Here is a 56971-nt window from a genome sequence, read left to right as displayed (position 1 = left end):
ACATTTTGTCGACGGTCGAGATTCCTAGCAAAGCGAGACCCTGTTGTATCACTCGGGCCGTTAAATCGCAAAGGAGCAGCCGGCTTTGCTTTTGCTCAGCGGTCTCGGCCTTCAGCACCGGGCATTGCTCAAAGAAGGTCGAATAGGCTTTCGCCAGCTCTTCAAACAGGTAGATCGTCAACTGATTCGGGCGATAGTCGGCGACCATCTCTTGCAGCGCTTCGGGCAACCGCAACACCTTGGTCGCCAGCGCTCGCTCGGCCGGCGAGGTGATGCAAATCTTGGCGCCGCTGGATCGCAGCGCCGCGATGTCGATTTCCCCATTGCGGAAGATGCTCTGCGAGCGGGCGTACGCGTACTGCATGTAGGTCGCCGTATTGCCGCGCAGCGCGAGCATCGTGTCGTAGCTAAAGACGTAATCGGTCTCGCGGTTTTGCGACAGGTCGCCATATTTCAAACCGCCGATGCCGACGTCTTGCGCCACGTCTTTGTATTGCTCGTCGCTCAGCAGTCCGTCTTTGTCGTTCGAGCGGACGATCTTCTCTGCCCGCGACACGGCCTCGTCCAGCAAACCCTCTAGCCCTACCGTATCGCCAGAGCGGGTCTTGTACGGTTTGCCATCTTCGCCCATCACGGTGCCAAAGCTAACGTGCTTTAGCTCAACATCGGTATAGCCCCACTTCTTCGCCGCGGCGAACAGCTTTTCAAAGTGGTCCCCTTGGCGGAAGTCGACCACGTAGAGGATCGCGTCAGGCCGCCATTCGTTCATCCGATATTGGATCGTCGCCAGGTCGGTGGTCGCGTAGAGAAACGCGCCATCCTTTTTGCGAATGATCATCGGCGCTTTAAAGCCTTCCAGGAAAACGCAGAGCGCACCTTCCGACTCTTTGGCGAACCCTTGTTCGATAAAGCTGTCGACGACCGGAGCGAGCTGATCATGATAAAAGCTTTCGCCCAACTCATGATCGAACTTCACGTTTAGCCGCTCATAAATCCGCTGGATGTCTTCGCGACACTTCGGCAGAAATTCGTGCCAGAGAGCGAGATTCTCTTCGTCGCCGGCATGCAGCTTGGCGGTCTCGTTTAAGACGGCGCTGCTGATGTCGGCATGTTCGGCGGCGAGCTTGGCGAACTCTGGATCGGCGGCCAGCTCGGCCAGTTTCGCCTGGTCCTTGGTCAGCTCTTTGCTCGCTTCATTCGCTTGACGCTCCAGCTTCTGCAGCTCTTTGGCCGCTTTCTTGTCGGCCCCTTTGTCGCCGGTCGACGGCGCTGCTTTGCGTTCTTCCAGTTCGGCCGACATCTCCGAGAGCTTCGCTTTGCGCGCCGGCAACGCTTTTTGACCGTCGACAAAATCGATGATCTTCCGCACTTCGCGATAGAGCCGCGAGAGTTCGGCGACCGGACTCTCGGCGTAGGCGTCGTTGTCGCGGAAATGCTTGAAGCCGTAGATGATCATGCCGAACTGCGTTCCCCAGTCTCCCAGGTGATTGTCGGTGATCACTTCATGCCCCAAAAACCGCAGCGTGTTGGCCAGCGAGTCGCCGATCACCGTCGAGCGGATGTGTCCGACGTGCATCGGTTTGGCGACGTTGGGGGACGAGAAGTCGAGGATGTACTTCTTCGGCTCGGCGACCAACGGCACGCCGATTCGCTCGTCGGTGACTGCGGCGGCCAGCTGCGCTTCGATCCACGCATCCTTCAGCTTGATATTGATAAAGCCGGGCCCAGCGATCTCCAGCGGTTCGCACATGTCCGACAGATCGATCTTCTCGACGATCTCGGCGGCGATCTCACGCGACTCGCGGCCCAATTTTTTCTTCAGCGGCATGGCGCAGTTGGCCTGGTAGTCGCCAAATTTGGTGTCCGAGGCCGGCCGAATCATCTCGAGCAGCGGCGCCGTTTCGTCGACCATCGTGGACAAAACAGCGTCAAATCGGCCCCGCAGGGCTTGCAGAATGTTCATGCGGCGTAAGGAGTTAGGGCCAAAAAACGGGAGCGCAAACAGCCATTTTCAAAGGATTGCTTCCTTTTTACAAGGGAGGAATAGAACACGGAGGCCACGGAAGACGAGACCGCCCCTGGGCGCTGATCGGCTGAGCGGCAAAACTCAACAGGTTCGTACTCCTTGTATTTTGTGACACGCCGCCGATGTATTTGTTCGATTTGACGCTCCCCACGCCTGCCGAAAACCTGGCCCTCGACGAGGCGCTGCTCGAAGCGACCGAGGCCGGCGAGCTTTCGGGCGACGTCCTGCGCCTGTGGGAGCCGCAATCGCCGTTGGCCGTGATTGGCCGCGCTTCGAGGATCGCCGACGAGGTCAACTTGACGGTCTGTCAGCAGCGCGGCGTGCCGGTCTTCCGCCGCACCAGCGGAGGCGCGGCGATCGTCGCCGGGCCCGGCTGTTTGATGTACGCGATCACGCTGGACCTGGCCAATCGCGAAGACCTGCGGGCCATCGATCTTTGTCACCGCTATGTGATGGAAAAGATGTTGGCCGCGCTGGCGCCGCATGTTGCAGGAGTCACCTTTCAGGGAACCTGCGATCTGACCTGGAACAACCAAAAGTTCAGCGGCAACAGCCTGCGGGTCAAACGTGATCATGTGCTCTATCACGGCACGCTGCTGTATGATTTTCCGCTGGAAATGATCGCCGATTGCTTGAACCATCCGCCGCGTACGCCCGACTATCGGCAGCAGCGCGATCACACGCAATTTGTCACCAACCTGCCGATTACCCGCGACCAACTGCGCAACTCGCTGATCGAAACCTGGGCAGCGGACAAGCCGCTGCCCGAGTGGCCGGAAAAACGGACCGCCGATCTAGCCGCCGAAAAATACGGAACCGACGAGTGGAACGCGATGCGGTAGCTCTGGGGTGGTTGGACTGGACCGGACTCCTTTGTTTTTTTCGGAACGCTTGGCGGTTCGATCGCGCGAGGGTTGGACCGGACCGCGTTGAATTTTTTCTGTCAAATTGCCTAGATTGCCTGCGAGTTAAATTGGGTAGGCTAGTGGACGTCAAGCCGCGGCCTAACCTACGGCTTTATTAGTTGGACCGGACCGGACCGAAAAAAATTTGCAATCCGTTGTTCACGCGGTTGAGTCGACGCACTTTAGCGGTCTGCGCGTACCTCTTCCATCTGAAATCGACCATGATCCCGTGCGCTTTGTCAATCAACAACGATCGAGGCTGTGCGAACCAATAGGATGCTAAGCATTGCCCCGTCCCTGTTCCATTCCGCCTCCCCCGCTTTCCGCATTCCGCTTCCAAAAATCTTTCGCCGCCACCGAAAGATCTCCACCCCTCGCGTGTCTTACCATAGAAGGGCAATCGCCTGCCCCTGGTTTTCTAGTCACGCACGAAGCGACCTAAACCTTTGCCTCCTCATCCCGATACGCGCGAAACGCTGATCCGCCGGTTGCCCCAGGCGGACGATGTGGAAGCATGGGACGCATTTGTCGAGATTTATGAGCCGCTCCTGTTTCGGTTGGCTCGCAGCAAAGGCTTTCAACAGGCCGACGCCGAGGATTTTGTCCAGGAAGTACTGACGGCGGTCGCCAAAGCAGTTGGGCGCTGGGTCGAAACCGAAGATCGCGGAACCTTCCGGGCCTGGCTGTTTCGGATCGCGCAAAATCTGGCGATCAACTTTATGACGCGTCCCAAACATCAGCGCCTCGGATCAGGCGATAGCCAGATCGCCGGCCTCTTGGCTCAGCATCCCGATCCTCACGGCGAATCGACGCAACTATTTTCGCTTGAATATCGCCGCGAACTATTTCGCTGGGCCGCCGAACAGGTTCGACTGAAAGTCAGCGAGCGGCAGTGGCGACTCTTTTGGATGACCAGCATCGATAATCAGCCGATCGCCCAAGTCGCCGCCGAGTTCGGCCTGAGCGTCGGCAGCGTCTACATCGCGCGGAGCCGGATCACCAAGCGAATCCGCGAAACCATTCAAACCCTTGAGGAGCAAGCTCGATGACGATCGGCTCTTCCCACTTGCCGGAGGAACGGTGCGCTGACCAGCGTCTCTATCTACTGTTGGACGGGGACGAAGCGTCGCCCGAGTTTCAACAGGCCGCCGCTCATGTCGAAAGCTGCGCCGCGTGCCGAGATCGCCTGACCGAACTCTCCGGTGATCATGACCATTGGCAAACGCAGCGCGAACTGCTGACGCCGATCGCCGATGATCAGCCCGACACGGGACAGTTCTATCGCTATCGCTCGACCGAAACCATCTTCGCCCAGCGGCGCAGCATCGATGAGACGATGGTCAAGCAGATGCTCACCGCGCCGTCGCATCCCGAGATGCTGGGTCGACTCGGCCGCTACGAGGTCGAGCGAATCATCGGCGTCGGCGGCATGGGGATCGTGCTAAAAGGTTTTGATACCGAGCTGAACCGTCCTGTCGCGATCAAACTGCTCGCGCCTCATTTATCGCGGATCGGCGCCGCGCGGCAACGTTTTGCCCGCGAAGCCCGAGCCGCCGCCGCCGTGGTGCATGAGCATGTCGTCTCGATCCACAACGTCGAGTCGAATCACGCGAATCCCTTTTTGGTGATGCAATACATCCCCGGCGAGTCGCTACAGGCTCGCGTCGATCGCGGCGGACCATTAAGCGTCTCCGAAATCTTACGGATCGGCGTGCAGTCGGCATCGGGCCTGGCCGCCGCACATGCGCAAGGCTTGGTTCATCGCGACGTGAAACCAGCCAACATCTTGCTCGAGAACGACGTCGACCGCGCCTATCTAACCGACTTTGGCCTAGCCCGCGCATCGGACGACGCCAGCTTGACCTACACCGGCATCGTGTCAGGCACGCCGCACTACATGTCGCCAGAACAAGCCGACGGGCGAGCGCTCGATCAACGGTCCGATCTGTTCAGCCTCGGCTCGGTCCTCTACTTCATGGCGACCGGCCACCCGCCGTTTCGGGCCGAACGCCCGATGGCGGTGCTCAAACGAACGTGTCACGACCCGCATCGCCCCGCGTGGGAGTCGAACGCCGAGATCCCGGATGAGCTGTCGGACATCATCGACCGCCTGCTGGAGAAGCAGCCAGAGCGCCGCTTTGCGACGGCGCTGGAACTGCAAAAGAAACTAGAACGCGTACTGTCGGACTTGCAGCAAGGAAAGCTGCGACTATCACGCCGCGGCAAGTCGAACCGCACATGGTGGATCGCCGCGATCGGCTTGTGCGAAACGGCGCTGCTGGCCGGGGTGGGTTATGTCTGGATGACTTCCGCGCCAAAGCAGGAACCGCCAACGCCGATCGCAATGCCGCCGGCGAGTACCCAAAGCGTCGAATCAATCCAAGCCCGACTGCAATCGCTGGAAGGCCCGCAGCAAGCGGACCTAGACCGATTGCAGTACGAATTGATCACATTGGAAGTGACCCCTTTCCCAGAAGCTGACTTGAAGGAACCGACGAATGCTCAAGAGTAAGTTGACTGCTTGTGTGGGGATGGTGCTGTTAGTTTCATTCGCATCTGTTGGTGTGGTGCGCTATGTCTCTGGCGATGAGAATCCGAGTGATTCGCCGATCTCGAAAGAGGTAAGCGCAGAGCCTGCGACGCCGAATGCGGTGGACAGAAGGCCTATCGTGCAAGTGCCGCTGGACGCCAATGAATATCTCCTGGCTTGGCTGCGCGAAAACGTAGGAAACTCCCAAATCACGATTGAGGCTACGGGGACGAACGAAGACTACGCGTTCCATGTTCCTTTTACGCTGCGTGCCGCAAAAGCGGAATCGCCGCAGAATCGAATCCACCTTGTCGAGCTAGAACTCAACCCCGGCCCGGATAATCTCGTTGAAACAGCTAAATCGGATCAGGCGATCATCGACTCGTTGCGCGGCGAAGGATATCATTTCGCGCTCAACGGTCTGTTCCCGAAACGAAAAGCGACCGATTCGTCGATAGCTGCAGCAGAAGGCGCAACCATCCAAGTTCCGCTCGAAGCGAACTCGTATCCCGATGAATGGCTTTTGCATAACAAAGGGAATCGAGCGATCACGCTGTACGCCGAAGGATCCGGCATCACCAAAGAATCGGTCGGCGTCTATTCGCCGGGCCGCTACTTTGCGATTCGCAAGATGATCTCGGAATCGCCGGCCGGGGGGATCAATTTGGTGACGTTGGAAGTTCTGCCTGGTCCGGGACCCGGCTATTCCAATCAACCGGCGAAGTTCGATGCGACGAAGCTGCAGGAAAAAATCGACGAGCTGCGCGGCAAGAAGTTTCGCTTCCTCTTGCAGGGCTTGGTCCCGCTAGGCGAACCACTGCCGGCTGTCGCGACGATGGCTGATTCCGTTCAAGCTTATCCGCGCCCTACGCCGTATCCTCGTAACGTCGCCACACCGCCGCAAACAACTGGCGGTCTCGGCATGGCGTCGGATCCGCCGCTTGTGGATGTGCCTAGGGAGCCAAATCGTACTCAGAATATCTACTTCGCTCCAAGAACAATACCAGCGACGGCGAGTCCCAATTTTTCGATTCCTAATCCCGCAGGACAATCAGTGAGGTGGGCGCCCGAAACGCCAAGTGCCGGTACTCGACCGACCAGCGGCAGCTATTCGACTCCGGCCACTGGCGCAGCGCCTGCCCTAACCACAAACGCGATGCCGGCAGGGCCAACTTGGTCGGTGGGCGCGCGGCCTTACCCAGCGCCATATGCCAATGGGCTACCGCCGACCGCACACGTACCGTCGCCGTGGCAACCCGTACCCACGGCGCCCGGGCAGTCGCCGACGTACCAACCGATGCCGCCGATCTCTATCCAAGCCTTCTCTGCAACCTTCAATCCCCTCACCGAACAAAAGAAGTTGAAGGCGATCGCGAAGCTTAAGCAGGCCAAGACCGACGAGGAGAAAGCGACGGCGCGGGAAGAACTGAAGCGTGTGTTGACGGAGATCTTCAGCGCTGACATGAAGCAGCGCGACAAGCAAGCGAAAGAGATTGAATCGCGGATCAAGAAGTTGCGCGATCAGTATGAAGCGCGTGAGAACGCGCAGGACGAGATCATTGACTTGCAACTGCAACTGCTGGAGAAGCAGGCCGCGGGGTTGGAGTTTCCGGCGCGCTAGAACCTAGCCGCCTTTCGTTTCGGCTTCTTCCCCGAAATCAGCCGCACGGCGTTAGCCGCGGTTTTTTGACTCTAACTTTTCCGTCGGCAAAGTGTTCCTGTCAGAAACCGCGGCTAACGCCCAATGCCGCTTACTTTGACGAAATCCTAGCCGCGATTTGGTTTGGGTACGAGATTTGCGCCAAGTTGAGAGATTTGATTTCTCTGTCACAATGGCGGCAAGTCATGATTGCACCTCCCAGCCTGCCTGATTCGCCCGAAGAGCAGTTTGTCGCCGCCAGAACTTTGCTCAGTGAGATTCTGCGCGTTCCGCAAATCGAGGCGATCGTTGATTTTGATGATCGACCTAACACCAAGATGGTCTACACCCAGGCCGTCACCATTTGGCTGTTGATTTTGCAACGACTTCGCGGCGGCGCATCGCTGCAAACGGTCGTCTCGGAAGCGGTCGAGCATCAAGCCGATCTATTTCCTGACAATAAGCGGGTCCATGAAGGCACGTTGGGGGAGAACACCTCCTCGTTTAGCGCCGCACGCAAACGCCTGCCGCTGGATGCGATCGAAAGGTTCTCGCGATGCGTTTGCGATCATCTCGGACGGACCGTCGAGCCTGTTTTCGATGATCGACGCGTGTTCATCATCGACGGGACCACGATCACGCTACCGCCAACGCCTGTTCTGAAGAAGGCGTTTCCGCCGGCGACCAACCAGCTTGGCGAAACGGTTTGGCCAGTCGCGATGCTGATGGTGGCCGCCGAGATGCAAACCGGCTGCATCTTAGTTCCCAAGATCGATCCCATGTACGGCCCGAACAATTCCAGCGAGGCCAAGCAAGCACGCGAGATTGTCGGCGACCTGCCCAGTCGCAGTATCGTTTTAGCGGACAGCTGTTTCGGGATCTTCAGCGTGGCCCATCACACGCGAGCCGCCGGGCACGATTTTCTGTTTCGTCTGTCGATGCTACGGTTAAAAGCGCATCGCAAGAAAGCCGAGCTCATCGATCAAGGCGAAGGCTATAAGAGCTGCCGCTTGACCTGGCGTCCCTCGGCCAAGGAACGCAACACCAATCCCGACTTGCCAGCGGACGCTTCCTTGGATGTATTTCTGCACGAAGTCGAACTGGAAGACGGGGCGACGTTGGCGCTGGTGACGTCAATGAGCTTCGACGCGTTGTGCTTGGCGGAGCTTTACCGTCGGCGTTACGACATTGAATTCGATATTCGCGATTTAAAGGTGACAATGGATACGGAGAACCTGCGCGCCAAAAGCGTCGAGATGGTAATGAAAGAGTTGATGGGTTCCGTAATTGCGTACAACTTGGTGTCGCAACTTCGTCGCGGCGCCGCGAAGCTGGCCCGAGTCGAGCCGCGACGACTGAGCTTCACCGGAGTCTGGGTGAGCTTTCAAGTCCAACTGCTGGGCAGGTCATGCGAAACATTCGAACAGTGGAGCAAGGCATTTACGAAAGCCTTGGTCAGCGCGTCGAAGCGAAGACTCCCCAATCGCAAGTCGCCGCGCAGCTACCCTCGCGTCGCCCATCCTCGCCGCGCAAAGACGACGAAGTTTCAAAAGTCACTCCGCAAAAAAACAAAATCACCTGACCCGCCACCCCCTGAATAGCCACAAAGTAAGCGGCATTGGGCTAACGCCGTGCGGTTGATGTGGGCCGCGCCATGTCTCACCTCATTTCGCCCGAAAAAACGCGAGGCCTCAGTCCCCCTTCTTTCTGTCGTTGGAAAATCAAAATGGGTCAGCTAGCAGGAAAGCGCTCTCCGCGTCTTCAGCGACATTAACGGTGAGATTTTTCGCGCTGACCCCCATTGGGGCCAATATTCTGGATAAATTGCGCGTTTTAACTCATTGCGCTGTTGCGGGTTACGTCAATGGCCCAGCTTGGGTGCTGACTCTCACTAGGCCCGTTGATACAATTGCCCGAACTGGAAATATCCCGTAGTAACGTAGGCTTTTAATTCCCTCGGCCCGATTGGGCTGGCCCTCACTTCTTTACGAGCGTCCTCGCCTACGCACCGGTTTCGTCATTTACGGCGAATGAAGATTACAAACATCATCCTGACGCACTAGCTTCTAACTCTATGTCACGTCGTGATCACCTTGCTCAGCTTCGTGAAGCTGCGCCTGTTATTTTGCCATCGCTGCTGTTGTGCGACTTCGCCAACTTAGAGCGTGAGGTGGAGCGTTTGCTAGCTGCCGGCGTGAAAGCACTGCATCTGGATGTGATGGACGGCATATTTGTCCCAAACATCAGCTACGGGATGCCGATTGTCGCCGCGTTCCGAAAATTGACCGATCTGCCGCTCGACGTCCATTTGATGATCGAGAAGCCGCAGGACTACATCCGACAATTCCATGAAGCGGGCGCCGACGTGATGACGATTCACGCGGAAGCTGTCGATGACGTCGCTAGCATCTTGCGTGAGATCAAATCGCTAGGCGCTGGAGCCGGAGTGGCGATTAACCCCGACACTCCGCTTGAGACGATTGTGGACGCGCTTCCCGAGGCGGACCTCGCTTTGATGATGAGCGTCAACGCCGGTTTTGGCGGACAGAAGTTCAACCCAGTCGCCCTCGACAAAATTCGAGAAGTACGCCGGTTAGCGCCGGACCTACTGATTGAGATCGACGGCGGCGTGAATTTGGATACTATTGGGCGCTGCACGGAAGCGGGCGCAGACTTGTTAGTAGTCGGGTCGGCCATTTTCGGCAAACCAGACTACGTCACGGCTGTCCGCGAGCTGAACTCGGCCGCGGCCGCCGCCTCCTGAACTGCATAGGTGTAGCTTTTTTATGTTGCGCGTAGCGCTCATTCGCCCCGGCTGTACCGATTACGACTTACAAGGCCGTATTCGCGGCGTATTAAACGTTCCGCTGAGCGACCGTGGGGTCGAACAGGTCCAACATGCGGCGCACGAGATGGCCGATCTATCGATCGACGTCGTCTACTGCGGTCCATGTCAGCCTGCACAGCAAGCGGCGGAAATTATCGCCAAGATCCACATGGCCAAAGTCAAGCGAATCGATAAGTTTCGCAACTTGGACGCGGGTCTCTGGCAAGGCAAACTGATCACTGAGGTCAAACAAAACCAACCCAAGGTTTACCGTCAGTGGCAAGAGAACCCCGACAGCATTTGCCCGCCTGAGGGGGAGATGCTAGCGGACGCACGGACCCGCGTACGGAGTGCTCTCGAGAAGATTTGCAAGAAGTACCAAAACTCCACCAAGGTCGCAGCCATCGTGACGCCGGAGCCGATCGCCTCGGTGATTCGCTGCGAACTGCTGCATCATGTGATCGGCGACCTGTGGAAAGCCGAAGAAGGTAACTGCGGTGGTTGGGAACTGATCGAGATCGCCCCGCAGCCTGCTCTTCGTTAGATTAAGATAGAACGAACCGCCAATGACGGCGGCTCAAAGCCAGAAGGAAATCGCATGTCGTCGACTACGCCTGAGTTCGCTGCCGCAGCGGCCGCCGCTGAAGGGGTCAAACGGGCCAAACGCGGAGTGCCGGAAGGACTGTGGCAACGCTGTCCCGGTTGCCAGGCGGTGATCTTCCGCAAACAAGCGGAAGAACTGCTCTCGGTATGTCCCGAATGCGAACATCACTGGTACGTCTCGGCCACCGATCGCATCGAGCAAGTTCTCGACAGCGGCACCTTCGAAGAGTGGGACGGCGAGCTAATGCCGACCGACCCGCTGCAATTCGCCGATAAAAAAGCGTACGCCGAACGTCTGGTCGCCGAGCAAAAGCGGACCGGACTTCGTGACGCCGCGCTGACCGGCTGCGGCATGATTCGCGCTCGTCGCGTCGCCATCGGCGTGACTGACTCAGCATTCATCATGGGGAGCATGGGCTCGGTCGTCGGCGAACGCTTGGCGCGCTTGATCGAACGGGCCGCCGACCAAAACCTGCCGCTGATCGTGATCAGCGGCTCCGGCGGTGGGGCCCGCATGCACGAAGGGATTCTTTCCCTGATGCAGATGGCCAAAGTGACCGCCGCGTTGGCCCGCTATCACGAAATGGGCGGCTTGTTCATCTCTGTCCTGACCAATCCGACCATGGGCGGCGTCGCCGCGAGCTTTGCGTCGCTGGGCGATTTGATCTTCGCCGAACCCAAAGCGCTGATCGGCTTCGCCGGCCCGCGCACCATCAAAGCGACGATCCGGATCGAACTGCCCGACGGTTTCCAGACCAGCGAGTTTTTGCTGGAACATGGTTTTGTCGATCGCATCGTCCCGCGGTCGCGGCTAAAGAGCGAAATCGCCCGCGCGATTGACTACTGCGGCAAGTAGCTCGCTGCATTTGATTTCGTAGGGTGCGTCTAGACGCACGGAATTGGAAAACGATTCGATCTCGGTGCCTCCAGACGCACCCTACGGTTTTCTCATGCACCAGATCGCCACGCGACCGTTGACCGAGCATGAGCGCTCGATCGTACAGGTTCATGCTCAAACCAACTTCGCCGCGTTTGGCTTTCTGACTGTGCTGCTGTTGGTCGTTCCGGTGGTGATTCTGCTGCAACTGGTCGGGCTCGCCGCCAACTCTCTTTCGATCGTGCAGCTTGAGGCGCTGCGTCTGCTGGCGGTCGCAGTTCCGCTGATCGTTTATCTGGCGATCATCCAGTCTTATTGGAAACGAGATCGCCGCCGCAGTCAGCGCGCTCAGCAAGACCTGACCGACAATGTGGTCCAAGAGATTGCCGTTACGCCGTCGCGCGTTTGCGAGGTGACCAACAAAAGCGATCACCCGGCGCTGGCGTTTGCGATCGGCGACGAGAAGTTGTTGCTCCTCTCCGGCGAATGGCTCTACTACGCCAACACCTATCAAGCGGAAGCGGAAAGCGGCGAAGTCGATCCCGATCGCTTCAACGGGCTCTCCGGCGCGAGCGGCTTTCCCAACACGCAGTTCACCGTCACGCGACTGCCGCACTCTGGTTATGTCTTGGCGATCCGCGTCAGCGGCGAGTATCTTGATCCCAGTGCGGAGATCGCCGCGGCGTACAACGACGATCTGTTTCGGCACTCCGAAATCTTGGCTGGCTCGCTCGAAGACTTGGCGGCGATCTTGTCCCGCGAGAGGAAGCCAAGGAAATAGCGATTAGTCGTTGATCGATCGTTCCGTGTCGAGCGTCCGGTTTGTCGACGATGATCTTGCCGCTGGGCTTCCGCTTTCGCTGCCGACGCGCCAATATCGACGTTGTGTTAGCGAAGTACAGGATGGTCGCTGAGAGGATGTGCGGAAGTTTTTGCCCTGGCATTTGGTAGAGAACAACGAGCGCGATGTTTGAAATCACCACTCGCCCGCTGAACGAGTCGGAGCGAGAAAAATTGCAACGGAAGTCGCAGGTTCGCCGCTCTCTATTTCTCGTCGTCATGGCGATCCTGACCTTGCTCGGCGGTGGTTTTCTGTCGGCGCTGTGGTACGGGATTGGTCAGCGAATTGGGCCAGGTTGGGCGCTAATCGGTTTGGGGGCCGGATGGATTCAGGCCTGCTTGCTGGCGACGCTTGCGTCGCGGGCTTATTTTGCCGAACGATCTGCCCGCATCGCAAGCTTTCTGGGCGATCTTCAGCATGGTCAGGTCGAAGAGATCCAGGTGATGGAAGCCGACGTCGTCGAGATCGGCATGACCGGATTCGACGAGCCGGCGCTGTTGTTTGCGATCGACGAAGGTCAACTACTGCTGCTTCAAGGACTTTGGCTGTTTGGGGGCAACACGTACGGCGTTGATCTAGATTGGTCGCTGCAAGGCGGCGCCGCAGAAGTATTCAACGGATTGCCGGCGCCGAATTCGTTTCCGAGTTCGGTATTCGTGGTGACGCGATATCCGTTATCGGGCGATGTGATCAGCATCCGCGTGGAAGGCGAGTACCGCACTCCCAGAATTGAGAATGTGAAATACGCCGAAAAACATTGCACCGCGCTGCGCGATTGCGAAATTCTCTCCGGCACGCTCGAAACGCTCGAACAATCGCTAACTGCCGCTTATGATGGCGCCAGAAAAGCGGAATAGCATGCTGCAGATCCCACGTCGCGCCGCGACCGAAAAGGAACGGACTGAAGTGACCAACCGCTCTCCATCGGCTAGCGACTCTGACTGGTGTTCGTTTTCTCGGAAGGGCGCAACCTCAAGAGTAGCGCAGCAGGGCTACGAAGAAATACATCGCCGCGTTTTACCCGAACACTTCCGGGTTCCGTACGTTCTCCGGCGTGCGGCCTTCCAGCAGATCGACTACCTGCTTGGTCGCGCGGCCGCGGAGGTTTTCTAGCGACTCGACCGAGACGAACGCGGCGTGCGGCGTGACGATCACGCGGGGGTCGTTCATCGGCGGCTTGGTCAGGTCGCACGGTTCCGGATCTTGCACGTCGAGCGCAGCGCCGGCCAGTTGGTTCGCTTCCAGGGCGGCGGCGAGCGCCTCTTCGTCGACCAGCGCCCCGCGAGCGGTGTTGATCAGATAGGCGGTCGACTTCATCTTCTGAAATTCCTCGGCGCCAAACATGTGCCGCGTTTCGGCGGTCGCCGGGATCAGCAGTGAGATATAATCCGACTCGCTCAGAATGCGCTCGAGATCGACCGTCTCGACGCCGGGCATCGTTTTGCCGCTGCGACTGGTCGCGATCACTTTCAGACCGAGCGCTAGCGCTCGCTCGGCTAACAGCACGCCGATTTGCCCCAGCCCGACGATGCCGAGCGTTTGTCCGCTGACGCGCCGCATCAGTGGTCCGGCTTGCAGATCGTACGTGCCGCTTTGCGTTTCGTGGTGGTACATCGCAATCTTCCGGGCACACGCCAACAACAGGGCGAGCGTATGTTCGGCGACTTCAATCACGCAGTAGTCCGGTATGTTGGTGACCGGGATCTTCTGCTGCGTGCAGTAGGCGACGTCGATGTTGTCGAGCCCGATCCCCAAGCGGGCGACGATCTTCAAATTGGGGGAAGCGGCGATCACTTTGGCGGTGACGTTGGCCCAGTTGGTCAAGATCGCGTCGACCTGATGTTCGGCGGCGAGCGTCGCCAGCGCGTTTTCATCGGTATGCGTCGCGACGATTAGCTCGACGCCGGCTTTGTCGAGCGTCTTGTGCTCGATCTCAAGATCTTGCCAGGCGAAGTCAGTCAGCAGCGCTTTGAATTTTGGCATCGGTTGGTCGTCACAAAGGAGGCGGCGGAGATTGCGCCCTCCATTCTAACGAATCCTCGCGGCCGATCCTACGCGGGCGACGCTTACTTCAGCGCTTGAATGTAACGCAAGAAGCGTGCTTCCAGCATGTTCCAATCGCTGCCGAAGACCGCTTCAAAATCGGCGATTCGCTGCGCGGCCGGATAGGCGGACGCGGCGGGTCGCGCGGCGATGGTCGTCAGATATTGGGCGAAGCGGCGCGGGTCGGTCTCGACCAGATAAAAGCAGAGCGCCCAAGACTCGCTGTAGGCGATGTCAGGACGCTGGGCGAAGACGCGGTCAGATTGGATCAACCCTTTTAGGGATCCTGGGGAACGTGATTTTGCGGCGTAATCTTGAAACCAGTCGAGTCGCCCGCGATTGATCCGGTCGCTGGCGCGGCGATATGCCGACGCGTTCCAAACGCCGGGCGCTTCAAACATGGTGGCCAGCCCTTCGACGATCCACTTGGGCTGCTCGGCGGTGCGGCTATGGATGCCGGCGTTGAACGCCGTTTGGTGCGTCGCCTCATGAACCATGGTCGCCGCGTTTTCTTCCCAGAAGTTATCATCGGTGCGGCCAGCCGAAACGTCGTACATCAACACGCGATTGGTGCGCGAAGAATAATAGCCAACCATCCCGGGCGAAACGCGTACGCCCAACTTGGCCGAATGTTTGGCGTATTCGGCGAAAGTTGGAAAGACGACCGCGACCAAAGGAAACTGGGCCGGAGCGACGCGAAAGCCGCGGCTGGTGAAATATCCCTGGAACGAGCGGTGAAGCTGTTCAAAGCGGTTGGCCCACTGGTCTCGCTGGCCGGGGGGATGCACCACCAGATAGTGGCCAGTACCGGTGACTTCAAATTGATTGCCGAACTCGCGGAGCAGCTCGCCGCGGACCTGAGATTGGCTCCAAGGAGTGAAGCCGTCAGCGACTTTGGCGAAGTTTTTGGCCTCACTAGGGGCGAATTCCCAGATTTGGCCATCCACGCCCAGCACCAGGACCTTCTCGGGCGAGTTGAATACAGAGGTCCCCACCACCTCCTGGCCGTCCAGATCGAGCCGGAGGGTCCATGCCTGGGCTTGGGCAGAATTTGCCGCTGCACCGCTAGCAATTGGCGCCAAAAGCATCAACAGCCACTTATGGGGGAGAAGTTTTTTCATGAATTCTGTCTCGTTGGTCTCGAAGAATCACTTTACAACTGTAGAATGCAAATTACCCCCTCGAACGGAGTCTTGGGAAACTGCTGGAGAATCGACTCGCCCCCCGCTACAATGCGAGGCAGTCCTCTCCTCTGCGTCGCCTTCTCTTCCCCCTCCATTTCCGGACTTAACTTAGTGCGCAGTATTCTGTTAGCGCTCGCAATTTTGGTTAGCTGCGCACCCTTTGCGCACGCTCAGGACGCTTCGTCGGCAGATCAATCGCATGCGAACCTTGCGAAGCAGGTCGCCTATCTCATCCGCCAATTGGATGCCGGTAGTTTGGCCGAACGCGACGACGCCGAAGCGGCGCTGACCGAGTTGGGGCCGGCAGTTCTTGACCATTTGCCCGAGATTACCGAGCGCACCCCGGCCGAAGTGAAAGCGCGACTCGAACGGATTGCGTCCGTCCTGCAAAAGCAGCAAGCCGACAGCATTACGCAGCCAAAGTTGGTGACGCTTGATTTTAAGGAGACGCCGCTGAGCGAAGTCTTGGCCGCGATCGAACAGCAGTCGGGCAATCGCATCGTCGACTTTCGTCCCAATTTTGGCCAACAAACAATCGATCCAAAGATCTCGATCCAGTGCGAGAACCTTCTCTTTTGGCAAGCGATTGATCGTGTCTTCGCTGACGCCGATCTCGCCGCCTATGCCTATGCCGGCGAGAAAAATTCGTTGGCTTTCGTCAATCGTGACGCTCCCGGCTTGCCGCTGAACCTGGCCAGCTATACCGGGGTCTTCCGTGTCGAGCCGACTCGGATCGAGATGCACCGCAATCTGATTCCGCCGATCTCGGATGGGATGCGGATCAATTTGCAGGTGACCTGGGAGCCGCACGTTTCGCCGATCTTGATCAAGTTTCCCTTTGACGCACTGACCGCGGCTGACGATCAAATGAGCGACCTGAAACTCGCCGATGGTCCCGTTTCGTACGATGTCGCCGTCGACAGCGGTCAGACCTCGGTCGACTTTGTCATTCCGCTCAAATTGGCGCCGCGCGGATCGCAGTCGATTGAAAAGTTGCAAGGCAAGTTCGTCGCGCTGGTTCCTGGACGCGTCGAAACGTTTCGGTTTGATCGCTTGGCCAATGCTCGGGGACTGCGACAGGAAAAAGGGGGCGTCCAAGTCGCCTTAGAGCAGTTCCGGAAAAACCGCGACCTGTATGACGCACGCATCGTCGTCCGTTTCCCCGGCGGTTCCGAGGCTCTGCAGTCTCATTTGGGCTGGGTCGATTCCAACGAAGTTTATCTAGAGGCCGCCGACGGCGAGCGCCTGGATCATGCCGGGATCGAGCGATTTCAAGAAGACTCCGACGCGATCGGCATCGCTTACAAATTTATCCTTGAAGAACGTGAACCGGGCGATTTTTCGCTGGTTTACAAAACGCCTGGTTCGATCGTGTCATTGCCGGTCGATTTCCAGCTAGACGACATTCCGCTTCCCTAGCACGCTGCGTAAACCGACATCCCTCATCCTCGCTTCCTTTTAGCGATTGAACATATGACATTCCAAATCTGGCCGAGTCACATCGTGCAACTGGCAGTCGTATTCGGTCTGTTGATCTTCGCCGATACGCTCGGACGATCCGGGCACTCCGAAGGAGGGATCGACGAAGAGACCGGGTACATGGACCCGCGATTCGATTCGATGGATCGTCCTCCCGGAGTTGAGATCGAAGCGTTCGTCAACAACGCTCCGATCTATGACGTTGACGTCGAACGAGCGGCCGCCAAAGCGTTTGGCGCCGCCAGCAAAGGGGATCTGGATTTGCCGTTTGGGTTGAAGTCCTCGGTTCTCAACCGCCTGATCGATCGTGAGTTGGCGCTGCAGTACATCGAATCGACCGACTTCCGCCCTTCGAGTTCGGAGGTCAATCGCGAGATCAGCCGTGTGAAGAAAGAGCTAGAAGCTCGCGGCAAGTCGCTCGACGCCTATTTGACCGAGAATCATACCGACATGCGCATGTTGCGGCGGCGGATCGCCTGGAATATCGCGTGGCCGCGTTACGCCGACGCGAGTCTGACAGACGATAACCTGCGTCGCTATTTTGAACTGCATCGTCGTGACTTTGACGGCACCCAACGAAAACTCTCGCAGATCTTGCTAACAACCAACGAGACGGAACCGAGCCAAGTGGTGGAACGTCAGCGTGACATCGCCGCTCGTCTGCGCGTCCAGATCAAACGGGGTGAGTTTGCGTTTGAGAAAGCGGCGCGAAGCTATTCCAATGCTCCTTCCAGTGAGCAAGGGGGACTAGTCGGTTGGATCGGTCGTCACAACCAACTTCCCGAAGAGATTCATAACGCTGCGTTCGACGCGCCGTTGGGCGAAGTGGCCGGCCCGATTCAAACTTCCTTCGGCATCCACCTGATCTGCGTGACGGAAGAACAGTTGGGAGAGATCCCGTGGGAAGAGGTCAAGCACGAAGTCCGCGAAGCGGCCGAACGCTACTTGTTCTCTTACACAGCCGATCGAGGACGTTCGCAGGCGGATGTGAAGTACCGAAACTCGTACGAGTATCCCGAAGAATATCGGGACTACATGTCGCCCTATCCCGAGCCGCGACATATGGGGCCGTCACCCACCATGAGCCATGGCGGCGGCATTTAAGCGGTCGGTGCGGAAGCAAAGCCAAATCGAAGACGCAAAACCAAACCAAAGCGGGCGAGCTTAGCCCGCTTTGTTCTTTTCTTGCAGCTCGCGCAGCTCTTTGCGCCGCAGTTCTTCGTTGTGGCGATTCGACGCATAGCAAACGGCCATTACGCCTAGGCTGACGAACAAAGAGACGAGGATGTAGTTCAGCACCCAACCGCCGCCAGGCGCGGCCTCCTCTTCCCCATCTTGGGCGAGCAAAACGACCGCCGGCGAAAGGACGAACAAAACGGTCAGATAGGTCCAAGCCAGGCGAATTCGCGAGATCATCGGCGGTCAATGCGGCGTACGAGGAGCGAAACAAGAGGTCGCAGCGGCGGCTATTCCGAGTTGCGATCGAGTCCGCATTGTACTCTGACCAGCCGTCCCTGGACAAATGCGTCCCCTCGCAAGTAGCCAAAAGCCCGCAAAAAAACCAAGTCGCCCGATTGGCGAATTCCTTTGTCTCAGGCGAAGTCGAGCAAAAATTCTCAATAACGCCAAGGAAAAACTCCTTGTCGTGAGCGGTGGATTTATTAGGCTGAAGCGTTTGCACCCGCCCCCATCTTTTCCGACAGAGCGTCCGCCCCCATGGATACGTCGATCACGATCGTTTCTTTCGTCTTCTTCACTGCGCTGGTCGGCGTCATCACGTGGTGGCTGACCCGCGGCGATCAGCATGGGACGTCAGCCGGTTACTTTTTGGCGGGCCGCACGCTGACCGGGGGATACATCGCCGGTTCGCTGATGCTGACGAATCTGTCGACCGAGCAATTGGTCGGTCTGAACGGGGCGGCCTATAAAGATGGCATTTGCGTGATGGCGTGGGAAGTGGTCGCCGGCATGTCGCTCGTGGTCATGGCCCTCCTCTTTTTGCCGCGCTATTTGAAAAGCGGAATTGCGACGATTCCCGAATTTTTAGAGACGCGATTCGACGAACGAACGCGTTCGATCACGTCATTCATCTTCATTGTCGCCTACGCCGGCATCTTGTTGCCGATCATTTTGTACACGGGCGCGACCGGGATGATCGGGATTCTCGATCTGCAAAACATGCTTGGACTAGGAGACGTTCCCACGGTTCTAGGTATGGAAACCGATTGGTTCCTGCTGTGGGTTGTCGTTTGGTTGATCGGCATCATCGGATCGATCTACGCGATCTTCGGCGGGCTGCGCACCGTCGCCGTTTCGGACACGCTGAATGGGTTTGGTCTGCTGGTCGGCGGGGCGCTGATTGTTTGGTTCGGCTTGGCCGCGATCAACGGCAAATTTGGCTTCGAAGCGCTGGGAAACAATCCCCTCACGGCGATCGAAACCTTACAGACGGCGAACCCAGAAAAATTCAATTCGATCGGCGGTCCCGATAGTTCGGTGCCGTTCTCGACGCTTTTTACCGGCGTGCTGCTGCTCAATCTGTTTTACTGGAGCACCAATCAACAGATCATTCAGCGAACGTTTGGCGCTTCGAGCTTGAAGGAAGGACAAAAAGGGGTGCTGATGGCCGGATTTTTGAAGATCCTGGCTCCGCTGATCCTGGTCCTGCCGGGCATCATCGCTTATCAACTGTTTCACGAAACTCTGCCGATGGAATCCAAGGACTTGGCCTACGGCAAGCTGGTGCAACACGTGTTGCCGACTCCGCTGGCCGGATTTTTCGCCGCGGCGATCATGGGCGCGATTCTGAGTTCGTTTAACTCGGCGCTCAACAGCACCGCGACCCTCTTCAGCTTGGGGGTTTATCAGCACATGATCCGTCCCGGTGCGACCGAGAACGAAGTGATCCGCTCCGGCAAATGGTTCGGAACGATTATCGCGGTGACATCGATGACAGTCGCGCCGCTGCTGGCGGGACAAGACAGCATCTTCGGCTATCTGCAAAAGATGAACGGGCTCTATTTCATCCCGATTTTCTCGGTCGTCTTGATCGGACTGTGCACCAAGCGAGTGCCGGCGATCGCGGCGAATATTGCGCTGGTAGTCGGATTTGTCGTGATCGCGCTGGGATACTTTGTGCCGACGCTGGCCAATCTGTTGGCCGGGCCATTTCGTGAATTTCACTTTCTGGGGGTAGTCTTCGCAATGCTGATCGGGATGATGTTATTCATCGGCGCGATCAATCCGCTGGCCACGCCGTACGAGCAAAAAGATAGCGGCGCGGTCGATATGACCAGCTGGCCGCTTGCGTGGCCCGTGGGGATTGGCTTGATCATCACGGTGCTGTCGATTTATGGCTACTTCGCCGATTTCAGCGTGCTTTGGACTGCTGCGAGCAACTAATGGATATCTATAACCTGGACGAAGTTCCGGCCTTTACGACCAAAGATGGCTCCGAGATTCGTGAGCTGCTAGCGCATCGCAACTCGGCGATTCGCCAGCAGAGTCTTGCGGAGGCGCGGATCCCGATTGGTCGTCAGACGATCGCGCACTATCACAAGCTGACCGAAGAGATCTACTACATCACGCAAGGGACCGCCGAGATGAACATCGACGGCGAAGTCCGCAACGTAACGGTTGGCGACGCGATCGCGATTCCCCCTGGCGCGACGCATCAGATCACCAACATCGGCGCGGTCGAGCTACGACTGCTCTGCTGCTGTGCGCCAGCCTACGAAGATCATGACACGATCCTGATGGAGTAACGCCCCGATTGAGCGTTACTCTTCGATGGCCAGGGGCGTTGGTCCGACGCTAGGACGCCTCGTTCGTCAGCGCATCTGCTGCTGCTTGCAGCGATTCCATTTGCGATTTCAACGCGGCGCTGTCCGCTTTCGCTTCGTACAGCGATTGAAGCTTCTTCGCTTCATCGCGGACTTTGGTGAAGCCTTCACCACGCTCCGAAGCGCCTTCTAGAGACTCCAGCATCAAGTCGAGACCCCCTTTGGCGGAACGCGGCGACTTCTCCGCAGCTGTCACAAAGTTGGTGACTTGATCATGGACGGTCTGGGCGATTTCGGGGTCCGTCGTTCCTGCGCCTTGTCTGCTTGGACCGCTGGGACAACCGGTGCAAAACAGCAAACAGGCGACAACAAGAGCAAAGCTGCGAATGAACATAGGATGATTTACCTGGAATCTGCGAAATAGCCAACAATAGCAAGCGAAGCGGCCTGATGCGAAGCAGGAAACCCATCTGCCGGCGGAGATGCGACAGATGGGTTCGTGGGTTACGAATTGACAGGTTTTCGCCTGACGTTACGGCAGCGTGGTGGCGTTACCATCGGCGATCGACAGCGCATTGACGTAGGTCGTCTGGTCGATCGTTTCCGAGACAAAGCGACAACTAGCGTCTCCCAAGCACATGATGACGCCGCCGGGATGGAAGCTGCGAGCGGCGACTCCACCGTTGGTCGAATCGGGATTGCTGTTAAAGCCGAAGACCGTTTGCGTCGTCGTATTCCCAGAGTAATTGCTCGCATCCATTCGATTCTTGGTATTCGGCGTCATGATAATCTCAGGCGAAGTCGCCGAACTGCGACCATTGAAGGTCGCGCCAGTGCCGAAACCCCAAGCGCCGCGATCATCGCCGGTATGGCTAATGATCATGATCTCGCTGAGAATCACCGAGTTCGACGTGCCATCGGTCATGTCACGAAACTTGGCGCCATATTGGCCAACAACGCTGAACGCGCCTTTGCGGGCGCTGTTATTGAAATCGGCGAGCGGCAGTTGGCGGCATCCGCCCAGGCTGGCTGCGTAGTTAGTCTTGGCGAAACCATCGAAATCGTGAGTCACGCGTGTCGTCACTTCAGGATGACTGGGACACAGAAACGCGTCCGGGCGTTGCCGAGTGACCTGGTTATTCGTCGAATCGCGAGCAACGACTCCAAAATCATATTGGTCATACAAGTTATTCTGCTCTAGGAAGGGCAAAATCATCAAAGCCCAGGTCGCGCCCCAATCGTCGTTGCGCACCGTTTCAGGCGAGGTCCCGGTTCCTAGCCAGACCGCCGCCGGCGCAAAAGAGCCGAACGTATCGTGGTAATTGTGCATCGCCAGACCAATCTGCTTTTGTTGATTGGTGCATGACATGCGACGGGCCGCTTCGCGGGCTTGTTGAACAGCCGGCAGCAGCAAGGCAATCAAAACGCCGATGATGGCAATTACCACGAGTAACTCGACCAGGGTGAACCCAGTACGTTTTTTTGCATTAGAAAACTCCAGAAAGCCTAGAAAAGAGAAATTAATTCTTGCAAAAGACACAATGATAAGTAGAAAACGGGCGGTCCTTTGCGCTAAGTAGTCCCTTATTGTATCGGCATCGCTGAGATTCGTTGCGAATCCGATTGGAAAATCCGAAATTTTGCTGTAACTCGTGGAATTTCAACCGCTGATAAATCCATTTGCGCCCTTAAGGCGAGTAGTCTTACATTGACCCGCTGAGTTTTTTTGCGCGATCCAGGCCTGAATCAGTTGAAAATGAGCGATTGGGCAAGATGGAGGACCACGGTGGCTGTCATAGCGCCGCCCTTTTGGTTCGAATTTGGCGCGTGCGACCTGTGGCATGTCGGCTGTGGTAATAGCGATCATTGATCCCCAGTTTAGGGAGGCAATTCACCCCCCCCTCTCTCCGTGCCATGGCGCGCAACTGGCGACAGGATTGCCTTTGGCGACTTGTGCCCGAAAGTCTCGGTACGAGTCATGAAGGTGTTGCGTCGCCCACCCGCTAGGCGTTCTGCGGGGAGATAAATGGACCCGCGCTCCGCAGCCGATTTAAGCGATACGACTCTTCCTGTTCTTGAAGCAGGAAGCGGCCGCTGAGAACGCTTCGTTCGATGGGGCTCGCTTTCACAGCATCACCGCGTAGGGTTTGTTGAGCACGAATCGCACCCCAATTGGCCCCCGATTGCGGCAGCCGTATCATGAGGAATCACGCCTGCTGATACGAACGTCACCTCTGGAGATTTCCCAATGAGCGATCATGGCGCCGCGAAAGAAATCGGCACGCTGTTAGCCGACTACGCTGTCTTTTACCAAAAGTTGCGCGGCTATCACTGGAACGTCGTTGGGAAAGACTTTTTCCCGCTGCACGCCAAGTTTGAAGAGTTGTACAACGACGCGGCGGAAGGGATCGACGCGCTGGCCGAACGCATTCGGGCACTTGGCGCCAATCCGCCGGCCACGTTTAGCGAGTTTCTCAAATTGACGACAATGACCGAAGACAGCTCGCAGCCGTCGGCCGAAGCGATGGTCGCCAATCTGCACGCCGACATGGGCAAGCTGAACGACCACGTCAAAAAGGTGCATGCACATGCCGAAGAAATCGGCGACACCGGCAGCGTGATCATCCTCGAAGACTTTATCGTCAGTCTAGAGAAAGAGCGCTGGATGCTTAACTCTTACCTGCAGGCGTAACGCCGCGGCAAGAAATCGCAAAAGGCGATCCAGCCAGCGGGGGCAAACTTAGGGGAATTGCCGGCTGAGATCGCCTAAAGCGGGGGACACGTCGAATTTCGAAGTCCATCGTCGTGCGGGCAAACAATGACGAAAGCGCTCCTCACTCGACACCTCAATTGTTCGCATGCTCACGAACGAAGTCCACCGCTGACGAATGTGGTTTTCCGTATTCGACCAGGCGAACTGACCGCCAACGCAGGACGCGAATCGCCATGTGGATGGCGCCAGCCTGCGCCATCGTCACAATCGGCGCTCGCCGTTAGTCGGCGTGCGGAACCAGCTGGCGCAGATACTCGAGCGATTGCTCGATTTCAGCGCGTGGCGACTGGGGATTTTCGCGCACGACCGTGAGAAAACCGTTGTAGCCGGCGTCGTCGAGGATCGCCAGCAACATCGGAAAATCGGCGGAACCTCGTCCCAGTTCGACTTCAATACCGCGACCAATCGCCAGATCGCGGACTCCATCTTTCGCGCGAACATGCCGTACATGTTTGATCAGCGCTTCTAACGACTCCCGCGCTGAGAAGCCGTTGACGATCAGTGCGCCCGGATCAAACTCGACGCCCAGCAGTCCGTCTGGTAACACGTCGAGCAGGCGGTTGAGATCTTGGGCCGATTCGGGACCTGTTTTGGCGGTCATAAAGACCCCTTGCTGATGCGCGTAACGGCCGATCTCGGACATCACGTCGCGCAGCAGCGTGAAGTTGGGATCGGTCTCTTCCGCCGGAACGCGACCAATATGATTGGTCAGCACCGGAGCGCCGAGCTTGTAAGCGCAGTCGATCGCCTCTTTGGTCGCCAGAATGCGGCGATCCAGATCTTCGGAGTCGTAATAGCCGCGGCGCGTCGGATAGGTCGCGGCACAAACTTTGAGATTCAAGTCATCCAGCAGTTTGCGAAATTGCCGGACGCCGGTTTGCGACAGTTCGCGCGGCGCGATTTCGTGGCGCAGATCGATTTCGACGCCGCGAGCGCCTAGTTCCGATGCGACCTGCAACGCTTTGCGGACCGGAAGGCGAAGTGAACGAAGTTGAACTCCAAAACGAAACATAACGGTTATCGCGATTGTCAGGGTTGTCGAGTGGGGGGGGCGTCCAAGCAGCGGCTAATCGATGACGCGTCCGTCTGGCTTTATCTGTGGAATAAGCAAGGTTTTCAAGTACCTTTGCGCGCAGCAAACGCTCGCGTCGTTGATTATCGTCCCTTTGCGCCCCCTGCGATATGACCTCGCTCCTGTTATTGCCGATTCTGATTGCCGCGATGCCGCAGGCCGATGCGCCTATCGAATCGCGTCATCCAGAGGCGATTGAGCTTTACCATTGCGATTTCTCGCAAGACTTTGATCTGAACTACGACGAGTGGCCCGATCAATGGACGCGACGCGGGGGCGTCGGATATCCGCGTTACCTGGATATCAAAGTCTCGGAAGAAGACGCCGCCGTCGGCGAGCGGTCGTTGAAAATCGCACTCGATGGCGGGGCGGCTGCGATCTATAGTCCGCCGATCGAAGCACGGGAAATTTTCAGTTATGTCTTGGAAGCGCGGATGCGGACCGAGGGGCTGACGTATGACAAAGCGTTTCTCTCGATCACCTTTTTCAACGCCCAAGAAGAGCCGATCGAGACTTTCTACTCAGAGCAATTTCGAGAGACCGGCGGTTGGATCAAGTTGCGCGTCGGACCGGTAGCGCCCAGTTCGTCGGATGTCGCAATGGTGGTGATCGGACTGCATGTCGAGCCGAGCGGCAAGATCGATGAAGACCTCACCGGCGCCGCTTTCTTTGACGATATCTGGTTCGCGCGGCTGCCGAAGATGATGCTTGCGACTCCTGACAACAATCATGTCTTTTCCGATCCCAGCAAGATCGAGATCGTCTGCGAAATCACCGGCATCGTCGAACGAGACCCGAGGATCGTCTTTGAATTGGTCGATGTTGGTCGCCAGTCGTTGGCCAAGATGGAAAGCCGCTTGAACGGCAGAGTCGTGGCGCGCAAGTCGAATCTGGCGTCCGAGTTGTTCGGCAAGCAAGCGCAGACGACCGTCAATTGGGATGTCGGCTACGCCGGCAAGATGCAATGGAAGCCGCCGATATCGCAGTTCGGCTTTTATGAAGTGCACGCCACCATGATCGGCAGCACCGGGCTCATGCATCGCCGTGTGATTTCTGTAGCGGTGGTGCCAGACGAACTTCCGCCCACCTCGGGTGAGTTCGGCTGGTCGCTGCGCGATGCGGAAACGCCGCTCGACATGACCAACATGGGCAACTTGTTGACCAAGGTCGGCGTGAACTGGGTGAAGTTTCCGGTTTGGTACGGCGAGAACGAAAAAGAGCGGGCCAACGAAGTCGCGCGCTTTGCAGAGCGTTTGAAGAAGAACCATATCGAAATGATTGCGCTGATCGACAAGCCGCCGGCTGATATTCGCTATCTGTTTGGCGAAAGCGAGAACTTGCTGGTCGCCAGCATCTTCGCCGAGCCGATCTTGTGGCGCCCTTACCTCGAGCCGGTGATGACCCGCTTGTCGCTGAAGGTGCGGTACTGGCAATTGGGCTCCGACGAGGACGTCAGTTTTGTCGGCTATCGCAACTTGATCGAGAAGCTGTCGCAAATTCATGCCGAGCTGAAAAAGTCGGGACAGGACATTCGACTCGGCGTGCCGTGGCGCTGGATGGCCGAAACTCCTGCAGCGCGCAAACTTCCCTGGGACTTTCTCGCGTATTCGATCATTCCGCAAAACGGCGACGTGAACGAAGTGATTCCGTTGACCAAGGATGAACTCGCTTCGTACCTGGATCGTTCGGCTGGCGCGGCGCAGCGATTTGTCACGATCTATCCCTTGGCGCGCTCGAAATATACGACCAACGAGCGGGCCCGCGATTTGCTGGAAAAGATGTTGGCCGCCAAGATACATCATGCCGAAGCGGTTTTCATTCCGCGGCCGTTCGATCGTGAATATGGTTTGATGAACGAGGACGGCTCTCCTAGCGAATTGCTGCTCCCTTGGCGGACGACGTCGCAAATGGTCTCCGGCGCGACCTACTTGGGGGAACTGGAGCTTCCCCATGACAGCAACAACCATGTATTCACGCGCAACGGGGCGACAACGATGGTGATTTGGAACGACCGTCCCGGCGTCGAAACCTTGTATTTGGGGGACAACGTCGAAGTGGTCGACCTCTGGGGACGCCGCGTGACGCCGGCTCAGGAGGAGCACCGCCAAGTGATCGAAGTCGGACCGATCCCGATATTTGTTGTCGGCATGAGCGAGTCGGTCGCCAAGATGCGGATGAGTTGCCAGTTTGACCCCAACGTCTTGAGCAGCAATTTTGGCATTCCTCAGCGTTTGAAGTTGTCGATGAAAAACGAGTTTCCGCAAGGCTTGAGCGGGGTCATCCGCATTGTTGGCCCCGACGTCTGGGAGATCACGCCTGACGTGACTCCGTTCAAGTTGTCGCTCGGCGGCGAGTACGTCAACATGCTGAGCATCTTGCTGCGGAACGACGCTTCGAGCGGCTATCAGCGCGTGCGGATGGATTGTGAAATTGAAGCCGACAAAACGTATAAGTTCAGCATTTATCGGCGGATCCTGATCGGCAGCGGCATGCTTAGCGTCGAAGCTTCGAGCCGGCTGGATAAAGCGACCGGCGATTTGATTGTCGAAGCCGAACTGTTGAAGCAAGATGACGAGTTCGCGACCTTCGACTGCATGCTCTTTGCGCCCGGCAGAAAGCGAATGCAGCTGCGGGTGACCAACATGTCGCGCGGACGGAAGTTGATCACTTACCGCATTCCACAAGGCTCGGATTTGATCGGCGCGAACCTGCTGCTGCAGATTCGAGAGATCGGCGGGGTTCGGATCTTCAACCACCGCGTCGTTGCCGAATATTAGCGGCGCCGCAATCGATCTGGCGCCTACTCCCAGTTTAATGCGTCCAGCGTGCGCGCCAGTCGCACCGCTTCGCGAAATGGCGCCAGCGACCATTGCGGCTTGTAGCGAATGGCGAAATAGAAATCGATGTCGTAGTGCAAATTCACAACAGTCGATGCGCTTTTGCAATGGCTCACATCAACGCGCAACGTTTGTCGAGCCCGTGATTCGGCGCCGATCAAGCTGCCCCAAAGATGACCGCGGCGAAAACGGAGCGTTGGGTCGTGGGCCACCTGGCGAAAGCCGGCGGCTTGGTAAAAGTCAATAATGCGTTGCTGCAGATTGTCGGCAGGGGGCACTTGAAATCGAAACTGATCGACGAAACCGCTCCAGATAAATCCAGCCGGACATTCGGCGTGGACCAGTTGCCCAGAATCGACCGCTTGCGGCGACGCGTAAGGATTCATTTCGGACATGCGAGTCGCCTTCGGTTCAAGCAACGAGGACATGCTTGAATGATGGCGCGATTTGCTGACACTGACAAGAAAAATGCGCAGAGCGGCGTTTGCGACGAGCTAGTGCTAGCAATGCCGAGAGTCGATGCGATGTCGCGGCCGCTGAGGAGGAGATCGCCGATTTCGCCCAACCGCGAAGGGCGCTCATGCTGCGTCTTTGCAGCATGAGCCTAGCGCCCGGCTTCTCGATTGCTAATCTTTTTCCCGGGCTACCGCGGATTCGATGCCGGACTCGAGCGTCATCAAAGGAACATCTGCGACGAGCTCGCCCAGCAGTCCAGTGGTTACCGCCAGATCAAACAGTCGCGACTTGGTCGTGATCTTGAGCTTGCGAAAAATACTAGAGCGGCGGAATTGGACGGTCCGCAGGCTAAGTTGGATCTGATCCGCGATCTCTTGATTGGTGCGACCGGCGAGCATCAACCGCATCACGTGCGATTCTTCTTTCGTCAAGCTTTTTAAGCGCGTTCGCCCGGCGGCGTTTTGCTCAAGCTGTTGTTTTCGCGAGAAAGCCGCGCCGACGGCGCTGCGAATCGCGGCGAGCAATTCTTCGCTACGACACGGTTTTTGCAAAACGGCCGAAGCGCCAAGCTGCATCGCTTGCACGATAATCGCTACTTCGGAAGCATCGGTAAGAAAGACCGTCTCGATCGAAACAGGGAGCGCCTGGACGCGTTTCAATAGATCGAGATGATCGCGATTCAGTTTGAGCAACAGGCAACCGCAGGACCCCGGTGAAAGTAGGTCGAGAAGTTGATCGGATTTCAGAATCGAGACGAGTGGTAACGAGATCGATTCGACCAATCTTTGGAGCGAATCAATCACCGCAGCATCGTCATCAACGAGGTACAGCGAAGGGACGTTGGTCATGGACTTCCAGCTACAGGCAAAATGTCTCACGCCGCGCAGTTCTTCTGCGCTGCTTTCTATGCCGATAGTGTGCTGCCCATAGCTTTGTCATCTCTAGCATCATCACTTTGTGCTCTGCATCAAGAACAAAATGTCCACGATGCGATTCTCGGGCTTACCTGCTGTGCCTGAATCCTGAGCGACGAAACGCTGATTCTAGAGATGTGATCAAGTGCGACAAGTGGAAGGATTAATGAGACGAATTTTTGGAATGCATGACAACTATAGCATACGAACGCACTGGGAAAAAACCTCAAATTCGTCGCAATTCGCCCCCGTCTTGCGCTACTTTGGCAAAGTAACGGAGTGCCTTTTGCCGAAACAGCGCAGAGGGCGTCAAATCGTTCGGCCAGAAATAAAGAAATGATTTATTTTGCTTCGGTTCGCTTCGGCGCATGAAGAAAAGCTGGTCAATTTGACCAGCTTTTTTTGCGGGGGGAACTTTTCGGCGACGCAGGTCGCTTACTCTTTGATGATGTCGTTGACCGTCATGCCGGAAGGAATCATCGGCAGCACTTGTTCTTGGTACGGGACTTGGACATCCAGCACGTAGGGCCCGTCGTAGTTGATCATCTCTTCGATCGCGGCCCGCAGTTCGGACTTGCGACTAACCGTCGCTCCGCCGCAGCCGAAGCCTTTGGCGATCATCACAAAGTCCGGGTAACGCTCGGCGGCGTAACGTTCGTTGCCGTCGCCGGTCGCTTCCGGATGATGGACCGGACCCAGATAGGTGTGAGCGCGATTGCCCGACATGAAACGATCTTCCCACTGCACCACCATGCCGAGATGCTGATTGTTGAGCAGCATCACTTTGACCGGCAGTTTTTCGCAGAAGCAGGTCGCCAGCTCTTGGATGTTCATCGTGAAGCTGCCGTCCCCTTCGATGTCGATGCACAACGCGTCAGGAAATGCGACCTGAGCGCCCATCGCGGCCGGCAGGCCAAAGCCCATGGTTCCTAGTCCGCTGCTGCTGAGCCAGGTACGGGGCTTCTTAAACTTGTAGAACTGCGCGGCCCACATTTGATGCTGACCGACGCCGACCGAAATGATCGTGTCCCGTTCTTTGCAGATGTCGTTCAACTCGGCGATTGCGTGCTGCTGCAAAATGCCTTCAAACGACGTGTCGTACTTCAGCGGCTCGTCTTTCTTCCACTTGGCGCACTGCGCGACCCATTCCGAAATGTCTTCCGGCTTCTCGACGATATCGCACAGCATCCGCAGCGCCGGCTTCAGGTCGCTGACGACCGGGAAGTGAGCCAGTTTGTTTTTGTTGATCTCGGACGGATCAATATCGATGTGGATAATCTTCGCGTGCTTGGCGAATTCGGCCAATTTGCCGGTCACGCGATCGTCAAAGCGAACCCCCAGCGAAATCAGCAAGTCGCAGTTTTGCACCGCATAGTTGGCGTAAACCGTTCCGTGCATCCCCAGCATGTCCAAGCTCAGCGGATCGTCGCCTGGAAAGCTGCCGAGCCCCATCACCGTGGTCGTGATCGGAATGCCGGTCTTTTCGACCAACTCACGCAGTTCTTCCGAAGCTCCGGAAGTGATAATCCCGCCGCCGGAGTAGATCATCGGGCGTTTGGCCCGCTTGATCGCCGCCGCGATTTGCTTGATCTGTTCTGGTTTGGCCGTACGGGCTTCGTAGTTGTAGCCCGGCAGATTCATCGCACAGTCCCAATCGGGCACAATCTGCTCGAGCTGGACATCTTTCGGAATGTCGATCAACACCGGACCAGGCCGACCGGTCGAAGCGATATGAAACGCTTCTTTCATGATCCGGGTCAGGTCGGCGATGTCGGTCACCAAGTAATGATGCTTGGTGATGCCGCGACAAACTTCGACGATCGGCGTTTCTTGAAACGCGTCCGAACCGATGACGGCGCGCGGCACCTGAGCCGTGATCGCGACCATCGGGATGCTGTCCAGTTTGGCGTCGGCGATCGCCGTCACCAGGTTGGTTGCGCCCGGTCCGCTGGTCGCCATGCAAACGCCGACTTTGCCGGTGGTGCGAGCGACGCCTTGAGCGGCGAAACCGCCCCCTTGCTCGTGCCGCGGCAGGATCGTGCGGATCTTGTCTTTGTAACGCGTCAGCGCCTGGTGCAACGGCATGCTGCAACCGCCGGGGTAGGCGAAGATGACATCTACGCCGTGCCGTACCAACGATTCGATCATGATGTCAGCGCCAAGCATCAGTCCCGTGTCGGTAGCGGTAGTAGCGTTCACCTTTTTCAACTCCGTAGCAGTAACAGAAAAAAATGGGATCGCCCCTGGCGATCCCGGCGGTATTTCTCGCAACGTATAAGGATAGGCGAGTCGCCCGCTAGGTTCAACCAATTGTCGAACTTCTCCGACGCGGGAAATCACCGTCCCAATGCGCTCTCCCGCCTAATATCGGCGGGCGGCGAGCGAGAATTCAAAGATCGACCAGCCAGCAGGGGTAGGCCGTTTTTGCGGGAAATTTAAATTCCGCCGCTCCTGTCGGGGCAATTGTCGCTTATCGGTTTCGCCAATCGACGCCGCTGAGCTGGCTCAGGGCAAGAAATAACGACTGAGTCCCGTCGCGACCATGCCCTTGGGACTTTACCCCCTGGTAGAGCTGTTCGGCCAGCGCGAGCCCCGGTAAAGCGATACCCATTCGCCGCGCTTCGGCCAGCGCGATCCCCATATCCTTGATGAAATGCTCGACAAAAAATCCAGGATCAAAGTTGTTGTCGATGATTCGCGGGGCCAAATTGGTCAGCGACCAACTGCCGGCCGCTCCGGAGCTGACCGATTGCAGGACTGTTTCGAGGTCGAGCCCCGCTTTGTAGCCGTACAGCAAGCCTTCACAAACCGCGACCATTCCTGACGCGATTAAGGTTTGGTTGACCATTTTTGTGTGCTGTCCAGCGCCGGGACCTCCTTGGCGGACGATGGTCTTGCCCATCGCTTCCCAACAGGGCTGCAGCGCGGCGACGACCGCTTCGTCGCCGCCGATCATGATCGACAGCCGGGCCTCTTTGGCGCCGATGTCTCCGCCTGAGACCGGCGCGTCGACGCTTGTAACCCCTTTGTCGGCGGCAGTTTTGGCGATCTCAATCGCCAACGAAGGCTGGCTCGTCGTCATGTCGACGATCACATTACCTGCTTTGGAGCCCGCCAAAACCCCATCGTCCCCCAAGATGACCGCGCGCACGTCGGTCGGAAAACCAACGATCGTGAAGACGACATCGCTCTGCTGGGCGACTGCCTGCGGCGTTTCGCCCCACGCGGCGCCTTTATCCAACAGGCCTTGCGCTTTCGCTGGGGTGCGATTGTAAACGGTCGCCGAGAAGCCAGCGTCGATCAGATGCCCGCACATGCTAGCGCCCATCACGCCGGTACCGATCCAACCAATCTTCGTTTTGCCGGGAGTAATCGAAAGCGGGGGCATGTCTCTGTCTCGCAGTGGGGGCGACGGGGAAGGGAAAAACGTGTTTTGCGGCCTGCGCAACTTAAAACATCAGCGGCCGAAAGTACAGCAGCGAAACTAGTCCCAAGGGGGCGTTAGTCGAGCAGTCGACATCGCGTCTGTTCGTCGCAGACGCCGCAAGCGACATCCTCACCGCGACAGCGAGCCAGGCAGACTTCGATCCGCTCGGCCATGATCTCGGCCATTTTTTGATGCAGACCCAGCGGAGCAGTCACCATATGACGAACGCCGGGATGTTGGGCGGCGGCTTGGGCCGCTAGTCGCGGGATGTCTTCGCTCCAATGCCGGCCCGGCGAGAGAAAATAGGGATGCACGATGACCAGTCCAGCGCCTTGCGCAACGCAGCGAGCGAAAGCGGCGGCGATCGAAGGTTCGGCCAATTCCATATGGGCCGCTTCAACAATCGGGCGGCCTGTCGTTTGGCGGAAGAGCTGGACCACTTCCAGCAGCAAGTCGTTGCTTGCGGCGCGGCGGCTCCCATGATCCACGACGACGATGCCGATTGTTTCGTGATTGGGCGTTTCGCTCTGCAAGCGAATTTCCTTCGTCTTATGGAGAAAAGGTTGCGTACGTCTGTTGTTTATCTTCGGCGGACTTCCACATGCTGGCAACCGCCAAGGCGCCGTTGTGAAGGGAAGAAAAGCCAACTATTCTGGCGAAAGTCATGATCGACCAAATACCAACCATCCTGGGCCTGACCGTCGCCGTTTTTCTGGTGATGTCGATCGGGGGCTCCGCGCGACATCTCGGCTGGCTGACGCGTGAAGCCGACGAGGGGATGCTGAAGCTTTGTATTCGCGTTCTCGTTCCATGTCTGATCTTTCGCTCGGTCGTCGGCAATCCGGCCTTCGATGACGCGACCAACATCTATATGCCGCCGCTGTTCGGCTTTGTCAGCGTCGCCGGCGGAACGTTGATCGCGGCCTGGATCGCCAAAGCGACTGGTCGCTGGACCGGAATGCTGGACGCGAAGACCTTTAGCTCTTTCGGCGTCTGCGTCGGCATCTTCAACTATGGCTTCGTCCCGTTGCCGCTGGTCGAAAAGCTGTTTGGCGAAGAGGCGCTCGGCGTGCTGTTCCTCCATAACGTCGGCGTCGAACTAGCGATCTGGACAGTTTGCGTCGGCTTGATCGCCGGTGGATTGTCAAAAGGCTGGTGGAAGCATGTGCTGAACCCGCCTAGCATTACCATCGTGGTCGCACTGTCGGTTAACTTTTTGGGACTGGCGCCGTACATTCCCGAGATGGTCCAGCAGGTGATGTTGACGCTCAGCGCGGCCGCGATCCCGATGATGATGTTGCTAATCGGCGCAAATTTCTTTGATCAGATCACCGGCGCTGACGATAGCAACGGCGAAAGTGAGAGCTTTTGGGGAACAGCGACATTAGCCGTGCTGCTCCGCTGCGGTCTCTTTCCGCTCTTCTACCTTGCCGCCGCGGCGCTGCTGCCGATCTCACGCGAATTGAAACAAGTCGCCGCGATCGAAGCGGCGATGCCGGCCGCGGTCTTTCCGATCGTGCTGACGCGACTTTACGGGGGCGAACCGCGGATCGCTTTGCGAGTCACGATTGCGACCACGATCATCGGCCTGGTGACGATCCCCCTATGGATCTCGTCGGCGATCGGAGTGCTGGGCTTGGAAGAATCGTTGATTCACGTCAATGAGCAAAGCGACAAGTCGCCGGCCGACGCCGAACCACCGAAAGCGATCGCTCCCCCCACCGAAACGGCGGCGACCATTCTCCCGGCCGGTGCGCCAGCCAAAGATGCGGCCGCGCTCGGTCCACAAGTCGTGGAGATCAACGCCCAAACGATCGCCGGCTTAAAAGTGCGCACCAACAATTTGAGCGAGTCGAATTCGCTGACCGGCAAGATCGGCGGCCTCTACCGGCGCTACTTCGCCGAGAAGATCGCGGACTCGCTGCCGAATCCTTCGCCGCGCTACGCCGTCTATCATGACTATCAGCAGCAGAGTCAGGGAGACTATGTGCTGTTGGTCGGCGGCGCCGTCGATCAGGTGACGAGCGATCAGCTGGCGACGGCGACGATTGAGCCTGGCAAATATCTGAAGTTCCAAGCTCACGGCAAACAACCGGAAGCCGTCATCGACGCTTGGCGGCAGATCGCCGCGTACTTCCCTGATAGTCCGCACCGCCGAGCCTATACGACCGATTTTGAGCGTTACGACGAGCAATCGCCCGACACGGTCGAAATTTTTGTCGCGATCGAGTAACTCGCAATCATCTCGATCCGCCGCTTGCGTCGATCCTCGGAAGGAAGGCCTGTCTCTTGTGACGGTGCGGTGTGATAGGCGCCTCCCTGATCACCGCCGCTTCCGCGAGCGGCAAGATGGCGCTGTTTTGGGCTCCATTGACCTGGTGAAGGAACTCTCTTTGGATACTCTGATTCTATTGCTCATTCTGATCACGCTCTGCGCGATGAGAGGGGAGCAGCGGTGGCAAGTCTATCTGCCGTTCTTCGCTTCGCTGATCGCGACGATCCTGCTGTTTTTGGTGCATGCATCCAGTTCTCTGAACCTCAACTTCTGACCGCAAAGCGACCATGAACAAGCAGCTCGGATTTTGGATTGCGCATTTCAACGTGGTTGTCGTCTGCATCGTTTTGCTGGGCGCTTTCAGCGTTCAGTTTGGCGAGCAAGAAATACCTTGTCCGCTCTGCATGCTGCAGCGCATGGCCATGATGCTCTGCGCGATGGGATCTGCTTACGTCATCTTGCAGGCCCGCTCAGGCGCATTGTCGATCCCTGAATTTGCTGCCGGGTACGGCATGAGCATCTTAGCCGCCGTATGCGGCGCCGCGATTTCGACACGCCAAATTCTGCTGCATATTGTTCCGCCGGACCCCGGCTATGGAGACCCAGTATTCGGGCTCCATTTGTACACTTGGGCGCTGGTAGTGTTTGTCGTAGTGTTGATCGACAGCGGCCTTAATCTGATGTTCGCCGGTTCGCTGGTGACGGATCAGCCCGTGAAATTCGGCTCGGTTTCAAAGGGAGTGATCGGCTTGTTCGGAGCGGTGATTGTCGCCAACCTGCTGTGCGTATTTTGCCAAGCAGGATTCCACTGGATCCTGCCCGACGACCCAGCGCGCTACGAACTGTTCTACGACCTCGGAATATTCAACGCGAACTGATCCAGCCGAATTTCGTCCTATAGATCAGAGAGCCAAACCAGCTACAATACAGAAAAGCTGGGCAAATCGCGTTCGCCTCTTTCCAAACTGCAAACGCGGCCTGGCGCACGTCTCTCTCACACTGTCTCCGTAGCTCAATTGGATAGAGCGTCGGCCTCCGAAGCCGAAGGTTAGTGGTTCGAGCCCACTCGGGGACACTTTCTTATTTAGAGCGAGTAAACAACGTTCTTCGCTCTACTAGCTCGCTGATGGATCGTGAGCTTGCCGCGTCCTGTCTCCAACTAACCTTCCCATAAGTGCAGTCGGGGATGCATCTTTCGCCATTCGGGGCGCGGTTTCTTTGGCGATAGCCCGTGCTGACTTGTCTTGCAGGGGGGGCTTCCTCGCGGATTTTCGGGTCGGCTTTCTCTTTTGTGTCGTATGACGAGTTCAAGAGGCGGGATTTTTCTTGACTGCGAAAACAGTGTTTGTACACTGTGGCAACAAGGCGGGATGCATGCGTGGACGGTGGATCGTTTGCGTCATCGGATCCCATCCTCATGCTCCTATCCATTTTTGGTACGAAGACGCCCTGCCCCTATGGTGTTCCTATGTCAATTTCGAGTCCCGCGCATGCCGCGACAAAAGCTCAACGCATTTTTCTTGACCTTCGCTCAAAGATCCTTTCAGGCGACATAGAGTCCGAAACGCGCCTGACCCTGCGCCCGTTGGCCAATGAATACGAAAGTGGAATCAACGCGGTTTCTGAAGCGATTAAAGCCTTGGCGGCGGAAGGGCTTGTCAAATTGGAAGGGCAAGCCGGCGCCCGCGTGATCGCTCGAGATTTAAAACAGATTCGAGGCGAATACATCCTGCGAATCGCGATCGAATGTGAATCAGCGCGGCGTTGCGCCGAACGTGCCGACCAATCACAGTTGACCATTCTTGGCAATATGGCGCAGCAGGTCGATCAGCTGTTTGAAGCGGGAGACAAGTTAGAGGAATGCCGTCAGGCCGATGTCCGTTTTCATTTGACGGTGGCTCAATTTTCGGGCGTCCCGCAACTAGAAACGTCGCTTGCGCCGTTGCTAGATCGCTTGGTCATGTTGGATCAAACGGAATCGCAATGCGACGAATTTCCAGGGCAAAAACATCAGGAAGTGTTTGACGGACTGAAAACTCGCAAGCCGCAGGTCGCTGCAGATGCGATGCGCCTGCATTGCGAGCATTCGATGAATCTATCCCTCGCACTGCTGTATTAACGACGCTTCGCGGCCTTGCGTCCCACGCCAGAGAAGCGAGGCGCCCATTTCCACGAATCCTCCATTTCTCCTCATGCGATTTTCCACCAAGACGGCTGCCTACTAGCAAAAAAGGTTGAAGCGATGATGAAATTTGAGCTACGCCTTCCGGTCGCGACCATTCGACTGTTCGTATTAATTGGCGTCATTGCTTGTTCGCCGCCGGTCAACGCCGGCGAACTCTTTGTGGGGGCGGCGACTGTCAGCATTACGCCGGATGGTCCTGTCTCGCTCACCGGTCAACGTCATACGCGAATCGCCAAAAAGGTTGAATCTCCCTGCACGGCGACCGCACTGGCGATTGAAACTCGCGACGACGATCGTTCGATCGATCAAGTCGTTTTCGTTTCCTGCGATTTGGTCGCGATCCGGGGCGACGGCGGGTTAAAAAATCTGGTGCTGGCGGAACTGGGCGAAACGCTGGAGGGATTTTCTGGTGAAAAACTAATCTTAAACGCCACCCATACGCATACCGCACCCACGCTGATCGATGGGCGGTACAAACTGCCGGAAACGGGAGTCATGCTGCCGAAAGAATACCGCGAATTTCTGGTCAAACGTCTCGCCGCAATCATCACGGAAGCCTGGACCAAACGCGAGCCTGCCCAGGTCGCATGGGGACTGGGGCATGCCGTAATCGCCCAAAATCGCCGCGCTGTCTATAGCGATGGAACCGCGCAGATGTATGGCGCAACGAACAGCGACAAGTTTCGCGGTCTAGAAGGGAACGAAGATCACGGAGTTGAGATTCTCTATTTTTGGAACGAGAAGGATGAACTGATCGCGACCTCGATCAATGTGGCGTGTCCTTCGCAGGAAGTCGGGGGGCGAAGCGCAGTCAATGCCGACTTTTGGCATCCCGTTCGCGAAGCTTTGCGCAAAAAATATGGCGAACAGCTTATGGTCCTGGCATGGACAGGCGCAGCCGGCGATCAAGTATCGCGCCTGATGTATCGCAAAGATGCTGAGGAACGGATGCGGAAGCTGCGTGGGATCGATCGCTTGGAAGAGTTGGCCCGCAGGATTGTGACGACGTGGGAAGACGTCTATCAAGTGGTGAAAGCAGATCGTCGCGACGATGTTCTGCTTGAGCATCAAGTCAAAGACGTTTTGCTTCCTTATCGCAAGGTCACCGCCCAAGAGGCTGAACAAGCAGCTCGCGAGGTAGAGAAGATGACCGACCCGAAAGAGGTCTGGAATCGCCGCTGGCATGGTCAGGTGGTGGAGCGATATGAAACGCAACGTAAAGAACTGCCGAACTACGAAATGGAGCTCCACGCCGTTCGACTTGGTGATGTCGTCGTTGTGACCAATGACTTTGAACTGTTCACCGACTTCGGCGTGCAAATCAAAGCTCGCAGCCCCGCGCTGCAGACCTTCGTTATTCAACTCTGCGGCCCAGGCTCTTATGTGCCGACGACCCGTGCCGTCGCCGGCGGAGGTTATAGCGCCGTCGCACAAAGCAGCGTAGTTGGTCCCGACGGAGCTCAGGTTCTCGTCAATGAAACGAGCGTTTTGATCGACAGCCTCTGGCGGCCGAAGCAGAAGGTCACATTAGCTGCTCCCTAACGTTCTCGGGGGCCTTGGTATTCGATGAATGTTAGTAAAAAAGTTGTCACTTGACGGGCCCACCATTGTTGGTACGCTGGTCCAACGGTGGTGGGGTGTTATTGCGGCGTGTTTCATTTGCGACCGATCCGCCCCTTCGAGAGGAGAGACCGAATGTCGCTTGCTCGATATCGAATCCTGTTGTTATGGGCCTGCGCGGTGACGCTGCCGTGTCTCGGCGAAGTTCGTCATTCGGCGGCCGACGCGACGACTTCTACGGTCGCCGCCGCGAGCAATCTTTCGATTCAGCAAATTAGGTTTGCGAGCGGCCCTGCGGAGAACGCTGCAGGTTTACGACCCCGCTTTCTGGCGTTCTTTACAGAAGAGATAGTCTCCCCAGGCAATCTTTCTCGCCTGACCATGACGCACCCCAAAGCGGAAAAAGACCATCTACTGGCGGCGTTTACTACAGGAAGGCTTGAAACAGAATTTAAACGGCGTGGAACCGGCGGAACGACTCGTCGATTGGATATGAAACGAAGAGGAGTACTTTGACCCCCCAAGAGCCAAGCGGCTCTATTTTTCGAGTGATTCGCCATCGCCATAGATTCACCAAGGCGCTGGCTTTCCGACACCAGCTTTGCGAAGGGCGCAGATCCATTTTATTTTTTGACCGGTTGTCTATGAGGTAACGCCGACTGTCTATCTATGCTCGCCTACGCGATTGCCTGGTATCGATTTGATTGTGCTGTAATCCGCCTTCTTATCTAAACAGGACTTATCACCATGCGTATTCGAAAAGGGAACATCTGTCTCGGTTTCACGCTTGTCGAATTGTTGGTAGTTATCGCAATTATCGGCGTTCTGATCGCGTTGCTGTTGCCCGCGGTCCAGCAGGCACGAGAATCGGCCCGGCGAATCTCGTGCAACAACAATCTCAAGCAACAAGGCTTGGCCATCCACAACTATCACGACACGCTGCTGTCGTTTCCGCCGGGGCACATTCTCGGTTCGACGATGTCGGACCGCATGACGTTCGTCGGGTTTCTTTGGCCCTTTCTAGAACAGAACGCGTTGTACGAACAAATTCCGGCTCCGAAGTTTCCGGACTGGGGTGGTTGCGGTAACGCGACGCAATCGGCCCTGTTGGGGACGGTCCTCAGCATGTTTCAGTGCCCATCCGACGGCCCAAGTCTATTTGGCCATTCCTGTCGCTCGCGAAATAGCTATGTCTCCAACGCGGGCATTGGGCTTCTGAAAAAAGAGTTGGTTCCAAGTCATACGCGCGGGGTCTTTTATCAGAACAGTAATGAGAAGATGCGCGATATGTTGGATGGCACGACCAACACGATCGGCGTTTCGGAGACGATTAAAGTGGAGCCCGGCAAGCGTGGCGATTATCGCGGCGCTTGGAGTTATCCCGAAGGTTCGCACTACCAACATGACAACACGCCGAACTCGACCGTCCCGGATGAGATTCGGACTTCGTGGTGCGACTCCGCGGATGCTCTCGACCCGCTTGCGCCTTGCATTGGAACCTACGCGGCCCATGATTCGCGAGCCATCAACATGGCGGCGCGAAGTCGGCACCCCGGCGGCGTTCTGACATTGATGATGGACGGTTCGGTGCGGTTTGTCAGTTCCACGATCGATCTCACCACCTGGCAAAGTCTGGGAACGCCGCGGGGGCATGAGGTAATCGGCGAGTTTTAAAATTGAAATTTATCATCGCCGCTATTCATGTCGGCCTTATTGCAAAGTGATTCGAGTATGCAAAGAAATTCCTTTCATTCCCCGCGGTGGGCGCTGGCGGTCCTGCTCTTTTTGCTCGGCTGCGACAGCGGCGATCATGGTCTGTCTCGCGCCGGCGTATCAGGCTCTGTCTATGTCAACGGCGAACTGCTGCAAACAGGGCAAATCGCCTTCAAGCCCGCGAATGGAACGCCTGGGCCGTCCGTGGGTGGAGACATTGTCGGCGGCGTTTTTAAAATTCCGCAAGTCGATGGCCCCTGTCTCGGTACGCATCGGGTCGAAGTTCGCGCCATGCGAGCTACCGGTCGTCAATCCAAGGAAGGATCTGGCAGCGAGACGCCTAATCAATACGTGGATGAGGTTCGGCAGTTTATCCCGGAGAAATACAACCGCCGAAGCGATCTGATCGCCGAGTTTACCTCGTCCAAGGTTGACGGGCTGAAGTTTGAGTTAGAGGTCCCTTAATGCGACGCATCCGCCGCCGACAGGAGTGAGCCGGTAGACGTCTCACTCCTGTCATGGCGAATAAAGTTTTACATTGTTCGATAGGGCTTCGGATCACAATCGCTCGTCACGCGGCCGATGCAGGCCGCAATGTCGAAGTTTCGATTTCATCACTATCAACGAGATTTCCATCCACCAAGGTCAGGCGTCGCGTCGCTCGCTCGGCGACGCTCGGGTCATGCGTGACCACAACCAACGTGCGACCTTGTTGATGGCATTCGTCGAAGATTTTCAGCACGACTTCTTTGCTCGTCGGATCGAGATTTCCGGTTGGTTCGTCCGCAAGGATGATTTGCGGATCGTTCACCAGTGTGCGCGCCAATGCGACGCGCTGTTGCTGGCCGACGCTTAGCTCCGCGGGCCGATGATGGAGTCGTTCGGACAGTCCGAGATCGACAAGCAGTTCGGTTGCGCGCTGCTGCTGCACTTCGGCCGACAGCTTGGCGAAGCTGAGCGGCACCTGCACGTTTTGCAGCGCGGATAGATAGGGAATCAGATTGAAGCTTTGGAACACAAAGCCCATCTTCTGACCACGGATTGCGGAGCGCGCCGCTACCGACTGATCGTAAAGCGAGACGTCGTCGACGAGAACGCGACCGGTCGACGGAGAGAGCATGCCTCCTAGCATCGACAGAAGCGTTGTTTTGCCGCTTCCGCTGGGTCCGACGATCGCGACGTACTCGCCATCTTCAATTGTCAGCGCCTCGCAGCGAAACGCGGTCAGCTTCTGGCCGCGTCCCGAGTACTGTTTGGCGATGGTTTCGAGTTGAATCATGTCTAGACCTCACGAAAGCAAATGCAGGGATCAAGTTGGGCCGCGCGTCGTGCCGGCCACCACGCAGCGACCAGCGCGACAAACGTGGCCAGCAAAACCGCCAATAAGGAAGTTCCGACCAACGGAGTGACGCTGACGCCTGCCCAAGCGGGGCCGACAATCAACGCGGCGCTCACCCCCAACAGACAACCGATCGCGCCGGCCGCGAGTCCAAGGAGGAGCGCTTTGCCCAGAAACAACTGTTGGATGTACCGCGGCGTCGCTCCCAAGGCCATCAATGTGCCGATCTCGCGGCGTCGCTCTTGCACATTGGACGAAATCGCGCCGGCAAGACCTGCGCCGCCGACGACCATCATGACCGCTAGGACGATCCAAGATGTCTTCGCCATCAGCTGGTTGACGCCGACTTGGGTTTGCACAACCTGCGAGATCGTCACGATCTTGGCGTTCGGCAACAGCTCTTGCAGTTGCGGAACCAACGAGCCAGCGGCGTCCTCGCAGCAACCGACAATCTCGATCGCATTGCACGTAGCGCCGCTTTCGGAGAGTCGTTGCACTTCGTGTAGATGAGCGAAGACGCGTCCGTCGTCTACCGTCCCGGTGGTGGGCAAAATGCCGAGCACGGTGAATTTCTCACCAAACAGTTCGACGCGGTCCGCAGCTTTGCATCCCAGCTTCGCGGCGATGTCCGCACCCACGACGATCGCATTCTTGTCGAGCTCTTGAATCGCGCGATGTTCGATCAGCGCCTGCGGGCTGGCCAACTGCTGGGCGCTGACGACATTGGTCCGCTGACAGCATCCCGTGTCGGTCGTATTCATGAACATGGTGGTCGCTTGCCAGGAGGCCAAGGCCTCCACTTCGGACTGGGGCAAGATGCCGGTCACCGTGATCGCATGCTCGTCGACCTGGGTCGCGACATTTAACCGCGGCGAGACTTGCTCGACGCCCGAGAGCCCGGCAAGATAGATTTCGGCGACATGTTCTTCGGGAAGCGAGCCGCCGTTTTGATCCGCCGCATAGTAGTTTTGGAGCGTCGCATCTTTCGGCAGCACCAAGATATTGGCGCCTAGGTTGGAAAGCTGCTTCGAGACCTCTTTCTCGGAATGGACCGTGACATGGCGAATCGCCACCAAGGCCGCAACTCCCAAAAGAATGGTCAGGCTGTTGAAAATGACGGCGCTTGGTCGAGACTTCAACTCCTGCCAAATAATCGAGCGAAGATTCATGGTATCTCCTTCTTCCAATGGCTAGGGTTCTATCGACGAGCAGGAGTTGACTGCGACGCTTCCGCCGACGCAGCATGTTTGCAATTGGGATCCTCGCAGCACTTGCCGGCTTTATGAATCGCGGCGGCGATCTGATCGGCGGTCGAAGCGCTGTTGAAATGTCCCACGAGCACTCCAGGCGGCGCAATCAGGGCTGCATAGGGCCCTTGGACCTGTTCCGCGTTCACTTTTAGCTGCTGCATCAGCTTGGTCTCGGCAGCGTCTTCGACATTCAGCCCGACCAAAGCGATGCGATCTTTGAAGAGCGGATCCAGTTGCATGGTGCGAACGCCGGTTGGAACCGACGCTTGTTCTGATCGAGTTAGGCAGACGAACACCAGCTTTTGGTCTTGCAACTGCTTCATGCACTCCATCATCACCGGAGGGACGATCGCCGCATCCAACCCGGCCTTGGTGACCTGACGCGAAAAGAGACCAGTGACGGCGCCGTTCGGCGCGACGGCGACCGTCATCGGCATCGGCGCACGACTGACGCGAAATTTCTCGGCCATCTCTTGCCCGGCAGGCGACGCCACATTCGCCGTAGCGATCGTCACTTGTTGGCTGCGCGCTGCCAGGGTTTGATTGACAGTCTCCAGCATTTGCTGGGTTTGCGGCGCGTTGTCGCGATAAAACAGGACAAAGGTGAATTTCCCCGCTTGCTGCGACTGTTGCAAGGTCGCACTGAGCTCGGACGCTTGCGTCTGCGCAAGACTGCTGCCTGCAGCGGCGGTCAGCAGACAGCCGATCGCTAGGGTTGCGTGAATGATCGTCTTCATATTGGATTCCTTTCGGATGTAACGCGTTATGTACCAAGCGAATATGTGCGCGAGCCGACTTCTTTGTCAGCGGGTTCGCCAAGGGTAGACAAGATTGCGCTTGGACCGAAGACCAACGCGAGCAAACCTTATCCATTCGATGAGATTCGCGAGACCTTCCCTAGCAATGTCAGGAAGCGCCCGGCGATGTTGCCAAGGAGGCCGCTCTAAAGAATGAGAACGGCAAGAGAAAGATGAAGTCGCCGCTGGGCGCCGACGAGAAACTGACTCGCATTCCGATGGTCCAGCGTGTTCGGCTGAACGGAACTTCCCGTCAAAACGGGAGATACGCCCCCAATAGCGAAGTAGGCTGGCAGATGGGTAATTTCAAGCCGACCTTCCGCGGAAGGCTCGCCGAGGATGAATGCACACTTGGGCTTGCGACACCCATCACATTGGCAGCCGCGGTGGGAAGCCGGTTCCACGCGTTCGTCCGACTCGGCACAGGTCAGGACCGGCTGGCAACAGAGATCGGCGACGGCATCCAGTTCGCAGCATTCACAGCAGTTGCAGCTACTCGTGGAGCTCTTGTCGACTGCGGCGCACTCGCAAGCGTTGACGCAACAAGCGCAACAGCCGAAGACGCAGTGAATCATCACTGCGAAGACTGCTATCACCGATGTCGCCTGGCGAGGCATGTGCTATCACAACCCAAAAAAACGGACGAAGCGATTCCTTTGATTTATCGTCCCTCGCCCCACCAACTTTGAACGAATATCGAGTGAGCCTCGAAAAGATCTAGAATTCCAAGAGAAGCGATCGAGAGGTCGATTGGGAGGTAAATTGCTCGGCTTAGGGGCGCCCAAAGATCCGATTCGGCTTGAAACGTGACCCTCGGTCACCTATCATTCAGTCGTAGGATTCTACTTGTCTTCCTCAGATTAACGTCCGGCATGAGCCACTTCGTCGCACTGCTGATTACCTTCCGGATCATTTTCTGCCCGCTGTTTTGCGGTGTCCAGGGAGATGGTGCGCAGGTGCAGACTACGATCGAGCAGGCAGCGTCGGATGAGCGTCAGGAGGCGATAGATCGCCGCGCGACGCATTCGTGTTGCAACCATTGCGCCTCCGAATCGGAACCAGCGCGGGACGTTCCCCATCACGAATCCCCCGCCCACTCTTGTCCCGATTGCGATTGTTTCTGCAATCCCTCGGTCATCGTTGGGGTGAAAGTTGATGTCGATCAAGATTCTTACGCGTGGGAGACCTCGCTTCCGCTCAGCGATCGATTGCTATCAGCCGAGATTCCGCATCGGATCGATCAAAACGCTTATACGCGACCTCCTGGGATCATCTCCGGCTGTTCTATGCGCGTCGTTCTAGCTTCTCTGCTGATCTAAGCGACCGCCGTTCTTTGGTTGTGCTTCAGGACCATCGGAATTGCGTGCGCTAACTTTTCGTGCAGCAGTTCCTTGTCGATTCGTCCAGCGAATTCGCGATGTCCTGACAGGTTTTCCCAGCTGTCACGCTCCTTGTTGCGGGAGTTCTGCAAATGAGTCCATCCTTTCTCAATAACCCCCATCCAAGTGCCGGCAGCGATCCGACGAATCTCGGCGTCGCCGAGCCTGCTTCGCCTTCGAAGGCCGCCCAAGTCACCCGCAATCAGTCGCCATCATTCGGGCGACGTGTGGTGGGATTTGTCTTGGGCAGCGCCGGTCCGCTTGGCGTATTGCTGGCGCTGGCCGGGGTATTCGCTTTCGGGCATTTCACCGACTGGAGAATGCCCAAGTTCGCCGCGCTAACCGGTCAGGCCCAACCGGTCGTGGTCGATTGGTGCGACGAGCACAGCGTCCCTGAATCGATCTGCGTCGAGTGTGACGATTCCCTCATGGCCAAGACGCCGGACTTCGGTTGGTGCGCGAAGCATGGTGTTCATAATTGCGTTTTGGATCATCCGGAACTTGCGCAACTCGACACAACGCCGGAGATTTCGCCGGAGGACCGAGAGCGGGCCGAATGGGCGTTATCGATGCCGGTGTCGAAGGTCAACAACAGCGGTTGCACCACGTATCTGAAGCGAATTCAGTTCGCTTCGGTCGAAGCGGTCATGCAAGCCGGCGTCGACGTAGAGCTTGTCGAACGGCGACCGATCGAACAATCGGTTTCCGGCAGCGGTGAGATCCTCTACGATCCGACACGCACGGCCAGCTTCGCAGCCAGAGCGCCCGGCAGCGTTTGGCGCGTCGAGAAAAATGTAGGCGATCGCGTCGAAGTGGGAGAGGTTCTCGCGCTGGTCGAAGCGGAGCAAGTCGGCGATCTCAAGACGCGACTAATCCGGGCTTTGGCGGAACGCTCGCTGCAGGATCAGAACGTGAAGCGACTGCACATCGCTCGCAACGCGGTGGCCGGCATTCGACTTTTGGAAGCTGACGCCGACTTGTCCAAATCAGAAGCGGAGATCTTGAGCATCGCCCAATCGCTCGAGAACCTAGGGCTTTCGCCCGATATCGAGTCGCTGCAGCAGGTCTCGGAACGCGAAGCGTTTGAGCAGCTCCGCTTTCTAGGCGTTCCCGAGTCGCTTGGCTCTCGTTTGAAAGCGGAGGTCTCGACCGCCAACCTGCTGCCGGTTCGCGCTTCCATTGCGGGAGTGGTCGCCGAACGCAACGTCACCCAGGGAGAGGTCGTCGATACGCATCGGTCTCTGTTCCGCATCGTCAGCGCTGACCAGATGTGGTTGATGCTGGATATTCCTTTGGAAGATGTAGAGCAAGTCGTCGTCGGACAGAAGGTCCGCTTTCAAGCCGACGGAAGTGCGCAGGAGGTTGTCGGTCAGGTGGACTGGATCAGTACGACAGCCGATCCTCAGACGCGCATGGTGAAGGTTCGTGCGGTGCTGGCCAACCCCCAAGGTCGATTGCGAGATAAGACCTATGGAATCGGTCGGATCGTGTTGCGTGAAGAGCCCAGCGCCATCGCGATACCCTCCGCGTCTGTCCACTGGGAAGGCTGTTGCCGGACGGTCTTCATCCGCGACAAAAACTACTTTAACAGTCCCGAAAGCCCCAAGGTCTTTCACGTTCGCTCGGTGCGGTTAGGAGCGTCTCACGACGGTTACACCGAAGTAATCGCCGGCGTCCTGCCGGGTGAAGTGATTGCCACAACCGGCAGCGACGTGCTGCGAGCCCAACTGTTGAAAAACGGTTTGGGCGCCGGCTGTTGCGTGGAAGAATAAAGGGAGAACGGATGCTCAACGCATTAATTGACTTTTCGCTGCGGAACCGCGCGCTGGTGATCCTGGCGACCATCGTGTTGGCGGTCGCCGGCGTCTTTGCGCTCCAGCAGCTTGATATCGACGCTTTTCCGGATACGACGCCGGTTCAGGTGCAAATCAACACGACGGCGCCTGCTCTCTCTTCGGAAGAAGTCGAGAAGCAGATTACGTTTCCCGTCGAACAGAGCATTAGCGGTCTGCCGGGGCTGACGGTGATGCGATCGATCTCGAAGTTTGGCCTCTCTCAGGTCGTTGTAACGTTTGAGGATGGAGTCGACATCTATTTTGCTCGGCAGCTGATCAACGAGCGAATCGGCTCGGTGCAATTGCCGGCGGGGATCGAGCGTCCTCAGATGGGACCGGTCTCCACCGGGCTGGGTGAAGTGTTTCACTACGTGTTGACCTACGAAGGAGTCGACTTCTCGCAGGTGAGTGATGCGGAGCGCGTCGCGCGGCTGACCGAGTTGCGAACGCTGCACGACTGGGTGGTGAAACCTCAGTTGCGATCGGTTCCCGGCGTGGCCGAGGTCAACAGTTGGGGAGGCTACGAAAAGCAATACCAGATCCGGCTCGATCCCGATCAGGTGATCAAACATGGATTGACCTTCGAGGAGGTCAGCGACGCCGTTCGCGCCAATAACGAAAACGTAGGAGGAGGCGCAATCACCGATGGCAGTGAAATGCTGTTGGTTCACGGCGTCGGGCGCACCGTGAGCGTCGATCAGATCCAAGACATCGTCATCAAGGCCAAAGATGGCGCGCCGATTCGCGTTAGCGATGTCGCCGAAGTCAAGATCGGCCATGAGATTCGTCGCGGCACGGTGACCGCGGATGGTCAAGGAGAAGCCGTGCTCGGGCTGGGCTTCATGCTGATGGGCGAGAACAGCCACCAGGTGACCTGGGCGCTGAAGGACAAACTAGAACAAGTACGCAGCACGTTGCCGGCAGGCGTCACCATCAAAACGGTCTACGACCGGACGGAACTGGTCGACCATGTGATTCACACGGTGCAAAAGAACCTGTTCGAGGGTGGTTTGCTGGTGGTCGCCGTGCTCTTTATCTTCCTGGGCAACTTGCGGGCAGGCTTCATCGTCGCTTTGGCGATTCCGCTGTCGATGTTGTTCGCCTTTTCGGGAATGCTGCAGTTTGGGATCGCCGCTAGCCTGTTGAGTCTAGGGGCGATTGACTTTGGCCTAGTGGTCGACAGCTCGGTGGTGATGATCGAGAACTGCGTTCGCCATTTGTCTCACGACACGCAAGGGCGAAGTCGTCTAGAGATCATCCGCGATGCGGCGGTCGAAGTTCGCAAGCCGACCATGTATGGCGAACTGATCATCATGATCGTGTACCTGCCGATCCTGACGCTGGAAGGCGTGGAAGGCAAACTGTTTCGCCCGATGGCGATGACCGTCATCATGGCTTTGGCCGGATCGATGGTTTTGTCGCTAACATTGATGCCGGTGCTGGCCAGCTTTCTGTTGCCTCGCAATCTGACCGAAACCGAGCCGCTGTTAATTCGCTGGCTCAAGCGACTTTACGTTCCTATACTGCGCTACACGATGCACAACAAGTTTGTCGTGATTGGCGCGGCGCTCTGCATCTTTGTGGCCGTGTTTGGACTGATCGCTCCTAACCTCGGTTCCGAATTTGTGCCGCGTCTTTCGGAAGGGGCCATTACGCTGAACGTGGTCCGGCTCGCCGGAACGGACCTGGAAGAATCGATTCGCTACAACACGCGGATGGAAAAAGTGCTGCTGGAGAAGTTTCCGGACGAGATCGCCCATGCTTGGAGTCGCGTCGGCACCGCCGAGGTTGCGACCGACCCGATGGGGACGGAATTGACCGACTTGTTCATCACGTTGCGCCCCCGTGAACAGTGGAAACGCGCCGAATCGCAGGATGAGCTGACGGTGCTCATTCAAGAAGAACTGCGTGATCTGCCGGGACCTCGCTTGGCCATGTCGCAGCCGATCGAGATGCGGATGAACGAGATGATCTCAGGCGTCCGATCCGATGTCGCGGCGATCCTGTATGGCGACGATCTGGATGTGATGGCCAGCAAAGCGGCCGAGATTGAACAAGTCCTGAAAACCATCGACGGCGCCGCCGACGTCAAAGTCGAGCAGGTCACCGGCCAACCAGTGCTGCAAATCAAGATCAAACAGGATCAGATTGCGCGGTACGGCGTACCTGCGAGCAACATCATGAATCTGGTGCGTTCGTTGGGGAGCCATCATGTGGGAGAAGTTTACGAGGGTCAGCTCCGCTTTCCGCTGATCATTCGGCTGCCTGAAAGAGTCCGCGCCGACCCCGCCGCGATCGCCGACATTTTGGTGGCGACGTCAACAGGGCAGCGCATCCCGCTCTCTCGATTAGCGTCGATCGAACGTGTGGAAGAGCCCAACACGATCAAGCGTGAGTGGTATCAGCGGCGGATCACGATCGAGTCGAACGTTCGCGGACGAGACATGGGGAGCTTTGTCGCCGCAGCTCGTCAAGCAGTCGCCGAGCAAGTTGCGCTGCCGCCGGGGCGCTATCGCGTCGAATGGGGCGGACAGTTCGAGAATCTGCAGCGCGCCCAACAGCGGCTGATGATTGTCGTGCCGATTGCGCTGCTCATGATTTTCGCTTTGCTTTACATGACCTACCGCAACTGGATCGATTCGCTGCGCGTCTTCACCGGCGTTCCCTTTGCTTGGATCGGCGGCGTCGTCGCGCTCTGGATTCGCGACATGCCGTTCTCCATATCAGCGGCGGTCGGCTTCATCGCGCTTTCCGGCGTCGCCGTGCTGGACGATATGTTATTGGTTTCCACCATTCGCCAACTGCGGCGACGCGGGAGAAACCTGGACGAAGCGGTCGAAGAAGCGGCGATGACGCGTCTGCGCCCCATTCTGATGACGACGCTGGTCGCCAGTCTAGGTTTTGTACCGATGGCCTTCAGCACCGGCATGGGCGCCGAAGTACAGCGCCCCTTAGCGACGGTCGTGATCGGCGGCGTCTGCAGCGCGATGGTTATGAGCTTGCTGGTCCTGCGCGTGCTCTACGTCGTGTTTAATCTGCCGGCCGAACAATCAAGTTCGGGCGGCGACGACGATGATGACGGAGAGTTTGAACCGGAAGAACAACCGATCCAGCCTGATTCTGGTCAGAAGCCAGAGGTTGTGTCGGTTTAACGAGAATTCTGTTTTTAAGTTGAACAAGGAGAAACTTGATGAAGTCGATGTTTGGTTTTTCGAGTCTGGCGGTCGCCCTACTGGCGGTTGCTGCTCTGTCGTTAACCGGTTGCGGCGCTAGTGAGACCGCGATGGGCGACCATGATGCGGAGCACCACGACCATGATCACGAACACGGAGACGAACATGACCATGTTCACGGCGAATGGTGGTGCGTCGAACATGGCGTTCCGGAAGAGGTTTGCGCGCAGTGCGATAGCAAGCTGATTCCCGGGTTCAAAGAAAAAGGGGATTGGTGCGAAGATCACAATTGTCCCGATTCGCAATGCTTTGTCTGCTCGCCCGAGCTTTTTGATAAATTCGCCGCTCGCTACAAAGCCAAGTACGGCGAAGATCCTCCCAAACCGGAGACGCTGGAAACCGATTCGTAAGACGACGACTTCCCCGCGTTCGGCGCGACGGTTGACTGCAGCTGATTGCAGTCGACCGTCGGCCGACGTTTTTTGGGCCCACGGTCATGAATTACAGCCCAGCACCACCCCGTCGCCTGATGCAGCGCATGATCTATGCTGCTCTACTGGGTCTGCTCATGGCGGGATGTTCTCGCAGTTCCGCTCCAACTACTGACCTAGAGTCCGCCTCGGAAAAGCTTCCTCGTCTGCAGCAGGTCACCGATGAGAGTTTTGCAAGGGATGTGCTGGAGCAGCCTGAACCGGTTGTCGTCTTGATGGGAACCCGCTGGTGCCCCGAGTGCGCCACATCCAAACCGCTGTTGCAGCGATTGAAGCAGCAATACGCCGACCGAGTTCGCTTCTGCGAAGTCGACGTCGAGAGCAATTTATTCCTCTCCCAGAAATACGACATCACCCAATATCCCACGTTGCTCGTCTTCCACGCAGGTGAAGTGCAAGACCGGCTGGTCGGGACATCTCAACTAGCGACTCTGGTAAGCCGTCTGGATGAGGTCTTCAACCGCTCGAAATAGAATTCTCGGGTCCTCAAGCGGGCACTCCTCGATGGCCGGCGTCCATTTTTTCTCGGCAACAACCAGCAAGTGGAACCAAGCGAAAATATCGGCTACGCTGCGCAGTAGAGATTCCAATCCCCCAGCGAGGGCGGAACTACTCCGTAGCAAGTGAATCAGGCAAACGCATTCAAGCTTCGCAGCCAACTACCAAGGCTCGCCTGCGCGGCGCTGGCCCTGCTGTTGGCGAAAGTACTGGTTGCGATCGTCTGGGAATATCACCGCTACTTTCCCGCTGACTTTAACGCCAACTTTTTGCTCGGCCGCGTGGTCATCGGCCAATTCGCCACTGGACAGTCCCCGGATATTTTGGAAACACCTCGCTTGTGCTTCGATACGCTCTCGAGTAGGGATCCAAAGTTCTACGACAAAACGGTTCCACTAAGCCAATTAGGCCGCGGCGGTCGCTGGGCCGACGGCTCGCCTGGCGATAGTCTGATCAATACGATTCTGCCCCCGAACAGCCCGAGTTGTGCCGTTGGCGGAAGGGACGCCGCTGACGGTCTTTATTCGGTCAGTAGTGTTCATCACGATGGCGCCCAAGTCTTGCTGGCGGACGCTGCAGTTCGATTCATAGCTGAGACAATCGACGCCGGCGATCTGACTCAACCCACGCTGACGCAAGAGCAAATGGCCGAAACAAAAGTTGCGAGCCCTTACGGCGTGTGGGGAGCACTCGGGACAAAAGATGGCGGCGAAACGATCGGTGATTATTGAATCTCACTTTTTGCTGGCCGAATTCTTCGTGCTTGGATAGTTTACATAAGCGGCTGTTTTTTCATCCGGTTGCGCAGATCGGACCTCGCCAAAGGAATCGCCATGCAGACTTTCTATCGCTGCGGAACGCAAAAATTGAATCGAGGGTTCACGCTGTTAGAGCTGCTGTTCGTCATCGGCATCGTAGTGGTGTTGGTTGGGCTGCTAATTCCGACTTGCGGAACAAGCCGTGAGTCGGCTCGTCGAGCACAATGCGCCAACAACCTCAAGCACATCGGACTCGCAGTCATCAACTACGATTCAACCTGGAGATGTTTGCCGGCGGCCATGGGAGGGACCAACTCGATAGAAGATCCGATGCAAGGAAATGCGAATCGACTAAGCGGTATGATCTCGTTGTTGCCGCAATTGGAGCAAACAGCCCTTTACGATCAAATCTCAGCGCCGCTGAATGCAGATGGAACGCTTTATCCAGCGATGGGGCCGGCGCCTTGGATCGCCGATTATGGGCCGTGGACAACTCAATTGGAATTTCTAGAGTGTCCCAGCGCGGCTCCGAGAGAAGGAGACTTCGGCCAAACCAACTACGCGTTTTGCATCGGGGACATGGCGCGAGAGATTCACCAGCCGACTGTCGCACGCGGATTCTTCGCGTGCTCTAAGTATCTCCGATTCAGCCAAATCACCGATGGCGCAAGCAATACAATCATGGTTGGCGAGATCGGCTCGATCGACGATCGCTTGGTCGTCGGCCAATACGCAATCAAGCAGCCTACAAGCTTCTTGGAAGATCCCAGCTTGTGTCAAAAAACACGCGCTTCGTGGAGCAAATCCAACTACGACTCAAATATAATGCTAAGCGACTTGGGCCGCGGCGGGCGCTGGGCTGATGGTTCCGCCGGTGACAGTCTGTTCAATACGGTGTCGCCGCCCAACAGTCCGAGCTGTGCGGTGGATGGAAGCGAAGCGGTCGACGGACTTTATTCGACCGGCAGTTGCCATCGCGGCGGCGCGCATGTTGTATTGGGGAGTGGAGCGGTCCGATTCCTCTCTCAGGATATCGACGCCGGCGATCTCACCCAACCGACGCTCACGCCGCAGCAAATGAGCGAAACAAAAGTTGCTAGCCCTTACGGCGTATGGGGCGCACTCGGCACGAGAAATGGCGGCGAAACGATCGGTGATTATTGAGCGAGGAATTTATCCTTGGTTCTGCGTAAGTTCCAAAAACGTTAGGATAGAGAGCTGGACGTTTTTCTTCGTAGTCAGCAGCGCCAGCGAGTGAATGCGGCTGGCGATATGAGCATGGATTGAAGTGGCGACTCGCATCCCCTCGCTAGCGCAGCGGGCTAGTGTGACGATTCTTGGTTCGATTCCGACCGTGTTTTACTGTTCTTCATCCGTAGCTTGGCTGTGTTCCATTCTTCTTTTCGACTAAATAGCGCAACCTCAAAATTTGCACGGCGGGCTACGAAGAAAAAAACGACGTTCATTCGGTTGTCCATGAAAGGAATCTCGCGATGATCTCTACCCTCCTTGTCGCCGCGGCATTGCTCTCGGCCGATCCGGCGTCCAAACCGGCGCCGCTCACGGTGCAGGTCGGTCGTGATAACACGCAAGTTCGTGTGCTTACGGAAGAGAAAACGACGATCCTGGATATCGTCTCTCCGCACGGCATCGACAAAGCGACGATCAAGCGGACCACGGACAAATGGCCGAGCCCGCTGGTGGTGCGGCTGCATCTGAAGGGGCTCGAATCGTTGCGAGTCGGTGACGTCACTTGGTCGGTCTCGAGTACCGGAAAATCGCTGGTCACGGTCTCCGTACCCGACGGAGGCGTCCATCCTCTCGGGAATAATCCTTACGCCAGCGTGGTTCGGATCGTCGACAGTGCGAAGAAAATCCCGCTCGACGCGGGGGGCTACTTTGAATTGACGCTCCCCGCCAAACTGTTGGAAGACAATCCCGCCGAGTTGAAGCTGCGGTGGATCGACTTCTATCGCTGAATCAAGGAAGAGTAGATGAAACCGTTTCTGCCGGCCGCGGATTTAAAGACAACGTACGACATCTTCGGCCATTTCTATACGGTGGCGCTCGCGTCGCAAGAAACGGCGTCGTGCCGCAGCGTGTTGGAAATCATCGACAAGAGCTGCACGCCGAGCGACGTTGACAAGATCTCCGATCGCCAGCCTGACGCGGTCTTCATCATGATGAACCCCGGCTCGTCGCAACCGCTGGTCGCCGTCAACAATCACATCGCCGCCGATCAGATTAGCGAGCTCTCGATTTCGCTCGTGCCGACCAAGCCCGATACGACGCAATACCAAGTGATGCGAGTAATGCGCTACTGCGATTGGCGGCACGTCCGCGTGCTGAACTTATCGGATTTGCGGAGCCCGAAAAGTCCCGAGTTCATCAAGAAGTTTACACGCCTAGAAGCGGAAGCGAACTACGACGCGCATTCGATCTTCTCACCGGCGCGAACCAAAGAACGGATCAAGAAACTTCCCCGCAGTCGTCAAACGCCGCTGGTTTATGCGTGGGGTTTGAGCGAGAAACTGAGCCCGCTGATCGAGCGTTGCCTACGCACCATCCCTAGCAAGCAATCATTCACCGGGCTGTTGGCGGAAGGAACCGCCGACAAATATCGCCACCCGCTGCCGACGCTGCAAAAAGACAAGCTGATCTGGCTTGATAACATGGTTCGCCAGTGCGAAGCATAGCGAGTACAAGCCGGAAACCAGGCTGGCGTCTCTCTCTAACCCAACAACAAAAGGCTCGCCGTAGCGAGCCTTTTCGTGTTGATTGCACCGTCGAATCAGCTAAACGTTGATCCATTGACGGGTCTTGCCGCTTTCTAGAACCGCGTCGCAGACCTTGGCGGTTTCGAGCGCCGACTTGAAGGTCGGTTCGCACGGCTTCCCTTCTTCGAGCGATTTCAGGAAGTCGGCGACCTGGTGAACGAAGCTATGTTCGTAGCCGATGCTGAGGCCCGGCACCCACCAATGGCTCATGTAAGGATGATCGCCGTCGGTGACGTGGATCGACTTCCAGCCGCGCTGCGGGCCATCGTCCGAGTGGTCGTACATCTCCAAGCGGTTCAGGTCGTGCAGATCCCAGCGAAGCGATGCGTCGGCGCCGTTGATCTCCAGCGTGTACAGCGCCTTGTGACCGCGAGCGTAACGGGTCGACTCGAACAGGCCGAGCGAGCCGTTAGCGAAGTGGCACATGAACGCACAGGCGTCGTCGATGCTGACCTTTTCCATCTTGCCGGTCAGCTGGTGCATTCGCTCTTTGACAAAGGTCTCGGTCATCGCGCTGACGTCGCTGATGCCGCCGTTGAGCCACAGCGCCGTATCGATGCAGTGCGCCAGCAAGTCGCCGGTGACGCCAGAGCCGGCGGCCGCGGCGTCCAAACGCCAGAGGCCCTCGCCCCCTTGAGGAAGATCGGCGTTGATCGTCCAGTCTTGTAGGAAGTTGGCGCGATAATGATAGATCGTGCCGAGCTTGCCGCTGTCGATGATCTGCTTGGCCAGGGAGACGGCCGGCAGACGACGGTAGTTGTACCAAACGGTATTGGGGACGCCGGCCTTTTCGACCGCGTCGACCATTTCTTCCCCTTCGGCGGTCGTGCGTGAGATCGGCTTCTCGCACAGGATCATCTTGCCTGCTTTGGCGGCGGCGATCGAGATCGGCGAGTGCGTATCATTCGGCGTACAGACGTCGATCGCATCAATATCATCACGCGCGATCAGCTTCTCCCAGTCGGTCTCATAGGACTCATAGCCCCACTGCTCGGCAAAGGCTTTCGTCTTTTCTTCACTACGCCCGCAGACGGCTTTGAGGACTGGGGTGTAGTTCAGTTCCGGAAAGAAGTCAGCGACGCGTTTATAACCATTGGTATGAGTACGGCCCATAAAGCCGTAGCCGACGAGGCCGATGTTGAGCGGTTTCTTAGCCATCAGAGCGACTCCTTGAGGTCTTATTCACTGTTGGGGTGAAAAGCGGAAAGCGGAAAGCGGAAAGCGGAGGTTACTTCGGTCGAGTATTGCGAATGGCTGTCACGATGACTCGCAACAATTCGTCCGCCTCTTTCCGCAAGCTCGCCAGCTTGGTTTCTTCGATAATTTGGGATTCGACGAACAACTCTAACCAAAGCAGCGATTCGTCTAACTCTTGTTCAACAATGCCAAGCTTTGCAATAAACTCGGCGTCGGATCGGGCGCGCGACGCCTCACGAAAGTTGGCGGCGACGCTAGTACCGCTACGTTACAGTTGCTTGCCCAAAGTCTGGGCGAGCGTAGTTTTCGGTAGCGAAACATAAAAGCGGATAATTCGCAAAGCGAATTTTTACGTACGGTCTCGAAGCCCCTCCATTCGCATGGCGTTGCATCCTTCTTCTCCGCTTTCAGCTTTCCGCTCTCCGCTTTTTCCTACTACTTCCAGCCATGCGCCCCCCGCACCTTCACCATCGCATCCAAAATCGTATTCCAAGTCGCGCTCTGTTCGAGCATTTCGTTCGGGAACATGCAGCCGTCCCAGCAGATGTGTTTGACGCCGCGTTCTTGGGCTCCTTCGAGCCAGTAGCCAGAGCATTTCACGATGTCGATTTTGCCATTCGGATCATCGGCCGGGCAGTGGCGGCCCGTCTTGTCGTGGGCGCCGGTGCCGTGGACGGTGCCGTCGTTTTGGGCGACGTGGAAGTCGATCGTCCAGGGGCGCAGCGCGTCGGTCATCGTTTTGTAGGCGGCCCAAAACTCTTCGTCGCTATAACCTTCTTTTAGCAGCGCGTGCTCCGGCGCGTTGTAGCCCATCAGATAGAGATAGGTGTGGGCCAAGTCGGCTTGAAAGCCAACCGTCTGCGGCATGTCAACCGTTTCTAGCAGGTTCAGCACGTCGCGCCACGAGTGCATCCCGGCCCAGCAGATCTCGCCTTCGGCCGCCAAACGTTCGCCGTGATCAGCGGCGATCTTGCCCGCTTCTTGGAAGGTCGCGGCGACCTGGGCGGTGCTGGCGATCGGATCCTCAAACCACTTCTCGGTTCCTTCGGCCGAGTCGATCCGAATCACGCCGTACTCGCGGACTCCATGATCGTTAAAGATCTTGGCGATGCGGCAGGCCTTTTCGATCGCCAGTTTGAACTTCGCCTGATCTTCGCTAGAGCCCATCGCCGAAGCGCCGACCGTACCGGGCCAAACCGGCGCGACCAGCGAGCCGATCTTCAAACCGCGCGCGGCGACTTTGTCGGCTAGGATCTTCAGATCGTCTTCCGACGCGTCGGGATCGGTGTGCGGGTGAAACAGGAAGCAGTCGATGCCTTCAAACTTTTGCCCGTTGACTTCGGCGGCGGCCGTCAGGTCAAGCATGTGCTCAAAGCTGATCGGCGGGTGATCGGTACCCTCTTCTTTGCCAACCAGGCCGGGCCACATCGCGTTGTGCAGCTTGGGCATCGTGTGCGTGGAGTCGCTCATATTCGGTTCCCTTTACGGTACAGGTAAAGACAGAGTTGGTGTCGGCGAAGCGACGAAAA

General features: G+C 57.3%; 52 protein-coding genes, 1 tRNA gene and 1 pseudogene (1 of these 54 running past the window's edge). 34 read left to right on the top strand and 20 right to left on the bottom strand.

Features of this window, described 5'->3' with window-relative positions:
- Positions 1-1963, bottom strand: partial view of an arginine--tRNA ligase gene (gene argS / locus DSM3645_RS00735; protein WP_002650048.1) — the 5' portion only. 2 nt of this gene lie to the left of the window's left edge; the window shows 1963 of its 1965 coding nt (coding positions 1-1963); it begins with the start codon at positions 1961-1963; the stop codon is cut by the window's left edge — 1 of its three bases falls inside, at position 1.
- A gap of 185 nt (positions 1964-2148) precedes the next feature.
- Between argS and DSM3645_RS00730 the strand changes: the two genes are divergently transcribed.
- The 10 genes from DSM3645_RS00730 (at position 2149) to DSM3645_RS00685 (ending at position 13105) form a co-directional block, all read left to right on the top strand.
- Positions 2149-2868 (top strand): lipoate--protein ligase family protein, encoded by a 720-nt coding sequence (locus DSM3645_RS00730; protein WP_002650047.1) that lies wholly within the window; start codon positions 2149-2151, stop codon positions 2866-2868.
- Positions 2869-3377: 509 nt separating this feature from the next.
- Positions 3378-3980 carry an RNA polymerase sigma factor gene (locus DSM3645_RS00725; protein WP_002650046.1) on the top strand — a complete coding sequence of 201 codons (603 nt, stop codon included), beginning with the start codon at positions 3378-3380 and terminating at the stop codon, positions 3978-3980.
- Positions 3977-5443, top strand: coding sequence for a serine/threonine-protein kinase (locus DSM3645_RS00720; RefSeq protein WP_002650045.1), 1467 nt, complete (start codon positions 3977-3979; stop codon positions 5441-5443). The genes DSM3645_RS00725 and DSM3645_RS00720 overlap by 4 nt, the downstream gene beginning before the upstream one ends.
- A complete protein-coding gene (locus DSM3645_RS00715; protein WP_131282070.1) occupies positions 5430-7082 on the top strand; it encodes a hypothetical protein in 1653 nt (550 codons plus the stop codon). The genes DSM3645_RS00720 and DSM3645_RS00715 overlap by 14 nt, the downstream gene beginning before the upstream one ends.
- 224 nt (positions 7083-7306) lie before the next feature.
- On the top strand, positions 7307-8701 hold the full coding sequence (locus DSM3645_RS00710) for an IS4 family transposase (protein WP_002650043.1): 1395 nt from the start codon (positions 7307-7309) through the stop codon (positions 8699-8701).
- A 473-nt stretch (positions 8702-9174) separates the two neighbouring features.
- Positions 9175-9864, top strand: coding sequence for a ribulose-phosphate 3-epimerase (gene rpe / locus DSM3645_RS00705; RefSeq protein ID WP_050769271.1), 690 nt, complete (start codon positions 9175-9177; stop codon positions 9862-9864).
- Between the two features lie 22 nt (positions 9865-9886).
- The gene (locus DSM3645_RS00700) at positions 9887-10471 is read left to right on the top strand and encodes a histidine phosphatase family protein (RefSeq protein WP_002650041.1); all 585 of its coding nucleotides are present in this window, start codon (positions 9887-9889) and stop codon (positions 10469-10471) included.
- Between the two features lie 54 nt (positions 10472-10525).
- The gene (accD, locus tag DSM3645_RS00695) at positions 10526-11386 is read left to right on the top strand and encodes an acetyl-CoA carboxylase, carboxyltransferase subunit beta (RefSeq protein ID WP_002650040.1); all 861 of its coding nucleotides are present in this window, start codon (positions 10526-10528) and stop codon (positions 11384-11386) included.
- A gap of 64 nt (positions 11387-11450) precedes the next feature.
- Positions 11451-12188: a hypothetical protein gene (locus DSM3645_RS00690; RefSeq protein WP_131282067.1), complete on the top strand. Its 738-nt coding sequence runs from the start codon at positions 11451-11453 to the stop codon at positions 12186-12188.
- 185 nt (positions 12189-12373) lie between these two features.
- A complete protein-coding gene (locus DSM3645_RS00685) occupies positions 12374-13105 on the top strand; it encodes a hypothetical protein (RefSeq protein ID WP_002650038.1) in 732 nt (243 codons plus the stop codon).
- Between the two features lie 160 nt (positions 13106-13265).
- Here DSM3645_RS00685 and DSM3645_RS00680 read toward each other — a convergent pair whose 3' ends face one another.
- On the bottom strand, positions 13266-14231 hold the full coding sequence (locus tag DSM3645_RS00680; protein WP_002650037.1) for a C-terminal binding protein: 966 nt from the start codon (positions 14229-14231) through the stop codon (positions 13266-13268).
- Positions 14232-14314: 83 nt separating this feature from the next.
- The gene (locus DSM3645_RS00675; RefSeq protein ID WP_002650036.1) at positions 14315-15412 is read right to left on the bottom strand and encodes a DUF1570 domain-containing protein; all 1098 of its coding nucleotides are present in this window, start codon (positions 15410-15412) and stop codon (positions 14315-14317) included.
- 174 nt (positions 15413-15586) lie between these two features.
- On the opposite strand from DSM3645_RS00675, the gene DSM3645_RS00670 reads away from it, so the two are divergent.
- Entirely contained in the window at positions 15587-16894 is a 1308-nt protein-coding gene (locus tag DSM3645_RS00670; RefSeq protein ID WP_002650034.1) for a hypothetical protein, read from the top strand.
- Positions 16895-16948: 54 nt separating this feature from the next.
- Positions 16949-18058 (top strand): peptidylprolyl isomerase, encoded by a 1110-nt coding sequence (locus DSM3645_RS00665; protein ID WP_002650033.1) that lies wholly within the window; start codon positions 16949-16951, stop codon positions 18056-18058.
- 60 nt (positions 18059-18118) lie between these two features.
- Here DSM3645_RS00665 and DSM3645_RS00660 read toward each other — a convergent pair whose 3' ends face one another.
- A complete protein-coding gene (locus DSM3645_RS00660) occupies positions 18119-18370 on the bottom strand; it encodes a hypothetical protein (RefSeq protein ID WP_002650032.1) in 252 nt (83 codons plus the stop codon).
- 300 nt (positions 18371-18670) lie between these two features.
- On the opposite strand from DSM3645_RS00660, the gene DSM3645_RS00655 reads away from it, so the two are divergent.
- Positions 18671-20356, top strand: coding sequence for a solute:sodium symporter family transporter (locus DSM3645_RS00655; protein WP_002650031.1), 1686 nt, complete (start codon positions 18671-18673; stop codon positions 20354-20356).
- The gene (locus DSM3645_RS00650) at positions 20356-20718 is read left to right on the top strand and encodes a cupin domain-containing protein (protein ID WP_002650030.1); all 363 of its coding nucleotides are present in this window, start codon (positions 20356-20358) and stop codon (positions 20716-20718) included. Before DSM3645_RS00655 ends, DSM3645_RS00650 begins: the two co-directional genes overlap by 1 nt.
- Before the next feature lie 49 nt (positions 20719-20767).
- On the opposite strand, the gene DSM3645_RS00645 is transcribed toward DSM3645_RS00650, so the two are convergent.
- Both DSM3645_RS00645 and DSM3645_RS00640 read right to left on the bottom strand, forming a co-directional pair.
- A complete protein-coding gene (locus DSM3645_RS00645) occupies positions 20768-21130 on the bottom strand; it encodes a hypothetical protein (RefSeq protein ID WP_002650029.1) in 363 nt (120 codons plus the stop codon).
- Between the two features lie 138 nt (positions 21131-21268).
- Positions 21269-22183 (bottom strand): DUF1559 domain-containing protein, encoded by a 915-nt coding sequence (locus DSM3645_RS00640; RefSeq protein WP_002650028.1) that lies wholly within the window; start codon positions 22181-22183, stop codon positions 21269-21271.
- 801 nt (positions 22184-22984) lie between these two features.
- On the opposite strand from DSM3645_RS00640, the gene DSM3645_RS00635 reads away from it, so the two are divergent.
- Positions 22985-23428 (top strand): Dps family protein, encoded by a 444-nt coding sequence (locus DSM3645_RS00635; RefSeq protein ID WP_002650027.1) that lies wholly within the window; start codon positions 22985-22987, stop codon positions 23426-23428.
- A gap of 301 nt (positions 23429-23729) precedes the next feature.
- On the opposite strand, the gene DSM3645_RS00630 is transcribed toward DSM3645_RS00635, so the two are convergent.
- On the bottom strand, positions 23730-24521 hold the full coding sequence (locus tag DSM3645_RS00630) for a sugar phosphate isomerase/epimerase family protein (RefSeq protein WP_002650025.1): 792 nt from the start codon (positions 24519-24521) through the stop codon (positions 23730-23732).
- 170 nt (positions 24522-24691) lie between these two features.
- Between DSM3645_RS00630 and DSM3645_RS00625 the strand changes: the two genes are divergently transcribed.
- A complete protein-coding gene (locus DSM3645_RS00625; RefSeq protein WP_002650024.1) occupies positions 24692-27358 on the top strand; it encodes a hypothetical protein in 2667 nt (888 codons plus the stop codon).
- A 23-nt stretch (positions 27359-27381) separates the two neighbouring features.
- Here DSM3645_RS00625 and DSM3645_RS00620 read toward each other — a convergent pair whose 3' ends face one another.
- From DSM3645_RS00620 to DSM3645_RS27440, 5 genes are all read right to left on the bottom strand, one after another.
- Positions 27382-27813, bottom strand: coding sequence for a hypothetical protein (locus tag DSM3645_RS00620; protein WP_040351430.1), 432 nt, complete (start codon positions 27811-27813; stop codon positions 27382-27384).
- A 231-nt stretch (positions 27814-28044) separates the two neighbouring features.
- Entirely contained in the window at positions 28045-28722 is a 678-nt protein-coding gene (locus tag DSM3645_RS00615; RefSeq protein ID WP_002650022.1) for a response regulator transcription factor, read from the bottom strand.
- A 501-nt stretch (positions 28723-29223) separates the two neighbouring features.
- Positions 29224-30954, bottom strand: a complete 1731-nt coding sequence (ilvB, locus tag DSM3645_RS00610; RefSeq protein WP_040351482.1) for a biosynthetic-type acetolactate synthase large subunit — start codon at positions 30952-30954, stop codon at positions 29224-29226.
- A 304-nt stretch (positions 30955-31258) separates the two neighbouring features.
- Complete coding sequence (locus DSM3645_RS00605; RefSeq protein ID WP_002650019.1) at positions 31259-32176, bottom strand: NAD(P)-dependent oxidoreductase; 918 nt, start codon at positions 32174-32176, stop codon at positions 31259-31261.
- A 113-nt stretch (positions 32177-32289) separates the two neighbouring features.
- On the bottom strand, positions 32290-32748 hold the full coding sequence (locus DSM3645_RS27440; protein WP_002650018.1) for a CbiX/SirB N-terminal domain-containing protein: 459 nt from the start codon (positions 32746-32748) through the stop codon (positions 32290-32292).
- A 131-nt stretch (positions 32749-32879) separates the two neighbouring features.
- Between DSM3645_RS27440 and DSM3645_RS27435 the strand changes: the two genes are divergently transcribed.
- The 9 genes from DSM3645_RS27435 (at position 32880) to DSM3645_RS00560 (ending at position 40413) form a co-directional block, all read left to right on the top strand.
- On the top strand, positions 32880-34448 hold the full coding sequence (locus tag DSM3645_RS27435) for an AEC family transporter (protein WP_002650017.1): 1569 nt from the start codon (positions 32880-32882) through the stop codon (positions 34446-34448).
- Positions 34449-34608: 160 nt separating this feature from the next.
- Positions 34609-34764, top strand: coding sequence for a DUF5993 family protein (locus tag DSM3645_RS30345; protein WP_154657797.1), 156 nt, complete (start codon positions 34609-34611; stop codon positions 34762-34764).
- Positions 34765-34777: 13 nt separating this feature from the next.
- Complete coding sequence (locus tag DSM3645_RS00585; RefSeq protein ID WP_002650015.1) at positions 34778-35368, top strand: disulfide bond formation protein B; 591 nt, start codon at positions 34778-34780, stop codon at positions 35366-35368.
- 123 nt (positions 35369-35491) lie between these two features.
- Positions 35492-35565 (top strand) — tRNA-Arg (locus DSM3645_RS00580).
- 342 nt (positions 35566-35907) lie between these two features.
- On the top strand, positions 35908-36609 hold the full coding sequence (locus DSM3645_RS00575; protein WP_131282064.1) for a GntR family transcriptional regulator: 702 nt from the start codon (positions 35908-35910) through the stop codon (positions 36607-36609).
- Positions 36610-36735: 126 nt separating this feature from the next.
- A complete protein-coding gene (locus tag DSM3645_RS00570; protein ID WP_237564728.1) occupies positions 36736-38217 on the top strand; it encodes a hypothetical protein in 1482 nt (493 codons plus the stop codon).
- A 153-nt stretch (positions 38218-38370) separates the two neighbouring features.
- Positions 38371-38751, top strand: a complete 381-nt coding sequence (locus DSM3645_RS30120) for a hypothetical protein (RefSeq protein ID WP_131282060.1) — start codon at positions 38371-38373, stop codon at positions 38749-38751.
- Between the two features lie 231 nt (positions 38752-38982).
- Positions 38983-39909, top strand: a complete 927-nt coding sequence (locus DSM3645_RS00565; protein ID WP_002650012.1) for a DUF1559 domain-containing protein — start codon at positions 38983-38985, stop codon at positions 39907-39909.
- Positions 39910-39966: 57 nt separating this feature from the next.
- Complete coding sequence (locus DSM3645_RS00560; protein WP_002650011.1) at positions 39967-40413, top strand: hypothetical protein; 447 nt, start codon at positions 39967-39969, stop codon at positions 40411-40413.
- A gap of 106 nt (positions 40414-40519) precedes the next feature.
- Here DSM3645_RS00560 and DSM3645_RS00555 read toward each other — a convergent pair whose 3' ends face one another.
- From DSM3645_RS00555 to DSM3645_RS00545, 3 genes are read right to left on the bottom strand one after another with little or no spacing between them, the layout of a single operon-like run.
- Positions 40520-41227 carry an ABC transporter ATP-binding protein gene (locus DSM3645_RS00555; protein ID WP_002650010.1) on the bottom strand — a complete coding sequence of 236 codons (708 nt, stop codon included), beginning with the start codon at positions 41225-41227 and terminating at the stop codon, positions 40520-40522.
- Between the two features lie 2 nt (positions 41228-41229).
- Positions 41230-42456 carry an ABC transporter permease gene (locus DSM3645_RS00550; RefSeq protein ID WP_040351428.1) on the bottom strand — a complete coding sequence of 409 codons (1227 nt, stop codon included), beginning with the start codon at positions 42454-42456 and terminating at the stop codon, positions 41230-41232.
- A gap of 29 nt (positions 42457-42485) precedes the next feature.
- Positions 42486-43274: a hypothetical protein gene (locus tag DSM3645_RS00545; protein WP_002650008.1), complete on the bottom strand. Its 789-nt coding sequence runs from the start codon at positions 43272-43274 to the stop codon at positions 42486-42488.
- Positions 43275-43507: 233 nt separating this feature from the next.
- Here DSM3645_RS00545 and DSM3645_RS00540 point away from each other — a divergent pair, with 233 nt between their 5' ends.
- Entirely contained in the window at positions 43508-44023 is a 516-nt protein-coding gene (locus tag DSM3645_RS00540) for a hypothetical protein (RefSeq protein WP_002650007.1), read from the top strand.
- 171 nt (positions 44024-44194) lie between these two features.
- Here the strand turns inward: DSM3645_RS00540 and DSM3645_RS30115 are convergent, their stop codons facing one another.
- Positions 44195-44500: a hypothetical protein gene (locus tag DSM3645_RS30115; RefSeq protein WP_131282057.1), complete on the bottom strand. Its 306-nt coding sequence runs from the start codon at positions 44498-44500 to the stop codon at positions 44195-44197.
- A 149-nt stretch (positions 44501-44649) separates the two neighbouring features.
- Positions 44650-44805, bottom strand: coding sequence for a hypothetical protein (locus tag DSM3645_RS30340; RefSeq protein WP_002650005.1), 156 nt, complete (start codon positions 44803-44805; stop codon positions 44650-44652).
- Here DSM3645_RS30340 and DSM3645_RS00535 point away from each other — a divergent pair, their 5' ends adjacent.
- The 8 genes from DSM3645_RS00535 to DSM3645_RS00500 all read left to right on the top strand — a co-directional run bounded on the left by DSM3645_RS00535 (position 44806) and on the right by DSM3645_RS00500 (position 54164).
- Entirely contained in the window at positions 44806-46485 is a 1680-nt protein-coding gene (locus tag DSM3645_RS00535; protein ID WP_002650004.1) for an efflux RND transporter periplasmic adaptor subunit, read from the top strand.
- An 11-nt stretch (positions 46486-46496) separates the two neighbouring features.
- Complete coding sequence (locus DSM3645_RS00530) at positions 46497-49700, top strand: efflux RND transporter permease subunit (RefSeq protein ID WP_002650003.1); 3204 nt, start codon at positions 46497-46499, stop codon at positions 49698-49700.
- 38 nt (positions 49701-49738) lie between these two features.
- The gene (locus DSM3645_RS00525) at positions 49739-50131 is read left to right on the top strand and encodes a hypothetical protein (RefSeq protein WP_002650002.1); all 393 of its coding nucleotides are present in this window, start codon (positions 49739-49741) and stop codon (positions 50129-50131) included.
- An 86-nt stretch (positions 50132-50217) separates the two neighbouring features.
- Positions 50218-50685 carry a thioredoxin family protein gene (locus DSM3645_RS00520; RefSeq protein ID WP_081444665.1) on the top strand — a complete coding sequence of 156 codons (468 nt, stop codon included), beginning with the start codon at positions 50218-50220 and terminating at the stop codon, positions 50683-50685.
- Between the two features lie 150 nt (positions 50686-50835).
- Entirely contained in the window at positions 50836-51441 is a 606-nt protein-coding gene (locus DSM3645_RS00515) for a DUF1559 family PulG-like putative transporter (RefSeq protein ID WP_002650000.1), read from the top strand.
- A 102-nt stretch (positions 51442-51543) separates the two neighbouring features.
- A complete protein-coding gene (locus DSM3645_RS00510; protein ID WP_002649999.1) occupies positions 51544-52632 on the top strand; it encodes a DUF1559 domain-containing protein in 1089 nt (362 codons plus the stop codon).
- A 329-nt stretch (positions 52633-52961) separates the two neighbouring features.
- Positions 52962-53447: a hypothetical protein gene (locus DSM3645_RS00505; RefSeq protein WP_002649998.1), complete on the top strand. Its 486-nt coding sequence runs from the start codon at positions 52962-52964 to the stop codon at positions 53445-53447.
- Between the two features lie 15 nt (positions 53448-53462).
- Positions 53463-54164, top strand: coding sequence for a DUF1643 domain-containing protein (locus DSM3645_RS00500; protein WP_002649997.1), 702 nt, complete (start codon positions 53463-53465; stop codon positions 54162-54164).
- 99 nt (positions 54165-54263) lie between these two features.
- Here the strand turns inward: DSM3645_RS00500 and DSM3645_RS00495 are convergent, their stop codons facing one another.
- From DSM3645_RS00495 to DSM3645_RS00490, 3 genes and pseudogenes are all read right to left on the bottom strand, one after another.
- Entirely contained in the window at positions 54264-55403 is a 1140-nt protein-coding gene (locus tag DSM3645_RS00495) for a Gfo/Idh/MocA family protein (protein WP_002649996.1), read from the bottom strand.
- A gap of 70 nt (positions 55404-55473) precedes the next feature.
- A pseudogene (locus DSM3645_RS31730) lies at positions 55474-55698 on the bottom strand (four helix bundle protein); the annotation flags it as partial.
- A gap of 179 nt (positions 55699-55877) precedes the next feature.
- Positions 55878-56912 (bottom strand): sugar phosphate isomerase/epimerase family protein, encoded by a 1035-nt coding sequence (locus DSM3645_RS00490; RefSeq protein WP_002649994.1) that lies wholly within the window; start codon positions 56910-56912, stop codon positions 55878-55880.
- Positions 56913-56971: the final 59 nt, after the last annotated feature.

Source organism: Blastopirellula marina DSM 3645 (genome assembly GCF_000153105.1).
Taxonomy (GTDB): Bacteria; Planctomycetota; Planctomycetia; order Pirellulales; family Pirellulaceae; genus Blastopirellula; species Blastopirellula marina.
The sequence above is the reverse complement of the archived record's forward strand: the minus strand, read 5'-3'. Positions and strand labels throughout refer to the sequence as shown.

What these genes read in the sequence shown, in the direction of transcription:
- DSM3645_RS00730 (WP_002650047.1), top strand. Translation starts at nt 2,149, where the DNA reads ATGTATTTGTTCGATTTGACGCTCCCCACGCCTGCCGAAAACCTGGCC.
- DSM3645_RS00720 (WP_002650045.1), top strand. Translation starts at nt 3,977, where the DNA reads ATGACGATCGGCTCTTCCCACTTGCCGGAGGAACGGTGCGCTGACCAG.
- DSM3645_RS00715 (WP_131282070.1), top strand. Translation starts at nt 5,430, where the DNA reads ATGCTCAAGAGTAAGTTGACTGCTTGTGTGGGGATGGTGCTGTTAGTT.
- DSM3645_RS00710 (WP_002650043.1), top strand. Translation starts at nt 7,307, where the DNA reads ATGATTGCACCTCCCAGCCTGCCTGATTCGCCCGAAGAGCAGTTTGTC.
- rpe (WP_050769271.1), top strand. Translation starts at nt 9,175, where the DNA reads ATGTCACGTCGTGATCACCTTGCTCAGCTTCGTGAAGCTGCGCCTGTT.
- DSM3645_RS00700 (WP_002650041.1), top strand. Translation starts at nt 9,887, where the DNA reads ATGTTGCGCGTAGCGCTCATTCGCCCCGGCTGTACCGATTACGACTTA.
- accD (WP_002650040.1), top strand. Translation starts at nt 10,526, where the DNA reads ATGTCGTCGACTACGCCTGAGTTCGCTGCCGCAGCGGCCGCCGCTGAA.
- DSM3645_RS00685 (WP_002650038.1), top strand. Translation starts at nt 12,374, where the DNA reads ATGTTTGAAATCACCACTCGCCCGCTGAACGAGTCGGAGCGAGAAAAA.
- DSM3645_RS00680 (WP_002650037.1), bottom strand. Translation starts at nt 14,231, where the DNA reads ATGCCAAAATTCAAAGCGCTGCTGACTGACTTCGCCTGGCAAGATCTT.
- DSM3645_RS00675 (WP_002650036.1), bottom strand. Translation starts at nt 15,412, where the DNA reads ATGAAAAAACTTCTCCCCCATAAGTGGCTGTTGATGCTTTTGGCGCCA.
- DSM3645_RS00665 (WP_002650033.1), top strand. Translation starts at nt 16,949, where the DNA reads ATGACATTCCAAATCTGGCCGAGTCACATCGTGCAACTGGCAGTCGTA.
- DSM3645_RS00660 (WP_002650032.1), bottom strand. Translation starts at nt 18,370, where the DNA reads ATGATCTCGCGAATTCGCCTGGCTTGGACCTATCTGACCGTTTTGTTC.
- DSM3645_RS00655 (WP_002650031.1), top strand. Translation starts at nt 18,671, where the DNA reads ATGGATACGTCGATCACGATCGTTTCTTTCGTCTTCTTCACTGCGCTG.
- DSM3645_RS00650 (WP_002650030.1), top strand. Translation starts at nt 20,356, where the DNA reads ATGGATATCTATAACCTGGACGAAGTTCCGGCCTTTACGACCAAAGAT.
- DSM3645_RS00645 (WP_002650029.1), bottom strand. Translation starts at nt 21,130, where the DNA reads ATGTTCATTCGCAGCTTTGCTCTTGTTGTCGCCTGTTTGCTGTTTTGC.
- DSM3645_RS00635 (WP_002650027.1), top strand. Translation starts at nt 22,985, where the DNA reads ATGAGCGATCATGGCGCCGCGAAAGAAATCGGCACGCTGTTAGCCGAC.
- DSM3645_RS00630 (WP_002650025.1), bottom strand. Translation starts at nt 24,521, where the DNA reads ATGTTTCGTTTTGGAGTTCAACTTCGTTCACTTCGCCTTCCGGTCCGC.
- DSM3645_RS00625 (WP_002650024.1), top strand. Translation starts at nt 24,692, where the DNA reads ATGACCTCGCTCCTGTTATTGCCGATTCTGATTGCCGCGATGCCGCAG.
- DSM3645_RS00620 (WP_040351430.1), bottom strand. Translation starts at nt 27,813, where the DNA reads ATGTCCGAAATGAATCCTTACGCGTCGCCGCAAGCGGTCGATTCTGGG.
- DSM3645_RS00615 (WP_002650022.1), bottom strand. Translation starts at nt 28,722, where the DNA reads ATGACCAACGTCCCTTCGCTGTACCTCGTTGATGACGATGCTGCGGTG.
- ilvB (WP_040351482.1), bottom strand. Translation starts at nt 30,954, where the DNA reads ATGCTTGGCGCTGACATCATGATCGAATCGTTGGTACGGCACGGCGTA.
- DSM3645_RS00605 (WP_002650019.1), bottom strand. Translation starts at nt 32,176, where the DNA reads ATGCCCCCGCTTTCGATTACTCCCGGCAAAACGAAGATTGGTTGGATC.
- DSM3645_RS27435 (WP_002650017.1), top strand. Translation starts at nt 32,880, where the DNA reads ATGATCGACCAAATACCAACCATCCTGGGCCTGACCGTCGCCGTTTTT.
- DSM3645_RS00585 (WP_002650015.1), top strand. Translation starts at nt 34,778, where the DNA reads ATGAACAAGCAGCTCGGATTTTGGATTGCGCATTTCAACGTGGTTGTC.
- DSM3645_RS00575 (WP_131282064.1), top strand. Translation starts at nt 35,908, where the DNA reads ATGCTCCTATCCATTTTTGGTACGAAGACGCCCTGCCCCTATGGTGTT.
- DSM3645_RS00570 (WP_237564728.1), top strand. Translation starts at nt 36,736, where the DNA reads ATGAAATTTGAGCTACGCCTTCCGGTCGCGACCATTCGACTGTTCGTA.
- DSM3645_RS30120 (WP_131282060.1), top strand. Translation starts at nt 38,371, where the DNA reads ATGTCGCTTGCTCGATATCGAATCCTGTTGTTATGGGCCTGCGCGGTG.
- DSM3645_RS00565 (WP_002650012.1), top strand. Translation starts at nt 38,983, where the DNA reads ATGCGTATTCGAAAAGGGAACATCTGTCTCGGTTTCACGCTTGTCGAA.
- DSM3645_RS00560 (WP_002650011.1), top strand. Translation starts at nt 39,967, where the DNA reads ATGCAAAGAAATTCCTTTCATTCCCCGCGGTGGGCGCTGGCGGTCCTG.
- DSM3645_RS00555 (WP_002650010.1), bottom strand. Translation starts at nt 41,227, where the DNA reads ATGATTCAACTCGAAACCATCGCCAAACAGTACTCGGGACGCGGCCAG.
- DSM3645_RS00550 (WP_040351428.1), bottom strand. Translation starts at nt 42,456, where the DNA reads ATGAATCTTCGCTCGATTATTTGGCAGGAGTTGAAGTCTCGACCAAGC.
- DSM3645_RS00545 (WP_002650008.1), bottom strand. Translation starts at nt 43,274, where the DNA reads ATGAAGACGATCATTCACGCAACCCTAGCGATCGGCTGTCTGCTGACC.
- DSM3645_RS00540 (WP_002650007.1), top strand. Translation starts at nt 43,508, where the DNA reads ATGAAGTCGCCGCTGGGCGCCGACGAGAAACTGACTCGCATTCCGATG.
- DSM3645_RS00535 (WP_002650004.1), top strand. Translation starts at nt 44,806, where the DNA reads ATGAGTCCATCCTTTCTCAATAACCCCCATCCAAGTGCCGGCAGCGAT.
- DSM3645_RS00530 (WP_002650003.1), top strand. Translation starts at nt 46,497, where the DNA reads ATGCTCAACGCATTAATTGACTTTTCGCTGCGGAACCGCGCGCTGGTG.
- DSM3645_RS00525 (WP_002650002.1), top strand. Translation starts at nt 49,739, where the DNA reads ATGAAGTCGATGTTTGGTTTTTCGAGTCTGGCGGTCGCCCTACTGGCG.
- DSM3645_RS00520 (WP_081444665.1), top strand. Translation starts at nt 50,218, where the DNA reads ATGAATTACAGCCCAGCACCACCCCGTCGCCTGATGCAGCGCATGATC.
- DSM3645_RS00510 (WP_002649999.1), top strand. Translation starts at nt 51,544, where the DNA reads ATGCAGACTTTCTATCGCTGCGGAACGCAAAAATTGAATCGAGGGTTC.
- DSM3645_RS00505 (WP_002649998.1), top strand. Translation starts at nt 52,962, where the DNA reads ATGATCTCTACCCTCCTTGTCGCCGCGGCATTGCTCTCGGCCGATCCG.
- DSM3645_RS00500 (WP_002649997.1), top strand. Translation starts at nt 53,463, where the DNA reads ATGAAACCGTTTCTGCCGGCCGCGGATTTAAAGACAACGTACGACATC.
- DSM3645_RS00495 (WP_002649996.1), bottom strand. Translation starts at nt 55,403, where the DNA reads ATGGCTAAGAAACCGCTCAACATCGGCCTCGTCGGCTACGGCTTTATG.
- DSM3645_RS00490 (WP_002649994.1), bottom strand. Translation starts at nt 56,912, where the DNA reads ATGAGCGACTCCACGCACACGATGCCCAAGCTGCACAACGCGATGTGG.